We start from the raw sequence: 55,917 nt of genomic DNA, 5'->3' as shown, positions 1-55,917 counted from the left end.
CCTGCCCCGGGTGGGCCGCCGGCCAGGAGGCCTCGGTCTGGTTGCCCGCCTCGTCGTACGCGTACCGCTCGCTCCACTGGGCGGCGTCGACGGCCGTGACCCGGCCCGCCGGGTCGAGTGCGAACGTCTGGAGGCCGGCCAGCCGGTCATGGATGCCGCTGAGGTGGCCGTCGGCGCGGTAGCTGTAGTCGCGCCGTTGGATGCTTCGGCCGCCGGAGGTGACCTCCTGGCCGCTGAGCCGGCCGACGCTGTCGAACTCCGAGACGAGGAGGGTGGTGCCGCCGATGCGGCGTGCGATCTCGCGGCCTGCCGCGTCGTGTTCGAAGGCGAGGGCGCGGCCGGAGGTGGTGAGCGAGGTCCGGCGGCCCGCCGCGTCGTAGGTCCGTGTGCTGACCGCACCGGTCGGAGTGGTGCGGCTGACGCGCCGGCCGAGCTCGTCGTACGCGTACGACACGGTGCGCCGTCGACGGTCTCGGACAGCAGCCGGCCGTGCCGGTCCCGTACGAACGTGATCGTGGCGTCGCCGTTCACGGCCTCGGCGAGTTGGTCGGAGAAGTCGTACGCGAACGTGGTGAGGGCCCCGTCGGCGTCCTTGGACACCAGGCGGTCGAGATCGTCCCACTCGTAGCGCAGGGTCCGGCCCGAGGCGTCGGTCCGGGAGGTGATGCGGCCGACGGCATCGCGTTCATAGCTGAGCGACCGGTCGTCGAAGTCGGTCTCGGAGACGAGGCGGCCGGCGCCGTCGTACACGTAGTCCCAGGTCGCCCCCTGCGGACTGCGCACCCGGGTGAGCCGGAGGTCGTGGTCGTAGGTGAACTCGTGGCGCACGCCGTCATACCCGGTGCGGGCAGCCATGAGGTCGAAATGGGTGTACTCGAAGCGGGAGACGGCGCCCATCGCGTTCGTGTGGGTGAGGCAGTTGCCCTCGCCGTCGTACGTCCACGACTCCTCGCTGCCGTCCGCCAGGACGCGGCGGGCGGGCCGGCCCTCCGGCGTCCATCGAACCCGGGTCGTATGGCCGAGGGCGTCGGTCAGCGCGGTCGGGCGGCCGAACGCGTCCCGGGTCGTCCGTGTCGTCGCCCCGAGCGGGTCGGTGACCGAGATGGGGAGTCCGGCCGCGTCGGTGGTGACGAGCCTGCTCCGGCTCTGCCGTCGCCACCCACGCCACCATCCGCGCCTGCTTCGCCCGTGCCGGTCCCCCCCGACGCCTGCACTGCCACCCGCACCTGTCGTGCCGCCGCGGCCCACAGCTCCGCCGCAACCCACAAGTCCGCCCACCCGCCCGCGCCGCAGCTGGTGGCCATTCGGACGACGACACTGAATGTCTTCACGGGTGCTGGTGGCCCAGGCCCTCCGCTCAGGCCGGGCGGAGGGCCAGCGACAGCCGTTCCTCGATCAGAGACGGTGCCGGTGTGCGGCCCTCGGCCGCCTTGGTGGTCTCCTTCGCGGTCTTCTGTTCGGCCACTGGGTGATCCCCTGGCAGCACAATGATCAAGGCTGTGATGCCGCACGGCCGCCGGACTGATCGTCCTGCTACGGCCCCGCCACGATTTCTGCGGACCTGCGGGAGCTCTCGGGAGCCTCAGCAATCGTGAACACGAGGAGACCACCATGTCCGCACGTGAACTGCAGGAGAGGGTCAACGCCCTGCGAGAGCGACTCGATCGCAATGAGCCGCTGTCCGAGGAGGAGGTTACGACCTCCACGAAGAGGCTCGGCAGATCGAGGCCCAGCTGAAGCTGGAGAAGGTCACCGCTGACGACGGCCTGGTCGACGCCATCAGCCTCGCCATCGAGCGGTTCGACGAACGACGCACAGATCTCCACCAGGGCCTGCTCGAACTGGCCGGCTGCCTGATATGCCTGCGCCGGCTCCAGAGGACGGTCAATCGCTGTGCCAGTAGCGGAGACGGGCCTCAGGCCCGTTGATACGCACCATGCAGTCTTTGAAGAGCTGCAACGGAGGCTGCTGGCTGTCAACCGGAGCCAGTGTGAGCCTCAAATCCTGCAACGGCTTGGCCAGGGCGATGAATCTGAGCCCATCCGGGTCAGGGCCCCTGTAGGCCGCCCATGCCTCGAACAACGGCCTCACGTTTTCCCAGCCAGGTCCCGGGGTGAAGCACGCCAGGAAGAACGGCTGATCACAGCCGTACTCACTGAGCTCACCGACCAGGACGTCTCCCTGCAAGAGCTGCCACCGCATCATCTCGTGTTCCGTCCCCCACCGCCCAGTCGAGTTCGCATCATCGCAGCGCGTACCTCTCTGACCGCGCTTCATTCTGAAATGATCAGTAAGTGGCTGATCATCAGCGGCACCTACCGCGGCACTGGTTTCACTGCCGGGCAAACGACGCCGACCTCGTCCCGCTCCCGACCAGGCTGGTAAGCCGGTCACCTTCACTCACTGGTACATCGACTGGCTACAGAAGGCGGAGCGCACTGCACACCAACCATCTACGAACGCCTGACCGCTGGGCACTGGTGTGCTCGGCGTTGAGCCGTCGACACGATGAGCGTTTTGGTTGGCCCGGGTGAGCGCGCTGGACCAGTTTGATCTGATCACACCATCTTCTTGAGTTGGGTGCCGTGCAAGGTAATGTCCGCGTGTTCGAACAAGCCCAGGTCAGGGGCCGAATAGGGGAGGGCGTAATGAGCGGTGCGGGATCGGTCGACAGCGGGTGGAAGCTGAGCGACACAGAAGGCGGAACACTCTCGGGGCGGTGGTGGAGATGGGCCATGTCCGCGCCAGGCGACCGCAGCCCGGTCAGCGACAGGACCGGCGAAAACGCTGGCTGGAACCAACCGGACGACCTCTGGTTCCTTGCCGGCACTTACGGTGGACGCGTCGTGCGGCGCTCCACGATTCCGTCGGACCGCCCCCTCTTCTTCCCCGTACTCAACATGGAGCACAACCGGTTCTACTCGAAGACTCCGCTGACCATGGGCGTGGTGGAGGCGACGGCCGCCCTCAACGGCGTTCCGCTCCCGCTGCAGGAGTTCTCGGCACAGTTCCGCACCAGATGGTTGACCCGCCGGTTCACCTGGGGAGTCTGGGCTGGCGTCGCGCCGCTGAGGCCCGGCCAGTACGTGCTGGAGATCAAGGCGGCGGCTGACAACGGCTTCTGGATCGACACGACGTACCACCTTGAGGTAACCGCCAACTGAGCCACGGAACCAGGCACAGGTTTCCACTTTTCGCTACATGGCGGTCTGCACCCGACCCCGGGCCTCCGCCCCGGCCAACTCCCCGGTGAACTGACGGGATGAAGCCTGCCGTTGGCAATGGGGGCCGGTAGAACCGCCGGGTGATGATCAAAATGAGGGCGCGCAGCGGCCGAAGCTGGCGGCCTGTCCCTGTCGGCCACCGTACGGCGTCTCAGGAGTGCTCCGCATCACCGTTTTTATGTGCCTGTTGCAGTTTTTCCGCCGTTGCGCGCCGGGCGGTGTAGGCGGCGTATCCGCAGATGCGCTGTGACGTGGATCACGAGGAATCATAAAATCCGCTGGTCAGAGTACTAAATGTGATGATCCGATAACTGTGTGTGCGAGAACCTTCGGGTCTGACGTCACTTCACCAGGGGGCGGTGGAGCCGGGGCGATCCTCCCGCTCTTCGGCCAGCACCTGACCCGGATCGCGGCTCTGACCACGCGCTCAGTGACCACCCTCGGCGAGGACACCCTACTGACCCTTGACCGCACCCCAATCCCGCTGCGCTCGTCGCTGGCCCGCCTGCTGACCGACCTCGCAAACATGCCGCCGCCCACCAACTGGGCGGCGAACTTTTCCCAGGGCTGGCTGTTCCCCGGAGGCCGCCCCGGGCGGCACCTCTCAGCGACCGTGCTCGGCCGCGCCTTGCCAGCCACCACATCCCTAACCGGCCCGCTCGCAACGCCGCCCTCGTCGCCTTGGCCCAAGACCTGCCTCCGGCAGTGCTCGGACCGATGCTCGGCCCTCATCCCGTCACCGCCGCACACTGGCGACGGCGCGCCGCAACCGACTGGACCGCGTACCTAGAAGCCCGCACATCTCAAGCCCAAAGCTGACACTCGGCTGTCCGATCCCGCAGGCAGCCCGTCATCGCGGATCTGGAGGGTTGGTCACGCCGGCCAGGTCGAGCAGCTGGTGCATCTCTGCGGGCGCCAGGGCGGGGTTTGCCGCAGCATGCCGTGCGGAGCCGGGAAGGGCGAGCCTTCGAAGGAGTTCTCCGGACGGCAGTCTCGGGTCTCGCAACGCCCAGTGGCCGACGTCCGGGTCGTCGATTAGTTGCATGACGAGGTCCTGGCCCCCGTCCGGATCGTCGAGGGCAGCGTGGCGCAGCCGTGGACTGGGGTGGTCGGCGTATCGGGCGAGGCCAGGTTTGGCGAAGTTCGGATGGGACCGCAGACTGCTCCACATCAAGCCGTGCCAGTGGGCGTACATCTCCACCACGAGTTCGTGCGGTGCCTTGTCCCCGTGCTGGCACAGGGTGAGTTTGACGAAGAAGTCCTCGTCGCTGGCGAGACGCTTCACTACGTCGTCGGGCAGGTGTTGCTGCATCGCGATGCTCCGCCGCAGCAGGACATGCTCGGAAGTGGCGGCCCTACGGGCTACCTCCGGTTCATGGCCGCGTTCCACGATCCAGCGCGGCGGTGTGTGGTAGCCGTGCGGTACTACGTAAGTGATGGCGGAGCGCTGGGCCTCGGTGAGGTCCTCGCGCATGGATAGGGCGAGCCGGACCGCGTCATCGGGGTCCTGGGACAGTTGCAGCGCCAGCTCGGTCGGCACCCGCGGGTCCTGGGCTGCGGCGCGACGTACGGCCGGGTCACGGTCGTGTATTCGTGTCTCCGTAGGCGGCGATTCGAGCTGGCCTTTGGGCTCATCGGGAAACATTTTGGCGAGGGCTGCTCGGACTTCGGGCTCCGGGTCGTCCAGCAGCCTCTCCTGAATGGACGCCGGAAGGCAGGGCCACAGCTCTGGTGTGAGGGCCGCGGCCCTCACACCGGCGTCTCGGTCCTCGGCGAGGCGCGCTCGTACGGCTGTGGGCATTTCCCACTGTGTCGCCCTTCGCCGGACCCGTGCCTCGCTGTCTTCGGCCAGTGCTTCGACTACCCCGGCGGGGATGCGGCGGCCGAAGTCCCCGGCGAGGGTCGCGTAAAAGGTCCGGACCCGAGGGTCCGGATCCCGGGCGAACGCCGCCAGAACGTCCACGTCCGCGTTCCCGTTCTCGATCAGCCAGAGCCGGTGCTCAACCTGCGGGGAGGCAGCCAAGACGGCCGTCTTCTCCTTGTCGAGGGAGCAAATCGTGATCCAGGAGGCAGGCCGAGGCAGGCCCTCCACAGTTAGTAGCCGCGCCAAGACTGAACCCGTCAGTCCTGGATTCCACATCAGCCCCTCGAACCACTCCTGCACCAATCCGTCGTCCACGTCACCCGCCCGAAGGAAGTCCCCACCCACGTCACTCATGGCCTCATTCTCCCTGGCCTTCGGCCCGGTACCGGCGAGCCAGCCGGTGGCGAGCGGAGCCCCAAGTACGCAACGCTGCGATGGGAAGTACAGGCGCCAGCGGCGCACGCGCAGGTCGATCCGCGAGACCCTCAAACGGAATACAGCACGGTATGAATGACGCTCCCCACCAGCAGGCGCCAGTTCGTGCAGTGCACAGCGGCGCGAGGCGTACGCGAACGACCAGGGCCAGATGGCCTTCCTGGTCGCAGTGACGGCCCGCTCGAACCGGAGCAAGGCCGACCAGGACCCGGCGGAGTGGCTGCCGCCAGCCCCGGACGCGGTGTGCCGGTACGGCGCCGAATGGACCGCGACCACCCGCCGTCCGTCCCAGTCCTTCCTGCGGTGGTGCATAAAGACCGGCTGTGTCGCCGACGGCGGCCAAGGAGTAGCTGACGGGGGAGCGGGTCGCGCGTGCCGGCAGGCGCAGGCAGGCGACACCAGCCGGGAGTTCGGCGCGCACCGCTCCGTGCCAGCGGATCCACAGGGCGGGGCGCCCGCGCAGCGCCTCGTCGCGGATCTTGTCCACGCCCGGTGCCGGTGTCCGCACGGTCGATCTCCACCGCGATCGGGGGACCGTCCTCGCGCAGCAGCCACAGGTCGAGGTAGGCGGACCGCGGACGGTGACCAGTAGGCCCGGCATCCCCCGTTCAGCATGCGCGGCAGGTCGATGTACCGCATGGACGCCTCCTCGCGGACGCTTCAGCGTAAAGGGTGTTGCAGAAGGTCTGGTTTCGGCAGGCCGAAGTGGCGCCTGACCTGCTGTTTCACCGTGTCGCGGCGAGGTTGTGCATGGTGGCGACAGTCTGGACCGCGTGGTGGAGACCGTCTCCTTTCTGGCGGCAGTCGCGGAGGATCTTCCAGTTCTTCATCCGGGCGAAGGTGTGCTCGACGCGGGCACGGACACGTCGGTGTTCGGCGTTGTCTTCCTCCTGGCCGCGCAGGAGGGGGCGACCGGCTCTCTTCCGGTGCGGGACGATCAGGCCGGTGCCGAGGTAGGCGCCGTCTGCGATCACCGTCGTCCCGGCCGCCGTGGCCGGCAGGCCCGACTCCCGCCACACGTGGGCGTCGTCCTTGTTTCCCGGAGCGGGCCGGGCCGAGGCGATGACCAGGCGGCTGTCTGCGTCGATGATGACCTGCACGTTCGCCGAGAACCGGTAGTTGCGGGAAGACGCCGCGACGGTGCGGTCGCGGACCGGGATCAAGGTTCCGTCCACGATCCACAGCCGGTCCACGTCGGCGATCGGCCGCGGGGCGGGCTCCAGCGCCAGCAACGGACGCAGGCGTTGGATGACCCGGCAGACGGTGGCCGAGGAGATCCCGAAGAGCGGGGCGAGCTGCCGCATCGTGAGGTTGGTGCGGTAGTAGACGGCCACCAGCAGGACCCGGTCGGCCAGCGGCAGACACCACGGCCTGCCACCACCGGGACCGTTCCCGCCCCGCTCCTTAACGTGTTCTGCGGGATCGACTGGGCGGAGGGCCACCACGACGTCGCGCTCGTCGACGACACCGGCAAGCTGCTGGCCAAGTGCCGGATCAACGACGACCTGGACGGCTACCGGCTGCTGCTGGACCTTCTGGCGGAACACGGCGACATTGCGGAGACGCCGATCCCGGTGGCCATCGAGACCAGCCGCGGTCTGCTGGTCGCCACGCTGCGGCAGGGCTCGCGGAAGATCTACGCGGTCAACCCGATGGCTGCCTCCCGCTACCGAGACCGGCACGGAGTCAGCCGCAAGAAGTCGGACCCGGGCGACGCCTTGGTCCTCGCCAACATCATCCGCACCGATGCGCCGGTGCACCGCCCGCTGCCCGCCGACGCCGACCTGGCCCAGGCCGTCGCAGTCCTGGCCCGCGCGCAGCAGGACGCGGTCTGGAACCGGCAGCAGGTCGCCAATCAGCTGCGGTCCCTGCTGAGGGAGTACTTCCCGGCGATGATCGAGGCGTTTCGGGACAAGCCGGGAACCCTGACCCGGCCCGATGCCTGCCGCATCCTGGCCGTTGCGCCGACACCTGCCCTGGCCGCCAAGCTGCAGATGTGGAAGCTGACCGCCATGCTCCGGCGCGCCGGCCGCCGCCGGGGCATTGAAACCGATGCTGAACGAATCCAGCAGCTCTTCCGCGAGGAAGCCCCGCGACAGCTGCCTCTGGTCGAGGACGCCATGGGCAAGCAGGCACGGGCCCTGCTGCTGCAGCTGGACGCGGCCTGCGAGGCGGTCGATGACCTGGCCCGGGCCACCGAGGAGGCCTTTCGAGCGCACCCCGAAGCGGCGATCATGCTGAGTTTCCCCGGCATCGGTCCGCAGGTCGGTGCCCGTATTCTGGGCGAGATCGGCACGACCGGAGCCGGTTCGCGTCGGCTGGAGGGCTAAAGGCGTACGCCGGCTCGGCCCCGATCACGCGGGCTTCCGGCAAACGACGCTACGTCGGACGCCGGTTCGTCAAGAACAACCGGCTCAACCACGTCGGCCACCTGTGGGCCTTCGCATCCCTCAGCGGTTCATCCGGCGCAGACGCCCACTGCCGGCGCCGCCGGGCAGGAGGGGACTGGCACATGCAGGCCCTGCGACACCTGTTCAACCGGATGCTCGGCCAGCTCCACCACTGCCTGCAGACCCGCACTCCCTTCGACGAGGTGGTGGCCTTTCCTCTCGGGGCAGTGCCGCCGCCCAACCAGGCCGTGTCGGACATCTGATCGACTACGCTCCTGGCGGTGACCAGTGAGCCCCCGCACGCAGACCGCTTCCTCGGTGGGTTCAGGGAACTGAGGCATGGGAATCCAAATGGCCCCTCCCTGATCGCTGCCGTGCGCAGTGAAGGTGACCCGCACGAAGAGGACCTCGCGCGATACCTGCGTGCTGGCAGCGTGGTCGCCGCGACTGGATCAGCCGTTTACGACTTCCTCAGCCCGACCAAGCAGTTCATCGATGGGCCTCACCTCCTCACCGACGGTGAGTGGTTCTGGCCCACCGACCTTGCCTACTACGTTGAGCGCTACCACGTTCCCGTCGATGACCGATTCGTCGATCACGCACGCCACCGTGGGTGGGTGCCTCCGCAGCTGAATGACGACCAACTCGTGCAGATCGCGGATACCTTCTTCCCTGAAGACGAAGGATGAGGTGCTATCCGCCACCTCCGCAGAGCCCAACTTGACGGCTTAACTGCATGAGGTGTCTTTCCACGCGATAGCCGAGGGAAAGAGGGTTGGTCTGCGTCCGGGGGCCGGCGGCGCCGCAGGGGTACTTCCTGCCGCGGAAGTTGAACGGGCAGGGTGGAATGGCATCCAGGCGTTGCCCATCATCAGAGGATGGGGGAACGGATGGACGTGGCGCTGTTGCGGAGGCTGATCGACGGCGTGCTTGCCACGCTGTACACGCGCTACGGGCACAAGGAGCTGCCAGCCTTGTGTCAGCGCCTCGGTCTTCCCCCACCCGATGCGGGAAACACCAAGCACGAGCGCCTGGTCGCCAGCTTGAGCGCCTGCCCCGACGATCGCCTGCCGGAAGTCGCCGACGCCGTTCTTGAGCAGGAGGAGCTGGGGCAGGCGGAACGGATGGCGCTGCAGGACGTTCTGTGGCTCGGCCGCCACCACGTGGAGATCCCGAGCCGGACGCGGCGCGAGCTCGCCAGGGACTTCGATCTCTGCGATCACCTCGGCTACCCGGACCGCTTCATGGCGCTGCTGGGCCGCCTGTGGCACCTGGACAACGACCCGATGAGCGGGTGGGTCACCTCGACCAACAGCCTCCGCGACCAGATCAACCGCCACGTCTTCAGATTCCCAGGCGACTGGTCAACCGAGGAGTTCTTCGAGCAGCTTGGCGCCTTCGAAGCCCCCCATCCACGCTTCGGTGTCTTCCTCGAGGGGCTGGCCTCCGCAGCCGTCCTTCCCGACGAGCAGGCACAGCGCCGCTTCGTCGAGCTCGCGAACCGGCATCTGCAACCCGCTGGCGCCATCCTGAGCCAGGACGGAAAAGCCGACGGCTACCCCCAGTTCCACCTGGTCCAGCCCGGCCGCGGCACCGCGCGCCGGCCGCGCAACCTCATCTTCGCCACCCTGGGCAAGCCCGACATCCGCTTCACCAGCGCCCTCGACAACGACATCGAGGTCGCCGAACGCGACGACAAGGTCCTGGTCTACGACCACCCCGTCGGCAAAGAGGGACTGCTCTGGCGCCAGCTCCTGTCCTGGTGGCAGGAGACTCGGAACACCACCGACCACGAGCATGCGGCCCGGTCCCTCTACAGCCGCATGGAGGCTTGCCTGCCCCCAAACTCCCCAGGGCAGAAGAACCTGTTCTGGCACTACCACCACGCCTACCGGAACCACCTGAATGACGTCCCCGCCCTCCTGCCGGAGATCTGGCTCCACTGGGACCCCAAGACCCGACCCGAACGCGGCATCCACGCCATGCAGAACCTGCGCATGGACTTCCTCATGCTGCTCCCGGGAAACCGGCGCGTGGTCCTGGAGGTCGACGGCATGCAGCACTACACCCGCAACGGCGGAACCGAACCCGACAGCACGAAGTACGCCGCGACCTTGGCCGGCGACCGCGCCCTGAAGTTCCGCGGCTACGAGGTCTTCCGGTTCGGCCACGACGAACTCCGCGACCGCGACCGCGCCCAGCCCCTGCTCACCGACTTCTTCGCCACGCTCCTCGACCGCTCACCCGCCGGTCCCTCCCAAGTGCCGCTGTCAGTCCAAGGCTGACAGCGGGGCGCCGTGCACCGTTCACCGCAGCGGCCCTCGTCATCTCACCAGCGGGGGGCGTCGGCGGGGGCGACGGTCGGGGCGCGCCCGGTGCCAGCGCGCAGCGTGGCGCCAGCGACCGGAGGCATCGCGGGCATCGTCGATACCGACCTCCACCACCAGCTCGGGCTCCACCAGCGTGACGGACAGCTTCTCGCTGCTTCCCCACCCGGCGGAGAAGGACCACCCCGTCCACGGGTGGCCGCGCCGGGACCGGTGCAAATTCCCCGCGAGAGCCGTACCAGTTGCCCCAGCGAGGTGGTGGTGCGGCCCCTCATCGTCGTACCTGCCCAGCAGCAGCGACCGAGGAGCGGCCGCAGGGCCGCTGAATGCGCCGACGACCGCCACCGTCGTCTCGCGCGTCTGGTACTTCTGCCAGCCCCGCACCGCAGGACGATAGGGCTCGTCCAGCCGTTTGAAGACCACGCCTTCCATCCCGACCGACGCCCACGTCAGCCACTCGCGCACCGTCTCCGCCTCGGTGGTCGACGGACACAGCACCCACGGCGCCGTCAACCGCCGTTTGGCGAACACGGACTCCAGCCCTGCCCTGCGCTGCTGGTACGGCCACACTCGTATCCGTTCCGGACAGCCGCAATACATCGAACGCGACGAAGTACGCCGGCCACTCGCCTGCGGCCCGAGCCGCACCAGCGCCACGCCGGACCAGCCGGTCCTGCAGCCGCTCGAACGCCAGGCGCCCCGCAGCGTCCCAGACGATCAGCTTGCCATCCAGCGCGGTCGCGTCCGGCAGCTGTGCGGCTCCGGCCGCGATCTCCGGAAACGCCGGCGCCATCTCGGAGCCGCGCCTCGAACGCAGCACAACCCGGCCCGCGTCGACTGAGATCAGAGCCCGGAACCCGTCCCCCTTCGGCTCCCCGGCCCAGCCCGGCCGCAGATCACAGGCCGGGACGGCAACGGTCAGCATCGGTTCCGGCAGCGTCCACATCACAAGGGATCCATTTCCCCCGAGCGCTCCAGTGCTGTCGTTCTGCCGCCGAGTCCAGCTAAGGAGTGGTTTTGTTCACGAGAACGGGTTCTGGCTCAAGTTCCGTGGCCGTCCGGCAGACAGGCTCGCCCGCATCGGACACTCGGCAGGTCAGCCGCCTGCTCCCAGCCTGCCACTCTGCCGGGTCACGCACACCAAACACCTGCGGATGGCGCACGGCACGCCACAGCGGATGTCATCCGATCGTGCTGCAGACACCCTCAGTTCAGCCTCAGCTTCCCGGCCGGCGCCCGGAGGTGGCGATGACGGCGATCGGGAACGAGAGGTGCTCGGGGTCGTCGATCTCCTCCAGGCCTGCGCGCACATCGGCCTCGCTCAGCATTCCGGCGGCGATGAGGCGGGGTGCGACCGACAGAACGGTCAGTCGGGAGAACTCGGCGATCGGCGATCCCGCATGGAAGGCCGGCAGGTCCGCTGCGACCTGTACGTCTTTGTAGCCGGCGTCGCGCAGGACCTGCGGTGCGCGACCGCCCCAGGCGTCGTCCATGCCGAACGAGGCGCTGAGCAAGTCCCACCAGGCGTCGATGACCCGCCGGAGTGGGGAGGCGGCGGGCAGTCCGTGACGGGGGAAGTGGACCAGTTCCTCCAGCACGAGCACGCCACCGGGGACCAGCCATTCCAGCATCCGCGCGACGATCTGTTCACGCTGGGGCAGGTGCATCAGAACGGCGCGTGCGTGGATCAGGTCGAAGGCCCCCTCGGAGAAGGCGTCCTTCGCAATGTCGTGCACCAGCACCGTCAGATTGCCCGGAACCGGCTCCCGGATGAGCGTCACGTCCAGGTCGGTCGCGGTGACCCGTCCGCGGGGACACTGTCCGGCCAGCCAGTGGGCGATGGTGCCGGTGCCCGCGCCGACCTCCAGGCAGGACCAGTCGGCCGCGACTCCGACGGCCTCCAACCGCTGTCGGGTCTGCGCGTCGAACGTGCGGGCAATCGCGTCGAGCCGGACCTGCTCGCCGGGACGCTGGTGTCCCAGCACATCCCCGTACTGTTCACCGACCTCCCGATCACGTCCGGCCGCCCCGAATTCGGGTGCGGATGCAGGTGCGGATTCGGGTGCGCCGCGATGTGTCATTGCTGTTCCGTTTCGTTGCTCTTCGCCGCCAGCGGGTGCTGCTTCGCCGTCCGGCCGGTGCCTGGAGCAGTGCTGCGCGGCGACCGGGGCCTGCGGCAGCGGCACTTGTCACTCGCTGCGTTGTGGCGAGGATGTTCGGTGGCTACTCGGGCATCGTAGGAACGGCGGCTCGCGCCACACTGCCCAAGCTGCTGGAATCCGCTGAACGCGGGGTGGAGCATCGCGCGTTGACGCACGTCAGTGCACCCTCGGCTCCGTCGGAGCGACGCTTTCCCGGCCACGGCATCTCATCCGATCAATTCGCACTACCGGGTGATCGATCCCGGCTTTGGGAGAGTTGCCGGCGGACTGCGCCCAAGGGTGGGAGACCCTGGCCAAGGGCGTGCAGGACGCCCAGGTTCGGGGCCGGACCAGAACCCTGGCCCAGGTCGACCGTCAAGAGAGAGCCATCCATGCAAAACGAAGCCGTTCAGCGTGCCGCTCTGATTTTCAAGCTGCTCGACACCAATAAGAACGGGGTGCTCGACAGGCAGGACTTCGAGCTGAACGCCGAAAGGGTGCTGGCCGCCGCCACGGACTCGGCCCCGGAGGCCAGGCAGGCGCTGGCCGACAGCATGCGCCGCTGGTGGGACGTACTGGTGGGCGCGCTGGACACCGACAAAGACGGCGTGATCAGCCCCAGGGAGTTCGAAGCCTCCGTACTTAACCCGGAGCGGTTCGGTCCGACCATTCACGCGTTCGCCGAGGCACTTGCCACGCTCGGCGACCCGGACGGCGACGGCCTGATCGAACGGCCCCGCTTCCTCGCCCTGATGACCGCGTGGGGCTTCGACGTGCCGAACATCAACGCGCTGTTCGACGCGTTCGGTCCGGACGCCGGCGACCGGATCACGGTGACCTCGTGGGCCGACGGCATCCGCGATTACTACACGCCTGGCCTGGCCGGAATCCCCGGCGACCACCTGGTCTCGCTGCCAGCCTGAGCCTTCGCCGGTTCACTGGCGAGCGGGCGTTGAGCAGCCCGAATGCTGGCACCGAAGAGCCGGAACCAGTCTCGCTGGGTCCGGCTCTTTCGCATTGAGCCCCTTTCATTCTGCGTCTTCCTCGCCGACTGACCCAGCCGGCACACGGCCCGTAGAGCTGCGAACAGGGCGGCCACGGCGACGGTCGGCGTCGGTGCTTCCCGGTCGGGCCACGGCCTCCTCTGACCCTGATGCGCCCCTGATGGGCCTTGACGCGGGGACCAGGGTGACATGTGCCGCGCGGGGAGCCGTGATCGGCATCAAGACGCGGTGAAGGACTGCCGGTCACCGGCAATGCGCCGCGGTGTCCCGGCCGGGCAGGATCAGCGCACGGGGAAAGCCGAAACCGGCCGGGATGCCGCACCGCGCGAACGGGGGAGCGGGGCGGCATCCGGGCCGGTGACGGGCAGGCGGACTCGACGCAGTCGACGCCAGCCAACTACCCGGCCTCACCAACTTCGCACTCCACAGTCTCCGAGACCTCGACGCCGTGACCGCCAGGCTCACCCTCCACTGGAGCTCCGGCAGCATCGAAGGCGCCGTCAACCGCATCAAAAGGATCAAGAGGCAGCTCTACGGACGAGCCGGCTTCCACCTGCTCCGGAAGATGATCCTGTTCCAGTAGCAGCTTGTAGTGTGGGGAGACTGTCATGAGGGGTGATCGATATAAGCAGGCGACGGTACGTAGCCAGGGGGGTACCCGGCGGGTATCGCATTTGGGACAACAAGGGGCAGCGGTGGTGGGGTGACCACTACGAGGTCTGCCCTGACGCTCTCCTGACGGAGTTGAACGGCGCTGCCGAACCCGCGAAGCTCACCGCTCTCCTCAAGCAGTACCGAGCACAGAAACGCTGACGGAGCGAGCGACCGGTTTGGAGCATGGTCGGGTGGGCGTGGCCGAACTGGCCTCGGCCGACTTGTTTGACTGCTCGATGAGTGGTGGCAGCGTCCAGCTCAGCACTTCGCCCCTTGGGCGACCGACCCGCTTACTTGATGTCCAGGAAGCACCTCCTCGAACATCGAGGTGACGCTCCGCGGCGGCTTCCCAAGATCTGTGCCAAAACCCGGAACTCGTGGACGAAGCCACCCGGACTTGTGCGAGACGTTGTCGTAGGGGAGATCTCATCCTGGGTAGCCAGCCGCCATGTGCTGTACGTATCGGGTCGCGGCGGGTGCGGGTCGTGCCGTGCAGGTTCAGTAGGGAGGAGGGACTCCGTGGGCCGTCCGACGTCATCGCCCGGTCGTGTGCGTGGGCACGGGTCAGGCTGGCGCTGGTGTCGAGGATGAGGGAGGCCTGGGGGATGGTGTTGCGTCCGCCGGTGGAGCCGATGTTGGCGCAGGCCGCCGAGGTGATCCCGCCCGCGCGTCCGCTGGCTTCGGGGGTGGGTCCAGGGCGCGTTCCCCGATCTCGTCGCCGCTGGCGAGGCGCAGTTGCCGCCTGGCCTGGTCCTCGATGGTGAACTGCTCGCGTGGGACAGCGAGGCTGACACCCTGTCGTTCGAGGGGCTGCAGCGTCGGGCCGCTGCCCGTGCCCGCAGCGCTCCCGCGCTGGCCGCGAAGCAGCCGGCCTTTTACGTGGTGTTCGACGTCTTGCAGATCGACGGCCAAGAGCTGCTGCACCTGCCCCACGCCGAGCGCCGCGCCCGCCTGGAGACCCTGTTCACCGACCACGCCCTGACGGCCCCCTGGACCCTGTGTCCGATGACCACGGACCCGGCCAAGGCCCGGGAGTGGCTGGAGTCATGGACGGACGTGTCCGGCGTAGAGGGCATCCTCTGCAAGCCCCAGACCAGCCACTACATGCCGGGGTATGTGGCGGTTGGACCAAGGTCCGGCGCCGGGACACCACCTAGGCGATCATCGGCGCCACGACTGGCACCCTCACCCGCCCACAGCTCCTTATCCTCGGCCGCCACGACTAGGACAGCCGGCTGCGCGCGCTCGGTCGCACCGTCCCGCTGCGCCCGGAGGCGGCCCGCCGTGGCGGATCACCTCACACCAGACCGCTGCGACGGCATGGCCTGGTACCCGCTCGACGCCCTCCCCGCGCCGATGGTGGCGTACTGCCGGGCCGGGCTGGACGCCTACCGCGCTCTTCTTCCCGCCGCCGTGCACTTCCAGCAGCAGGGCGACACCGTTCGAACACGCCCCGCATGGCACTGACCGCACCCAACTCCTGCCTGGCCCCGACCGATGCAGTCGAGCTTCCCCAGCAGCTTGGCGTGTTCGCCGAGAAGGCCGTGGGCCGGGTCGCGGATGCGACGGAGGTGTCTTGGGTGCGCACCGGCAGCCGGGTGTGGCGGCTCACTGGGGCGGGTGGCGGCACCTGGTACCTCAAGCGGCTTTGCGGGCGGAAGTTCCACGAGAGGGAAGTCACCGCTTGTGTACGGCTGGTCATTGACCGCATCCGAACAACGCGTCGGAGGCGGGCTCGCCTCCGCTCGTCGAACGATCCGCTCATATGCAATGGCGCCCCAGGCCGTGCGCACGACGCAGATGTCCGCCATCTCGACCAGGGGCTCCAGGTTCGGCCGCCACAGCCTGTTCTGGAAGGCCGCTTCCGCGACCACGGTCACCCCGGCCTCCAGCATCATCCGCAAGACGCAGAAGAATACCGACAGGGGGCTGCTTTGTCAGAGGATCACCTCTCCGACGCGACCGAGCCCATCCAGGATGTCGGCTTTCACGGCACGAGCGGTGCGCAGGAGATGGGCGTATTCACGGGACTGGGCCGGGGGCAGCCGTCCATAGATGTCCAGGGACTCCGTCACTGCGGCCAGCGCAGATGTCAACTCTCCGTTGCCACCACTCTTTTGGCCTAGTGCATACGTCAGCAGCGCCGTGGCGAGGTCGGCTTCGTAGGTGGCTGGGTTGGTTCGCGCCATGCGCCGGTAGACCTCCACGGCCTCTTGGGCCGGGGCTGCGGCCTCCTCGGGTCGCCCAGCGCCTAACAAGTAGGTACCGAGGCTCGTCAAGGCCGCTGCGTACCCGGGTTCGTAGGCGTCTGGGTTCGCCTTAGCCAGTGGTCGACGGATGGAGACGGTCAACTGGGCTGGGGCCAAGGCCTCCTCCATCTGCCCGATCTGCGACAGAAGGGCGGCGAGACTGGTCAGCGCCATCGCGAGCCCAGGTTCGTACGCGGCGGGGTTGGCCGCGGCCAGCCGTCGGCGCAGGGCAACAGATTCCTCGGCCGGGGCCAGGGCCTCCTCCATCCGCCCCACTTCCGACAGTTGCTTACCAAGGTTGTTCAGCGCCATCGCAAGGTTGGGCTCATGGGCCGCGGGGTTGACCTTGGCCAGCCGCCGGTAAACCTCCGCGGCCTCTTGGGCCACCGCCAAGGCCGCCTCCTTCTGTCTCACCGTGGAGAGAGATATGCCGTGATCGTTCAGCGCCATGGCGAGCTCGGGTTCGTAGGCGGCGGGGTTTCCCTCGGCCAGCCAACGGAAGACCTCCACCGCTCCTTGGGTCGAGGCAGCTGCCTCCTCCAACCGCCCCAACCGCGACAGCAGTTTGCCGCGGTTGCCCAGCGCCCTCGCCAGGTTGGGTGCGTTGGCGGCGGGGTTGGCCTCGGCCAGCCGTCGGTGAATGGCGATGGCCTCCTGGAGTGGGGCCAGTGCCTTGTCTCGCCGTCCCGCTTCCGCCAAGACTGCGCCGAGATTGCCCAACGCCGCGGCGAGATCGGGATCGTAGGCCGCAGGGTTGACCTCGGCCAACCGACGGAAGACCTCTACAGCTTCCTCGACCGGAGCGAGCGCCTCCCCCCGCCGTCCCGCCTCCAACAAGCGAGTGCAAAGGTCGACCAGCGCGCTGGCGAGGTCGGGATCGTAGGCCGCAGGGTTGACCTCGGCCAACCGACGGAAGACCTCTACAGCTTCCTCGACCGAAGCGAGCGCCTCCCCCCGCCGTCCCACCTTCGACAGGTGGCGGCCGAGGTTGACCAGCACCCTGGCGAGGTCCGGTTCGTAGGCGGCGGGGTTGGCCGTAGCCAGCCGACGGAAGACCTCCGCCGCCTCCTGCGCCGGGGCCACGGCCTCCTCCCGCCGTCCCACTCCTGCGAGCGCTCCGCCAAGATTTCCGAGCGCCCCGGCGAGGTCGGTTTCGTAGGTGGCGGGTTCGGCCTCGGCCAACCGACGGAAGAGGTCCGTGGCTTGTCCGGCCGGGGGAAGGGCCTCCTCCCGCCGTCCCACCTCGGACAGGCGGAGGCTGAGGTTGTTCAGCGCCCTGGCGAGGTTGGTGGTGTGGGCGGCGGGGTCCGCCTCGGCCAGACGCTGTTGGAGGGCGACGGCTTCTCGTGACGGGGCCAGAGCCTCTTCCCACCGTCCGACGTTCGACAGGAAGACGCTGAGGCTTATCAGCGCGTCGGCGAGGCTCGACTCATAGGCTGCGGGGTTCTCCTGCACGAGTTGCCGCCAGGCGGGCAGGGCGTGCTGGGCTGCGGTGAGCGCTTCTGCGTCGAGTCCCGCGTAGGACAGACGCAGGGCGAGATGGGCGCGGACCATTGCGTGCTGGAGGGGGTCTTGGGTGTGGGCGAGGCGGTGGTGGGCCAGGCGATATGCGACGACCGCAGAGCCAGCGTCCAAGTCCGTGTGGCGTCCCTCGGGTAGGTGGGCTTCGATGCCTTCCAGGACCGCGGGGGGTAGGCCTGGAAGGTTGGCCAGCGAGGCCAGGGCAGCCCCTCCGGCGTGCAACGCCAGTGTGGGATGTGCAGTAAACAGGGGGGCGAGCTGGCAGGTGATCAGGTGCGGCCAGCGGGCTGCCGCCGCCGTCAGCATGGTCAGGGCGGACCGGGTCCAAACCGGCGGCGGCGCTGCCGCGCTGGCGTCGATGCCTGTCAAAAGGAGCGTCGGGACGTCGATGGACCACGAGTCGGGAGTGTAGGAGGGTATCGGGTGCCCAGGGAGGGTGAGAGCGAGGAAGTCTTCGGCGAGGCGGTCGGGGTACAGCGGTTCCAAGAAGGTGATCTCGTTGTCGCTGTAGCCCCGGGCGGCCCCGGTGGTCGGCGCAGGGTACGCGATGGCATGGTCTCGAAGAATCCGATCCGACGGTTCACTCGTTGTTCCGACGACGGCACGTGTGACGGCATCCAGGGCGTGGGAGTGGGTCTGGGCTCCGGTCAGGGCCGCGATGTAGACGGCCCGGCCGAGGGAGTCGGCGTCGGTGCGGCTTTGACCGTGTGCGTGGAGATCACGCCAGTAGGCGCGTTCACGGGTAAGCAGGTAGGCGGATACCTCCGCGGGACTCCCCAGGGCCGGCATCGGTTGTCGTTCCCGCCTGCTCCGGTGGTCGGCGTCGACGGCGGCCAGGGCCGCCATGTGCAGGGCCAGCGCCTCACGGAACCCCTCGTTCTCTCCCAGGGCTTGGGGCGGCGGCACGGTGTCCGCCCCAGTGATGTCCAGGGCGGCTGCGAAACGATCGCGCGCGACCGTGAAGAGCGCCTGGGGGCTCGAATCCTCGTCGGCCAGGCTACCGAGCTCCAACTGGCCGGTGTCGATCTCCAGGCGGTCGAGGTCGTTGCCGGCCAGGGTCTGCCACCACACCCCAGCAGAACGGGCGATGAGGAGCACCCGCGCGCGGTGCGGCTGCCGGGTCGCATCGGCGCACAGTCCCAGCAGGTCGGCGGCAGGCCAGCGCTCGGCATAGTCGACGATCAGTAGCGTTCCCGTGCTGTCCGCCGACGGCTCGGTGCCCAGCTGTCCGCCCCCACGACCGGGCCCGGGGGCCGGATCGCTCGCATGTCGGGCCTGAAGTACCCGCCAGCCCAGATCTCGACTCACGCGGGCGAACTCGGCTGCCAGCCGCGACTTGCCCTGACCGCCGACCCCGTGCAGCAGGAGAGCCGACACCGCCTCGTCACTGTCCCGCCACGCACTCAGGTGGGCCAACTCGAAGCACCGGCCCGTGAAGTCGACGATCGCGTAACGCGTTTGCAGGAGCCTCGCGGGCTGGCTCCGTGCCCGCTTCACCGACAGCGTCGGCCGCTCGAACGGAAAGGCATCCACCCGATACAGCGGACGCTCGTTGTGGATGTTCACGTAGACGTTGCCGGTGACATCGCGGATCTGGACAACCGAGCCGTAGACCACGGAGTGGGCAACCCATTGACCACGCCGAAACAGATTCGGCCCGCTCACTGCTCGATCTCCACGTCACCGGTCACACCGCGGACCTGGTCGACCGGACCGGCCGCATCGGACCGCACCATGTACTGTCCGTCGGCGGGCGGTTCGGCTGCCGACGGCGCCTCGCGCGGCTCCGACCGCGGCGGCAGGGGCGCGGGTGAGCCGCCACGGCGGGTGATCTTGACGCTGCCCGCACCGGAGACCTGCGTGATCCCTTCGCCGGCCGCGCTCCCTTCCACGACCTGTGGGCCGCCGGGAGCGCGCCCCGGATCGTCCGTCCCCGAGGCTCCGGTCGGCTCGGGCCCATGCGGCTGCGCCGGGGCGCTGGCGTAGGACTTGCCCCAAACCGCCGCCAGCCCGGACGCCGCGGTTCCCGCCCCCAGACCCACGGCCCACCTCACACCGTCGTCCTGCTTCACCCACAGCGGGGCAACGAAGTCCGCGAAGATCCAAGTGACCACAGCGAACACCAGAACCGTCACCAGCCCTGCCACCCACCACTTCCACCCCTGCCGCATCCGGCCCTCCCCTACTCACGCAGACTCCACGCAACGCCCCCTCGCGAGCGTGACAGCCCATCATTTGCCCAACATCTCACCGAGCGCAGCCGATTGGCCCACACTGACTCTCACCGGTTCATCAGCGGAACCAGCGAGCATCCCCCGACCGCTGGTCGTCCTGGTCTGCCTACACCCCAGGACGACCAAAGCTGGCTCCGTGTCGCGGGTGCCGCGAAGGGCATGGACGGTGGCCTCCGCGCCGGCCGCGCCACGTCCTGGCTGGCGGGCCGCATGTGGGTGGGCCGGGGCTCCAGCCGGTTCGGCGGCAACCTCGGCCGGATCTCCCGCGACAAGCTCCGCCAGTTGCGTCGTCCGACGCACAAGTCGGACGGACACTGCAAGTCCAACTTCCAGTGGCGCAACAAGTCGTCGCAGAAGTGGAAGAACAACTACCGTGCCTACCACGGCCGCCCGTGGTGGCGCCGGTGGCGGTAAGGGAGGCACGAGGATGAGCCAGGACTACTCCACCCTGGACGGACTCCTCGGCATCGGCGCCGATGCCGAGGGCCGCGCCTTCTACCTGCGCGTGTCCGCAGGCAAGATGGCGTACGACCGCAGCGGCGAGACCTTCGACTACATCCAGGTCATCCGCCACGACACCGAGGCCCCCGGCAGGCCGGCGGACGCGAACGACATGTTCGAGACCGACTGCCTGGAGGAGATCGCCGACGAGCTGCGCCGCGGCGTGCTCGACTGGTACGACGAGCTGCTCGAGTTCCGTACGCCCACCGACGAGGAGCTTGAGACGATCCGCTCCGCGACCGGCTGGACGCAGTAACCCGGTGGCCCAGCTGCTCTGAAAGACGACGGCCCTGGCATGCACCACGTGGTGCATGCTTCCGTCTGCGGGACGGGCGTGGATACGTGGTCCCGCCTCACCGATGCGAGTATCCATGCGAGCACCGGCGACCCGGATTGCGACTCGGCACGGTCGGTGCTGGCCCGGGCCCGTCGGCACCGGGCTTCGCGCCCCGATCCGCTGGAAGGCGAGGGGTTGCCGTCCTTGAGAAGCCGTATCTCAACCGAACGTGATCGTTTAATTCTTGCTGGTCAGGCATGGTTTCGCTCGAGGTGAGGGAGGCATGCGGCGTCATGTTTCCGTCTCGTGGTCGAGGGGTGCGCGGTGGCGTCGGTGCTGGGAATGCTGGAGGAGCGAGAGGCTGCTGCCCGGGTGCGGGTCGAGGGTCTGCGGGAGGAAGCAGCGCGGGTTGCCGCGACGTTGGAGGCAGCCGAGATCGAGCTGGACCGGCGGGTGATCGCACGGGAGGAACTGGTCGAGGCCCTGGCCGTCCATGCGGCCGAGACCACGGCCGCCGTGACCCCGGTGGAGGAGGAATCGGCGCCTTCGCTCGCACCGGTGCCGGGCTCGCCGGTGCCGCCCTGGCGGGAGGGGTTGCCGGTGACGGTACTGGCGCCGGACTATCAGCGGATCCTTGGTGTGCTGGAAGAGCGGCGGGAAACGGGGCTGGGGCCGCTGCGTGCCAAGGAGATCACGGCAAAGCTGGGCCTTGAGGCGACGCCGGCGAAGGTCGAGGGCGTGCGGTCGAAGGCCAGGCGCCTGGCAGAGCGCGGGTGGCTGCTCCTCGAGGTGTCGGGGGCATTCAGTGCCGGTCGGCGGCCCGTGGACGTGCCAGGCGCCGACTCATCCGAGTGACCATCGACCACTGGATCATTGCCTCGCCGTTCTCCGGCAGCGTCTCGTAGTCGCGGGCCAGGCGGCGGGGGTTCATGAGCCATGCGAACGTGCGCTCTACCACCCACCTCCTGGGAAGCACCACGAATCCCTCCATATCGTCGGTGCGTTTGACGACCTCCAGGGTCAGAGCGAGCTTCTGACGGCACCAGTCGACGATGCCGCCGGTGTAGCCGCCGTCGGCCCAGACGAGGGTGCTGTCGCGGTGCAGGCGGCGCAGTCTGGTTAGCAGGCCCACGGCGGCGTCCCGGTCGCCGACGTTCGCGGCCGTGACTGCGACGACCAGGAGCAGGCCGAGCGTGTCGGTCACGAGGTGCTGCTTGCGGCCCGGCACCTTCTTTCCGCCGTCATAGCCGCGTGAGGCGGCAGGCACCGTCGCGGCAGCCCGCACCGACTGCGCGTCGATGATCCCTGCCGTGGCTCGGCCTCCCGGCCTTCGCGCCCCCTCACTCTGCCTCGCAGCCGGTCATGGAACTCGGTGATCAGTCCGTGCTCGCGCCAGCGGCGGAAAAAGGCGTAGACCCGGCCCCAGACGGGGAAGTCCGCAGGCATCGCCCGCCAAGAGATCCCGCCCGCGACCAGGTAGCGGATCGCGTCCAGCATTTGGCGGTGGCAGTAGCCCTCGGGCTGCCCGCCCCGGCCCCGAAGCCAGGCCGGCACCGGCAGCAACGGCCGCACGGCTACCCACTCCGCGTCCGTCATGTCCGATGGATACCGGCGCACCCGGTCCGGGTGATCGGCCGCATTCCCGTACACGTGCGCGAGACAATCGCACGACACGACGGCCGAGTTGAAGTCAACGGGCGCGGGCGCATACAACAACGACAACAGTGCCTCCCGGCATCGCTCGGTTCGATTCGCATCCCCGAGCTACCGAGAGGCCCTGCCCTCATGCGCGTACAACCGGAAGATCACCCCACCAGGAACCCTGTTCGACCCGCACGTTCCAAGATCGGTTGAGATGCGGCTTCTCAGGCCCGGGGCCCGTCCGTGCGGGTGAGCACGCCACTGAGGCTGGCCGAGAAGGGCTCCCGACGGGTCCGGGGCAGCGGCACCTCGACCAGCTTGCCGTCGTAGAGCATCCACAGCCCGAAGCAGTCGTCCTCCTCGTCGCGAATCATGACCTGTACCGACCACGGGTCGGGCCAGGGCAGTGATTCCAGGTGGCCCAGCAGCCCGGTCCAGTTGTGGCGGATGAACTGGTTGACCCAGGTGTAGCACTCGTCGGACGGCCCGGACTCTCCGGCGAACTTGGAATCGTCGACCCGGGTGAAGCACTGGTGCCACTCCCGATCCTCGTCGGGACGGGTCAGCGGCTCCATCACCTCCTCCGCCCTCCGTGCCAACACGATGACCTCGGCGTATCTACTCATGCCCAGAGTATGAAGGTCAGGCCTGCTCCTTCAGCAGCCGTATCTCAACCGAACGTGATTGCTTGATTCTCGCTGGTCAGGCATGGTCTCGGTCCGGGCGAGGGAGACATTCAGCGTTCTGCTTCCGCTTGTTCGTGAGGGGCCCCGAGCTACCAAGAGGCCCTGCCCTGATGCACGTACAGCCGGAAGACCACCCCATCAGGAAGCCTGTTCGACTTCCACGTTCCATGATCGGTTGAGATACAGCCACTGAGAACGGGGTGCGCGGGGTGGGAGCGGTTTGACCTGGGGTTCTTTCAGGTTAGTTGAGAGTCTTGTTGGTGTTGCAGATGGTGCCTGGGTCTCAAGGTCCGAGGTGCCATTTCGTGTTTCTTGGTGTTTTTGCAGGTCGGCGCGGTGTTCGGTGGGTGGGGGTGCGGGTTTTGGGCTGGTGTGTGGTTTCGGCGTGGTGGTCGAGGTGGATCGCGTCGAGTGTGGTCTTGGTGATGCGTCGTTGCCGTCATGGATGGCGGTGATGGCGGCTTGTCGGATGAGTCGGGTGAGGCTGCCGATGCGGCCGGCGGTGCGTTGGTGGAGGTGGGTGGCGTGGCGGGTGAGGGTAGCGGGCCGGTGGTGGTGGAGGGCGAGGGCGTTTTCGAGGTCGGTGACGGTGTCGGTGAAGGGGTGCCGGTTGCCGAGGCGTGCGGGGAGGGGTCCGCGCTCGATGAGTGACGCTCTGCCGGCTAGCTGGGCACCGCGGACACCGGTGAGCAGGGGCGTCTGTGTGACGTCGACCCGGCGTACACGAATGTCGCCGCGATGCGTTCGGTGAGGTCTTTGATGAGGTCGGCGGTTTCGGCGCCGGTGGTGCGGGGGTTGACGCGGTGGATCTCGTCGATGAGGACGAGGCGGACTCCGGCCTGGTTGTAGGTGTGGCAGACGCTTTCGGTGATCTGGGTCTGGGTCATCCGGGGGGTGACGGGGATGCCGAGGTAACGGGCGAATTCCGCCGCCAGCGTCTTGGCGGTCGCGCCGGGCGGGACGAGGACGTACGCGACGGGCAGTGGACGTCCGACGGTTTGCCCGTGGGGGTGGGGGGCGAGGTGGCAGGTACGCACTACGTGGAGGAGGGTCGTGGTCTTCCCGGCGGCTGCGGGTCCGGTGACGATCAGGGACGGCCGGGCGGTCTGCTGGTGGCGACCGAGGACCATCAGGATAGGACGCTGGTGGCGAGGGTGTCGATGGCTGGGGTGCGGACGGTGACGAACGCGGAGCGGTAGGCCAGACGTTCCTCAACGCTGCGGGGAGGGGTACCAGGTGTGGGCGGTACTGGGGGCGGGGTGTTGGCGAACTCCTGCCAGCCCTGCCAGATCGTCATGGGCCAGCTCTGCCGTACCGGTTCCTCGTTGCTGTGCGGCTGGTCCCAGGGCTTGGGGGACCTGCTGGCCGGGGTGCCGGCTGTGGGGGTGTTGTTCACCATGTGAGTGCTTCCGCGCGGGCGTCGTAGATCCCGAGCCCGGTGTAGGGGCGGGTGGGGGAGTCGGCGTTGCCTGCAAGGCCGTCCTCGTCCTTGTCCTCGTGCGGCACATCGGGGGTGTTGTCGAGGTCGTCGAGGCCACGCCAGCTCCGCGGCACGGGTATCGTTCAGCGCATGGATCGGGCGGAGCAGCATGAGTTCGCGGAGGAGGAAGTCCTCGCCGCGTTCCAAGCTGCCGTTGACGACCCAAAAGTTCGCCTAGCGGCGTTGGTGAACTCGGAGCCGCAGCAGTTCGCTGAGCTCTTCGACAGCCTGTTCGCCGAGCGACTCGCGGTCGATGCGCCCAAGACACGGGCGGGAGGCCAGTGGAACTCCTTCCACCACCTGAGTCTCCTTGAGTACGCTGCGCGTAGGGCCAAAGAGGGGCTGTCCCCTGCCGCCTCACCTCTCGCGGTACTCCTGGGCCAGGCACTCGGCGAGGTGCCCCGCGTACATACGGTTCGAGAACTCCATCGCCGCTACGGAAACCCTCGGCTGACGAAGGATCACAACGGTTCGGAGATCTTGGGCGCCTACGTGCTCTCAGCGGGGATGCGTCGCCCGACCGGGGGCTCTCTGGCGGAAATCTGCCTACTGCTCGGGATGAGGGAGGTACTCGCCCGTTCCTTCGCTGACCAGCTCACCTCCCTTGCGGGTCTGCTGTCAGTGCTCCGGGCGGACCTCCTGCTCGCCATCCAGCGCCTGCTTGCGCCGTCGGCGTACGAGTACGACCACAACGTCCCGCCCGTCGCCTGCTCACCTTGCGGGGTGATCCGCATGGCGTCACCGCAGGTCCCACGAGGGCCCGACCTTGCTCTGAACCTCGATACCCCCAGTCCTTCCTGGGCATTGGCGGCCTGATCCCACAGACCAGGCGCGCCCCGCCCGGTCACCGATGTGGAGATCAAGATGAAGAGCAACACCGAGGCGGCCATGTCCCTCGCCGCTGAGAACCCGAGCCTGGCGGCTCTGCTTGGCGCCGTCGTTCTGGCGGTCGGCCTGCCGTTCACTTTGTGGCAGGCCGGCCTCGTCAGGGGCTTCTGGTCCCCGAAGATCAAGGTTGCGCGCCGTAAGGTCGGCAGGGTGTGCCAACGGGTGGGCGACCGCCTGTCCGGTACGAATTAGTTCGGGCCCGACTGCGGTAGTGGCACTACCGCGTCGTTGGAAGCCGACGTGCCTGCCCAGGAGCTTCGGGCAGGCACGCGCTACTGGGGCTGCTCCTCTTGTCTTAGGTGTAGGCCCAGCTACGCCAGGCCGCCCCGTGAGCCGCCAGCGCTGCCTGATCTGCACTAGCGTGCGGGGCTCGGTCTGGTACGCCGCAGGTTCGACCTCTTCTTCATGGGGCTACAGGCTGGGCTGGTACCCAGTGCGGTGCAGGAACTGCCGGGCCCCGCGAAGTGTGGTGCGCTGGGTCGCTCGGCTGTCGAGGCGCACGTCGAGCGCGCCGGGAAGGGGGCTGTCGGCTCGCAGGCCTGTGGGCAGTCGGGCGGCATCAAGACCGTCCCGCTCGGCGATGAGCAGGCCAAGCTCGTGACGACTCACGGCGTCGGGGCCTGCGAGGTGGTGTACGCCGCCTGTGTCGGCGGCGGCCAGCTCTAGGAGGGCGGCGGCCAGGTCGGTGACGTGCACGGGGCAGCGGATGTCGTCGGTGAACAGGACGCCGTCGCGCGTGCCGTCGGCGAGTTCGTGCACCACCTGTTCGTGGGCGGACTGCCCGTGGCCGATGATCAGTGATGTCCGGGCGACAGCGGCCTTCGGGTGCACGGCGAGGACGCCGGTCTCTGCCGCGGCTTTGGCCGCGCCGTAGGGGTGACGGGGTCGGGGAGTCTGGACTCGTCGTAGTGGACTCGCGCACCGCAGAACACTGCGTCGCTGGACACGTGTACCATGCAGGTTCCGTATGTCGCCGCGGCCATCGCGAGCCGGATGGGGCCCTCTGCCGTGGTCGCCCAGTCGGCCAGGCCGCTCGACGCGTTGAGGATGAGCTGCGGGCGCACCTCGGCCATGGTGGCGTCCAGGCTGCCCGCGTCCCGCAGGTCAAGGTGGCGCCACGCGGTCGGGGAGGCGGGACCGGGCTTGGTTGCGTATGTCGCGACGGTCGTGTGCCCCGCTGTTCTCGCCTGCAGGACCAGCTCGGTCCCGAGGAAGCCGCTGCCGCCGACGATCAGAACGCTCATTGCGACCCCCTAGACCGGCTCCGCGATGATGAGGGCCGGTCACCCTGGAGTTTGGATGACCGCCTTCATCGTCAGCGTGCTGGTGGGGGAGGCCAGACGTAACGGACGTCCGGCTCGCGCTCGTTGTTGCGCAGACCATCCGTTCGCTCGACCGCGATGAAACCGTGGCGCTCGTAGAACCGGTGGGCCGATTCGTTGACCTGGAACGTCCACAACGCCAGCCCGTCGGGCTGCCGCTTCTTGGCCAGGGACATGAAACGGTCACCCAGGCCCCGCCCGCCCCACGCGGGGTCAACGGGTCGCACTGTCTCCGCCCGTAGCCGATGTGAGGCAATACGTGGACGGCAGGGCTGGCGGAGGCGTAACCCGCTGCGGCTTGCGCCCAGACCGTCTCGCCCGGCACCCCCGGGACCACGACCCAGCCGCGCGCCGGCGCCGGTACGACCGTGAGCCCGCGCCTGGCCTCCGCGAGCCGTTCGATGGGCATCTCCACTCTCAGCGGCTTCTGCTGGGGTGATGGGTGGTCTTTTATCCAGCATCGAAGACAGGTTCAAGTCGCCGGGCCGCCGCGGACAAGGTCTTCGACGACGCGGCGGGCCTGGGTGGCCGATACCTCGGCGACGTCATCGTCGGGGCCCAGGTGGACGGCGTCAGCAGCTGGCACCACGAGCGTCCGCCCGGATTCGAGGGCGGCGACGAACGAGTACGGCCACCCAGGAAACATCAGGTGCTGGTCCTGGCCACGGCCGACGGTAGGGCAGAACAACCGCTCCGGACTGCAATCGGCGTCCGGCCGCAACCAATTGCTTACTTACACGGCCAGGACCAGCCGGCTGTCAGCCGCCCCGGGCGCGGCGAGGACCCGCCGCAGCCGGGCGACGTCGATGCGGCCGTTGGTCAGCGCTGTGTATAGGGCGCCGTGCCCACGCCGGTGCTCGGTCAGCAGCGTCAGGCCCACTGTGACCTCACCGGCCCGTCAGCGCACAGCAAGGCATCCGTCAGCTTGAACAGCTCGTCCCGGTGCCCGTGTAAGCACCCGTAGAAGGCGTCCCGGAAATGTGACGTTCACAGCCAACGCCTCCCGCTGGCCATCGTGATGCAGCAGGGAGCACAGAATCAGGTGAAGGCCGGGGTGTACGTCCCCCGGAAACCCCATATGGGTGATCACGTTCGGGGGTGCCGTTCGAGGCCAGACTCCTTGCGACGGACCCCAACTGAGATGATCAGACGATGGACACGGTGGATCAATTCGTGCAGGCGGCGGGTAACGGCGACGCCGTCCTGGTGGAACGAATGCTCGGGGAGGGCGTCGCCGCTGCGGATGCGCTGGACAGTGATCGGTCTACAGCGCTGGAGAAGGCGGTGCGTGGGGGCCATGCCCATGTGGTGAGCCTCCTCGCCAAGGCCGGCTCGGATCTGGAACAGGAGGTGGGGACGTACCAGGAGACCACACCACTGTGTCTGGCGGCGGCCTTGGGGCAAACCGCAGTCGTCAGCGCTCTCCTTGATGCCGGCATCCACCCCGACGCCCGGAACGGGATGGGGTACCTGGCCTTGGTCATGGCAGCCACGGCCAGCCGCTTGGGGCACCCGCCGACCGTGGACCTGTTGCTGGACCGCGGCGCCAACATCGACGCGAAAATGAAGGACCGGACCGCCCTTGACTGGGCAGCCGCCTTTGGCCAGGTGGACATGTTGCGGCACCTGCTTGAGCGCGGTGCCGAACCTCGGCCCGCAGCGTTGGCCATCGCACGCAGCCGGGCTGCGCGGTTCCCCGACGACCAGCGGTACGAGGGCGTCATCGGTGTACTCACCGCAGTAGGAATCAGGGATGGCTCAGCATCCGAGCAGGAGGCGTAGCGGTCACCTCCGTCCCTCCCACGCCCGCTGGCTGTGCTCCGCACCACAGACCGTAAAGAGCAAGCTGGGGGAGGGGGTGGCTCCGCGGCTGCCGCCCACGCCCGAACGGTGTCGTCGCCGGATGGTCGGCAGCGTCCCGGGCGGGCGGCGTACGAGCGGTTCGGTCGCTGAGTGCGCAACCTTCGCCCTGTCTGGCGCGTGGTCCTAGCCGATTTTGCCGATGTTGCCGATCTTGCTGAGTGCGTCGATGAGGGGGTTGTGGTCGGTGATGATGGGGCCGGGGTGTGCGTCGTCGGTTCGGCTTTCGCTGCCGATGTATTCGTCGCCGTTGCTGATCTCCAGGGCGTCGGTGTTGGGGTCTCCGTCGTCGCCAAGTCCGCCGGCGCTGCCGCCTGCACCGCCGGTGGGGGGCTGGGTGTCGCCGCCGTTGGGGGTGTTGTCGGTGCCGCCTGCACCGCCGGTGGGGGGCTGGGTGTCGCCGCCGTTGGGGGTGTTGTCGGTGCCGCCTGCACCGTCGGTGGGGGGCTGGGTGTCGCCGCCGTTGGGGGTGTTGTCGGTGCCGCCCGCACCGCCGGTGGGGGGTTCGGTGTCGCCGCCGTTGGCGTCGTTGTTGCCGATCTTGCTATAGGCGTGGACGAGGGGGTTGTCGCTGTCGACGGGGAGGCTGGCGGCGGTGGAGGCCGGGGCGGCGTGGGCGGCGGCGGTGGTGAGGCCGATACCGCCGGTGGCGAGGGTGGTGGCAATCAGGAGCGGGGCGAGGCGGCGGGCCTTGATCGACATGACAGTGGGGTCCTTACTGGGCTAGAGGGGGGTGTGGTCGGCGGTTGGTTTCACGCCGTGCCGTTGCTTGTCTCTATTGGGCCTCAGGGCGGGCGCGGGGTCACGGCCCGGAAAGTTGGGACTTGACGGCCCCAGTGCCGCCCTTCTCACGGGACTACCCGCCCCTCCCCGGGCTCGGGGCGTCCCTATCTGTCCGCGGTAGCGGATGCCGTCCGCGCCAGCCGGAGCGGCCGGCCCCTGCCGCGCGCCCGGGCGTCGGCCTGCTTCGGCGGGTCCGTGTGCTTTGGGGGCGCGTCATACGGCGCGGGTCAGCATGCGTGTGCGGGAGGGCCGGGCGACATGCACGCGACGACTGTCCACCCCCGGCCCCTGGGGCTCTTCCGCCAGCTCCGCCCCCCACCCCACCACACGATGCCGTCAGTACGACGGCGCCCAGGCTGGGTGAGGACGGTACGGCCGTCGGCGAGGCGGACGGGTCCCTACTGGGGCCGGGAGTGGAGCATGGCCCCGCGGTCGGCGCTCCAGCAGGTGGCGAGTGCCGCTCCCGGCGGCGAGGAGCAGCTGGTGACCCGGTACATCGACGGGCGGTTCGTCGTTCAGGGCCCGGACGGAACCCCTGCCCGGGGGTGAGCGGTGAACGTGGCGGCGCCGGAGCCGTCGTCCGGGTACTGGCCGATCATCATGGTCTTGCCGGACGGGCAGCGGCTCCAGGTCCGTCTTCTGGTGCGGCAGGAGGTGGAGCGCGAGGACGGCAGCCGGGTGTGGACGCACCGGCTCGCGGCCCCGATGTTGCAGACGGCTCCCGGGCCGGCCGACGAGGCCATGGCGTTTCATCGGCCACGGCCGCATTTTCCACTGGGTGTCGCCCGGCCGGTTCGGCGGATCGGGTTCGGCCCGGAACGTCGTGCACGCCGGTCCGACCGGGTTCCGGCTGCGGGTTCGGGGGCGGGTGCCTATGGTGGGTATGGGACGGCCTGGGGGGCACCCGAGGAGGGTGTCGTGTGCCACCTCATCCAAAGCCCCGGCTCGCGGACGCGTGCCCGTACGGTCGCCCGTGACTGCGAGCGGCGCATGCCGGCCGTGGCGCCGACTGCCGGCCAGCGCTTGCCGGGTCTCTGCCCGCGCGTGACGATGATGAAGGCGACCTTTGATCTCACCGAGGAGATCGTTGTGACCACAGGTACGCGCAAGAGTGGGGTGGTGCTCTCCCTTTCCGTGGTGCTGGCAGGCGGGCTCGTGACGGCAGGCGGCTCCGCGAGCGCCGCGCGTGTGCTCGAAGCTCCGGCCGGTGTGGTGGCCGCTGAACCGTCACCGCAACCCACCTCGAACATGTCGGCAGCTGCGGAGCGGTACCTCACCCACGTGCTGGACCTGCTCCAGAAGAACTCGCTCGACCGGAACAAGGTCGACTGGCCAGAGGTACGGCGTCAGGCGTTCACCGAAGCCGCCGGGGCCAAGACCAGCGCCGACACCTACGACGCGATCGACATCGCCGTCAAGTCCCTCCACAATCCCCACACCTTCTTCCTGAGGCCGGAGCAGGCCGCCGAGATGAACCCGTCCGCCGAGGCACCCGGTACCGAGGGACCGCCGCCGGTACCCCAGGGCCGCCTCCTCGCACAGAAGATCGGCTACGTGTCACTCCCGACCACGGAGAAGATCCCGGGCTACGCCCGGGCAGGCGCACAGGTGATCCGCTCACTCGACGCATCCAAGCCCTGCGGGTGGATCGTCGACCTGCGCCAGGACAACGGAGGGGCGATCTGGCCCAAGCTCGATGTCCTGGCACCGTTGCTGGGTGACGGCCGCCTCGGCGCCTTCGTGGGCGCCGACGGCAAGCAGAGCGCATGGGAGCTGAACAAAGGAAAGCTGTCCGTCGGCGGTGAAGTCATCCCCAAGTACCACCCTCCGGACACCGAAACAGGCGAGTCGGAGATCGAGGACTACGTGACCCACAACGCGTACGTATTGCATCGGCCCCGGCCACCGGTGGCGGTCCTCACGGGACCCGAGACGGCGAGTGCCGGCGAGGCCACCCTGATCGCTTTCCGCGGCCGGCCGGAGAGCCGAAGCTTCGGACTGCCCACGGCCGGGTTTGCAACAGGCAACAAGCCCTACACGCTCAGCGACGGTGCGCTCCTCATCCTCACTGAAGCAGCCGATATGGACCGCACCGGGCGCCGCTACACCAATACCCCCATCGCCCCCGACGACCGCGTGGACTTCACCGGGCAGGACACGGTCCGCGGCACCGATGATCCTGTGGTCGACGCCGCCAGGAAGTGGCTGGAGTCACGGCCCGCCTGTCGCGCCTGATCGGCAGAACCGGTCAGCGCAGATGCGGTGGTCGAAGTCGGGCCGTGGGAGGAGGCGGTATCGGTGGCGGGCCCGCGGAGCCCGTGCCGGTTACCCCACGTGAGCGAGGAGCACGGCTGTGGCCATGATCGGACTGTTCTGGAACTGGATCGGACGGTCACACGATGATATCGCGCAGGCCCGCGAAGACTGGATGAACGGGTCCCGATTCGGCGAGGTGAAGGGCTACGACGGCCCTCCGCTTCCCGCCCCGGAACTGCCCCCCACGCACCTGAAGCCCAGAGGAAGAGTTCGCTGACCTGCTGCTTTGCGCCGACCCGGGTTGGGCGCGGTGCGCGTGCCCAACCCTCCGTTTCCGGCTCCTCGCGTGAGGCTGCCGGCGGTGCCGCGACGGCCTCCGGTGATGGAGGTCGGGTCTCACGTGTTGCAGGCTGTAATCAACTTTGGTCGGACGGATGCTGACCTTTTGCTGACTTTACTGACGAGTAGTTAGATTTGGTTTCGGACTGCGTCCTATCGACTTGCCGGCGGAGGCAGCTCTCTCGCCCCGGGCTGCTACAGCGCCGATACGGGATCCGACCGGGGTGTGCGATCCGTCGCCGCATTGTGCGAGTGGCGCCTGTCGGATCTTGTACACGGGTGACAAAGGGCGCTGCGCGGTTGGGAGGCGGAGGTGGCTGAAGGTGGTCGTCGGGTGAGTGGGGCCCCGGGCGCCCTCCGAGCACTTCGCCAGGCTGCTGTCGAGGTCCCGCTGCTGCGGGTGGCGCTGTGCCTGGCATTGGCGTGGCAGGCCGCGGACGGCGGACAGGGCAGCCGCACCTTCCGCAGTGTGCCGGTGTGGCACTGTGCCGGGGCGGCTGCGGCGGATCGCCTGCGCGAGGTATACGCCGTGTTCGGCGCAGGGACCCCGGCCGTTACCGTCACGGGCCTCACGGTGCGGGGCAACGGCGGGCGCCGCGCTTGCCGACGTCGAGCGTCACTCGGAGGACTTGCTCGTGGTGGGCTCGGGCCCCCCCGCGACCTGCTTCGCCCCTCGGTGGCCCGCTACGTCCTCGCGCACTCGGCCTGCCCCGTCCTGACCGTACCCCGGTCCTCCCTCCAGGCCGAGTGCGAAGCGGCTCACCGCCGCGACTCCTGGGGGCTGCTACTCGACGTCCGGGAACTCGCCTGACGCTGTTGCCCCTTCTCGGCCCGCCATGCCAGCGCCGGCGCCCCGCCAGGGAACAGGGTGGTGTAACCCGGTTCCGGGAGGAGGGAAGGGCCACCGCATCGCGCCTGCAGCGGAACCTGCCTCACTGAACCCGTGCCGGTCTGGTCGGGAGCCGAACCGAGTCCTGCGGATTGGATGGGACGCGGTAGCGCGGCGATTTTCGTCCGAGCCGCCATTCCATGAGAGTCCTGTCACCCTTTGCGAGATTGCAGTCGGGGCAAGCCGGTACCAGGTTGCCGATTCCGTCGACTCCTCCTCGGGAGATGGGCACCACGTGCTCCTGGTGCAGGGCTCGTGAACGATCCCCGCAATACGCGCACCGGGCCTCGTACCGAGCCCACAGACGCAGGAGGTCGCGGTCGGTGACCCTGTACCGTTTCGCCTGGGCAAGCATCGCCCTGCGCTGATGGTTTCCGCGACGCTTTGCAGCCCGTACCTTCTCCGTGTTCGCCTCGAAGTAGGCGCGGCGGGAGCAGCGGCCCGAACAGTACATGCGGTGCGCCGTACTGAGAGGCATCCGCTGTCCGCAATGGCTGCAAGGGCGCGAACGAAGAGCGGAACCTACAGTGCGCTTGTACTGAGCCTTCAAGCGGCAGGTCTGGCCACAGAATCGGGCGCCGGCCCGACGCTGAGACATCGGGCCACCACACCAGGCACATGCGCCGGCCTTCGGCCGGGGGTGTAGTTGGCCCTGTACCAGCAGCCCTGGCCGCAGTATTTTCGGAGACCGTGTTCGCGCACCTCGATCGACAGACCGCAGACCGCGCACTCCCGGTCCAGCTTCCCTTGCAGCCGCTCCACCTTGCGCCGCCTGGCCTGAGCCACATTGTTCGCGCTGGCCTGGCAATCTGCGGAGCAGTAGAGGGCGAGAGAGCGGCGTCCGATCGGAGTCGTCAGACCGCAGCCCTTACAGGACCGAGGCCCCGTGCGCTCCTGTCGCCTGTCGAGATCCCGGCACGGCTGGCAGCGCTGCGGTTTGCGTCCAGGCAGGTCGCCGGGCACTACGAAGGAGTTGCCGCAACGCCTGCACAGGAGAGATACCCAAGCGGGTCGTGCGGCGGCACGTCTTACGCGTCGACGGAGTAGGCGCTCCTCGTGAGATAGAGCAGGTTCACGGGGGACATGCCCTTGGGCGTCATAGCGGCACCGGCCACTGCAGAACCTTGCTTTCGGGTGGCGATGAGTGATGTCGGCCCCGCAGACCTCGCATGCTCTTTCACCGCGCAGCAGGCGCGCTTCGTCTACGCGGGCGGTGTGGTAGTCGCTGCGCTTGCGGACGGTTGCTGCCACTCTGTGTGCCTCGGTGCAGTAGCGCGGCGGAGCCCCCGCGCGGTTGGGGCGTTCGAACGGCGCGTTGCACTCCTCGCAGATGAGCACGGACGGGCGACGTGCTTCCAAGGCGCAGGTGTCAGAGCAGTACTTCGCCAGCCCATGTCGATGACTGATGTCCTTTGTGCATACGGCACATCTCCTCACGGGGGCGTACCTCCGTCTGCTTCGGGGCCCGCTGGGCATCGACTGCGGCTTCCAGCGGCAAGGTAAGCCACGGCACTGACAGCGGCCTGAGCGAGCGCCTGCTGACGCTCTGGTGGCTGGCCCGAACCGGGTGTGCGCTGAGTCGTTGGTGCGGCCCCTGACGGAGGCTGGTCCGGAAATGGTCCGGTCTTGGTGCGCGGTGGGCTGGGGCGGCAGAGACTGGCGGGAGCGGGATGCCCTGGGAGTAATCGGGAGCGGGGAGAGTGCTTCCCGTGGGTGAGGCCTGCGCCATCGGCTACGCCTGGTGGTCGTCGTAGAGCCATCCGGCGGGATGGAAGCGCGCGTGGCCCTGCTTGGTTGTACCCGCCCCGCACTTGCTCCGGTGGTGATTGCCACCCTGGGCTGACTACGGGAGGTCATGCACCGCAAGCATTTTAATGCTCTATGCTCCGGCTTCAATCAGCTTCTTCTTGCGGTCGCGGGCAAACCGAACAAAGCTGATGAAGAGGAATTTCACCCCGATCGAGGGAACGATGATTCCGGCGATGATCCACGTCGTTCCCCACCAGCCGCGATCACCGTCGGGATCCATGATGGGGATCCATAGGAAGTTGCTCACGATTAGCGTGAGCCACTGGCCGGTCTCTCGTGGAAACCGGCCGGCCCTAAACTCAAAGAAGATGGTCAAGGCCATGAGGGCGATGAAGGAATAGAGGCTGACCACCCATGGGATTGGGTATACATCGGAGGACCCCTCGACGAAGCGGATTTGCCGGGGCCACTCCCAAATCATGATCAGGGCCAGGATTTGCAGGGGGATGGAACGCAGGTAGTCTTTCGCGATGACGCGAATTCGATCCTCGTAACGGAGGGCGAAGTCGGCAAGGCCTTCGTATAGCGGGTTCGGTGCCGTTTCAGGGTCGAGTCCTTGCCTAGCCCGTACGGCTTCAGCGAATGCTTCCTCCTCACTCGCGGACCGAATGCGCATCCGTGCGTCGCCGGCATACGTTGATATTTGCAGGCAAAAATCGTGGATGGATTCAGCATCCAGTCGTGCGGCATTGGGCACCTGCACCCAGCCGGGACTCTCCTCGGTAAGCCGTAACTGCTCGGTGAGATTGACCCAGAACAACTCCTTCTTCTTCGTGTCGTATACAACACCCACGATGGGAATTCGGCTCTGCCGCCAATCATCGAAATGATCTTCGACTGGGATCGCGTACCCGTTGGCCCGCTTATACTTCTTTCCGCTCTTGACCTGGATGGCGATCCAGTAGCCTGTCCGTTTCCCGCCGCGCGTGAAGTTGATGATCATGTCCTCGCCGTGATCATTACCCCCGTCGATCTCCTGAACGATGTGATCGTGGTCCTCAAGGAGTGTGCGCAGGGCGTTAACGCCAGCCCTTTCAATCCTGCGGCTCGAACGAACAGTTGACACCGTCCCCCCTCGAAAATAGGCAACCGTCAGGATACGGGCAGACGCTGACAACGGGAGCTGGATCGGGGAGACAACCCTGAGCGGCACGCCGGTCGTGATGGTGATCGCGGCCGCCAGATGCCGCAGGTCGTACACGGTGATCCGCGGGATGCCGGTTTCCCCGGACAGATGGTGCGGCCGGTCCAGGACCGGGGCCGAGCGCGCCGGAGCGAGTCGGTGGACACGGGCCGCTGGGCGGGGACCCCACTAATGATCGATGTCGTCGAAAAGGCTGCGGTTGGAGTCGGTGGGGGTGGCTCCTGTCTGTCGATCACTTGGCTGACTACCGTCGCCGGGCGTCCAACTGCTGCTCGGGGGACGCGATCGCCGCTCGTCGTTGTACATGTCGCGTGCCGCGTCGAACTCTGCTGCAGTGTCGAAATCCCCTTCACGTTCGAAAGCCATGCTGTACCAGAACAATGCGGTGTCCACCGGATCGTCGTCATCGCTGGTGGCGTCCCTGAGCCAGTCGTCGACCAGGCTCCAGAGACGCGGTAGGAGTTCTTGGCGGACGTGCGTGAACAGCTCTTCGCGGTCCGTGTCCGTGAGGAGTAAGTGCCAGACTTTCTTCTGCCAGTCCTTGTCTTCGACCCAGGCGGCATCGGGGCTGGACACGGCAAGCTCTCTCATGCGCGCCACGGCACGCTGACGAATCTCCTCAGGTAGGCAACCGGCCTGGTGAAGCTTGCCGAGCAAGGTCGTCCGGGCGTCGTACTCCGCGGGCGAGCCGAACGCCAGGAGTTCGTCGTAGACCTGTGGATCTTCCTGTGTGTAAGCGCGAAGGAAGGCATCACAGCTGTTGTGTACCAGGTACGCCTGTACGGCCTGCTGTCGGTCGTAGTGCCGTTGCCAGGGCTCGAGGCGACCGCGTGGTTGCTGGCGGAGCACAGCTATTCGGCCCGCTACCTCCCGGTAGAGCGACGGCGGAACTCGAAGCAGGGTGCCCTGGCGTTGTTCGCCGCCCGGGTCGAGGGAGTCGGTTCGTGCCAGAAGGGCCTGGTCGTCCATTCCCATGAGGACCAAGGGAAGAAGGTGCGGTTGGGTGGTCAACCAGGCCGCGAATCCTTCGCGGAGGGTGGGGTGATGAAACGTCCAGTAGGACTCGCCTTCGGAGGAGATGCCGAGGCGGAGAAACGTGCCGGTGACCGCGGCGAGGGCCTTGCTGACACCGGCCGGTGTCGAGCCGGCCCGTTCGATGATGTCCCGGTCGGCGGTATCGAGGTCGATGGGGTTCGGCAGGCCGGGCACTGTCCTGCCCCTGGCCGTTGCATAGGTGAGTGCGAGTGCTGCTTGGGCGTGGGGGTCGAGCTGGTCGTAGACGTCGCTGAGAAGTTGCTGGGACTCGGCCATGAACGTCGTAATTCCCTGCCGGGTCAGCGAGAGCCCGCCTGTGAACGCCTCGAGCCCCAGTCGGCGGGCGGCCTCAGGGCGGAATGGGACGGCGTCAGCGGCAGCTTCCAGATGCGGCTTCATCTGTGTGCGTACGTCGTTGGGCTGGTCGCCGGCGGCTATGTGGTTGTAGAGGATCTGTTGCCGCTCCGTGCGGGTGAGGTCTGCGACGTCAACGGTGACCTGCTGCTCGTGCAGGAGGGGGTAAGCGTACGTCTTCAGCAGGGGCCGGGCTTCGTTGTAGATGTAGCTTCGCGAGGTCAGCACTACCCGGGCGCCGTTCTTGATCGCGCTCATCACGTGGGGCAGATCGCGCGCCCAGGCATGGGTGAGGTGTTCTTCGTGGCGGACCGCGCCGAATGCGTCGTCGAGCCAGAAGAACTGTTCCCTATCATGCGGGTTCCACCGCTGGACGAGGTCCTCCGAGGTACGGGCCTTGACGGCCGGGCAGCCCCAGTTGTCGGCGGCGCTGATGGCCAGCATCAGCGCGATGACGGATTTGCCGACGGCGGGGTCACCGAGGAGCAGGACGAAGCCGTGGTCGCGCAGGGCGCGGGCAGCTTTCCGGTAGGCGCTGGTGACGACGAACGTGGCCACCTGCTCGGGCGCGGATGCCATGAGGAGGGTGGCTTGGGCGTAGGCGCGCTCATCGAGGATCTGTGAAAGATCGCCGAGTCCGTAGACGCGGGGGACGAACATCCGAAGACCGCGGTGCGAGGCGATCATGTCGCTGAGCCACTGTCCATCGAGAACCAGTGGATGCGCCACCCCGGACGCGCGCAGTCGTCGGCGAATCTCTTCCTCGGAGGTACCGGTAACCCGTGCATTGGTCAGCAGCACATACGTTCCGCACACACCCCGCTCGACCAGCGCGGCGGCCTTGGTGAACTCGTCGTCCAGCTCCGACGGAGACAGCGTGGCATCGGCCTTCTTGGAGTGCTTGCACTGGAGAACGAACGGCCCCGTCGGGACATCGCCGAGGGGCTCAGGTCCATCCGGTGATCTCCAGGTGCCGTAGAAGGCACCGTCCCGACCTCCGTCATTGGAGTCGGCGAATGCCTGCACCGACTGCCCCCACACCTCGCGCAGCACGGCCGCGCACAGGTCCTGAAAGGCCCGCCATCCCAGCGTGTGCAGGGTGAAGCGCGGCGAGCCAACGGCAACGACTTCGCCTGTGCTGCTCACGCGCCGGGCTCGGAGTCGGCGCTCTCATCTTCATCGCCGGCGAACGAAGCCATTGCTTCCCACATGGCCTCGTCGTCGTAGTCCGGCACCATGAGGTCGGGCGTCAGGTCGTCACTGTCCGGATCCAACTCCTCGGACTGTGCCAGCACCTCGACCAGGAACGTCTGCGCCGCCTTCATCAAGGCTGGATCGTCCATCCAGAGCCCGAACTCCAGGCTACGGCGAGAGCTTTCCGTGCCGTTCGCACTTCCCAGCCAGAGCCGTTGAGGCGTGAAGCCGACGACATCGGCCACACCTCCCAGAGGATCCTCGTCGTGCCACCACAACTCACCCAGGAGAAGCATTTTGGTGTGGAGGATCGGGACCAGGTGCTTGCCGGCCTTGCGGTAGCCCAGCGTGCGCACAGCGGAGAGCCGGATCTGCTCCGGCAACGACCACGGCCCAACGACTGGCGCTGCGCCGTCCTCCTGGGGGCGCAGTTCCTCCAGCTCCGGCAGGGCACGAGCAGGAAAGCCGGCAGCGTCGCGCACGGCCTCTGCCACCTTGCGCAGCCGCTCCTGCTGGTGCTTGCCGCGCTGCTGCTTGCTGACGACCACACACGCCGAGGGAAACTCGGCGACACGCTGAAGCAGCTCGGCGTCGTCTACCCACATGAAGGCTCCGAGCATGGCCGGCCCCAAACTGCGAGACCGCGGCCGCTGCTCAAGATCCTTCCGAAAGCTGTCTATCCCCTCAACGAGACCCGCCAGTACGTTCGTTCCGAACTGGACGGGACGGTTTCCGTCCAGCATCGCTTTGACGTTGAACTGGTTAGAAAACGACGGATTCATGCGCCCCCCTGCCTCGCCCCAATTATGACCTGTCGCGATGGACTGCTGAGGTGGATTGATCGGCGTCGGGGACCCCGCGCAGTGAGCGGCGTGAAAGACCGCCGAGACGGGGCAGGGTCGGGGGCGAGCAGTCAGGTGCTGCCAGCTGTGACCGGCCCGCGGACGCCGCCGGGACACTGCACCCAGAGGGGCGCGTGGCGAATCCACGGCGGCGGACCGTGGGTGCGGCGGCGGTCGGCAGTGGGGACGTCGACGGCGAAGCTCCAGGCGCCGTGCTGGCTGTCGGTGGCCAGGTGGGGGCAGTGTGCGCCGAAGGTGGTGCTGGGTATCTCTGCAGCCGCGCGGCGGTAGATCCGGCTACGGCCGACGCTGGTGCGCATAGTGATCGCCTGCGGGAGGCGGAAAGAGGGGGAGGCCTCCAGCCTGCGACCACGGGCGACGACGATGCCTGTCAGGGCAGTGCGACCAGCGAGTTTCCCTTGTCGCGACAGGCAGGCGCAATGGCCACGCGCTGGTCCAGGAACGGAATGGTCCAGATCTTGGCCATGTCGGAGGGTCGGTCGCCCTTGCCGAGTTGGTGGCGCAGCTGGGCATGGGGGCGGCGCCTGGCCAACCAGGGCCGCCCCGTTGCGCAGGTGCCGTCATCGCTGCGGTGAGTGGGGTGACCGCAGGGACGGGAGCATCACACCCGTGATGCCGCGAGGACGCGTTCCTGGGATGCGTAGGTGCTGCGACCGGTCGGTGTCGGGAGCTGTCGTTCCGGCGTGGTGGTCGTCGGGTCTGTATCCGTCAGGAGTGCGATGAGATTGAGTCGGGCTCGGGCCACGCGGGAGCGGACGGTGCCGACGGGGCAGCCGATGGCGGTCGCGGCCTCCGCGTAGCCCAGGCCGAGGAGCTGGGTGAGGACGAAGGCCTCGCGGCGCTCGGTGGGTATGGCTGCCATGAGTTCGGCGAGGGCGATCCCGTCCTCGAAGCCGGGGAGGCCGTAGGGCTGGGCCTGCTCGGCGGCGGTTTGCCAGTCCTGCTGGTCCGACAGGCGGGGGCGGGCGGAGGCGCGGCGGATGCTGTCGACGACCGTGCGGCGTGCGATGGACAGCAGCCAGGTCCTGGCTGAGGAGCGGCCCTCGAAGCGGGGGAGGGCGGCCAGCGCGCGCAGGAAGACGTCCTGGGTGAGGTCGTCGGCGGCCTGGGTGTCGGCGCTGAGGTAGGCCACGTACCGCCAGACGTCGCGGTGGAGCGCGCGGACGAAGCGGTCGGCCTTGACGGGGTCGCCGTCGCGGGCCTCGAGGGCCAGTTGCGTCACCTCCGCCTCGGAGGCGGTGGGCCGGGAGGTCTTCCGGTCAGCCGTACGGGCAGGGGTGGGCAGGGCAGGAGTCATCGCCACAAGGTCCTCATGGGTGAAGGGAGTCCGGCGCCGCGCACGGCGGGGCCGGTGAAGGGGGTACGGCCAGCGGGAGGGCATGGCCGATGCCCGAGGCGCGACGGCGCGGTGCCGTCAGCGTTCGCTCGGGGAGCCGGCTGTCACAGGACAGCGGTTCCCGTCGGCGGACCCCGTGAGGTGATGGCGTGAGCGAGGAGGAGTTGCGGCAGTGCCTGGCGGTGACGAGACCGGCGGACGTGGACGCGGGGAAGGTGCGGCGTCGTCGGCACGAGGAGGCGGAAGAGGACCCGCAGAGGGGTCCAGAACCAACCCGCGACGGCACGCAGGAAGCGGAACGCCGCCTGTTCCGCGTAGGCCAGCCAGAGGCCGCACAGGACGGCGGCCAGCAGGTGTGCGGCCAGCATGCCCGTCGAGGACATGCCGGTCATGTCGTGGCCGGTGGCGGGCATGCCGATGCCGGCCGCCGAGGACGCCATGTCGTGCATGCTGTGCAGGGCGTGGGCGTCCGTCATCGCGGTAACGGGGGGTGGCTGGGACACGAGCGTGCCGAGTCCCGTGTCATGGACGACCTTGAGGGCTTCGCGGGTCGACAGGTCCCCCGCCCCCTCGCCGCACATCGGGTACGCCGCCCATTGCCGGCTGAAGGAGTTGCCGGCCGGCAGGGACGGGTGGATCAGCGACTGGGTCAGGGTGAAACCGGCGTGAAGCAACGCCTGGACGGCCACCGTCGCGCTGGTGACGGTGAACAGTCCCCGTTCGCGGTCCGCCAGGGTCCAGGCCGCTGCGATCGTCCCGGCGAAGGCGGGCGGCAACGCCCACCAGGGGACGGCCATGCCCGACATGAGGATGTGGCCGGTGGCCGCGAGCAGCACGCAGACGGCTGCGAACATCGCAGCCCGTGCGGCTCTGGAACAGTGGCCCGGCTTCATGGCGCGTTCATCTTCGCACCGGGTTTCCGGGCAGGGCAGGGGGGTGCGCACTTCATGACAAGTCCTCGTCCTCGCCCTTGGTACGACTGGCTCCGGTCGGTTGTGGCGCACGGCACAGGAAGGAACGGGAACCGGAAGGCCGTGCCGCCCGACTGCCTTCCCAGTCGGGCCGCTTGTGCAACATCCGGAGAATGGGGGCTTCTGTGGGGGCAGCGCAAGTCACGTCGGCGTCAACGGAGTTGGGTGGTTGGGCAAGGCGACGGCTGACCGCGCTCCTCACGTGCGCCATGGCGTTCTCGATGCTGCAGCTGTTCCTGATGGGGGCGCTTGGCCCGCGTCTCGTGGCGGACATGGGGATATCGCCCGCCGTTCTGGGGCTGACGACGTCGATCGGATTCGGGACGGCTGCCGTTCTGTCACCAGTGGGGGGCCGGATCGTGGACCGTATCGGCTCAAGGCGCTCACTGGTTCTCCTCCTGTTGGTCTCGACCGCCGCCCTGGCCCTCGTCGCAGCTGCTCCCGGCATCGCCGTCCTGCTGGGGGCGGTCGCGCTGGGCGGAGTGCCGCAGGCGTTGGCGAACCCCGCGACCAACAAGGCGGTCCTGGCCGCGGTTCCTGCCGCCCGTCGGGGCGCCGTGACGGGGCTGAAGCAGTCGGGGGTGCAGCTGGGCGCGTTCGTGGCCGGTCTGCCGCTCGCGGCGCTCGCCGCGGGGTCGGGCTGGCGGGTCGCGGTCTGGACGGCATCGGGAGCCGCGCTGCTGGCGGCCCTGTGGGCGCTGCGTTCGCTGCCGGCCGATGCTCCGTCGTCCGCGTCGCCGCCCCGGGCATCGTGGGTTCCGCGGGGGATGGTGGCCTGGCTGGCCGTCTTCTCGCTCTTCCTCGGTGCCGGAATCGCCTCGGTGAACACCTATCTGTCGCTGTACGGCGTGCAGCGGCTGGGGATGGACCCGACCGTGGCCGGTGCCCTGGTGGCGGTCCTCGGCGTGACCGGGATCGCCGGCCGGGTGGGGTGGTCCAAGGCGGCCGTTCCGGGACGGGCCGAATGGTTGCCGGGGTGGCTGGCGTGGGGCGCGCTGGGAGCTGCGGTCCTGCTGGCCGCCGCCCAATCGGCGGGTCCGCTGGTGTGGCTCGGAGCCGTGGCGGTCGGCGTGTTCGCCGTCTCCGGCAACGCCGTGTCCATGGTGCTGGTCATGCAGCGCGCGAAGCCAGGGCGGGCCGGGCAGGATTCTGCGCTCGTAGCGGCCGGGTTCTTCGCCGGGTTCGCGATCGGTCCACCGCTCTTCGGTCTCTTCGCGGAGCACGACCGGTACGGGGCGGGCTGGCTCCTGGTGGCAGCGGAATTCGCCGTGGCCGGTGCCGTCGCGTTCTTCTGGGCACGTCAGGACCGCCGGGACCGCAAGGGGCACAGTGCGTGAGCTTTACGGACTGGGCCGACCGGGCGCTGGCGGCCGTGATGGCCCGGGTCACAGTGACAGAGACGGAGGTCGGTGCCCGCTTTCCGCTGTACGCCGATCCCCGGGACGGTTCGTGGACGACCACCGGGCGCGGTTCGTGGGCTGGAGGCTTCTGGGCCGGCCTCCTGTGGCTGCGGGCGCGCTACACGGGGCACGATGCCGACCGCCGTGCCGCCGCCGAGTGCACTGCCCGACTGGAGGACTGGGCAGGTGCCGACACCGCCACTCGTGGCTTGATCCTCTGGTACGGGACCGCTCTCGCCGAAGGCGACGAAGAAGCGACCGCACTGGCAGAACGGGCGGCGCGCGCCTGCCTCGATGACTTCGACCCCGTGGCAGGGATCGTCCCCTGGGGCGGCGCATTCGGCGGCCCCCGCATGCTGGCCCGTGTGGATGGCGTGCCCGGACTGGTGGCCCTCCTGGGCGGCGGTGGGGGTCCTTCCGGGGCTGCCGCCGCAGCCGCACACCTGGACCGGCACCTCGGCCTCCTCCTCGGCCGCACCGGGGAGCAGCGCCCGCCCGCCTGGCGGTTCGACGAAGGGGACGGGACGTGGAGTCCGCTCGAGGACCCGAAGCCCGGATGGAGCCGTGGTCGGGCGTGGCTGCTCCTCGCGATCGCCGACGCCCTCCTGCGGCCGGACGTCACCGCACACAGCTCGGCCAACCTCGTGGAGGCGGCCGAACGGCTCATGGCGCAGGACGGCGTGGTGACCGGGCGGCTGATCCCGCCGGCCGAGGGCACCGACCCGGACGGGCCCGTGGACACCTCGGCCGCGGCGATCACCGCGGTCGCCCTGCTGAAGCTCGCCAGGGTCCCCGGTGCCTGGATGGACACGTGCTCGTACCGGGGCGTCGCGACCCTGAGCCGGCTCGCGGAAGCCCACCTCTCCCGCGAGGGGGACGGGTTTCCACCCGGGATGCTGCTGGACGGCTGCTACGACGCGGGCAAGGGCCTGGCCGTACGCCATGAGCTGGTCTGGGGTGACTTCTTCCTGGCCCTGGGGCTCGCCTCGCTGGACGGGCTCGTCGACATCACTCGGGTGTGACCGCCTTCGGGCCGTAGCCGCGCAGGATCCGGCGGGCGACGGACGTGATGTGGAGTTCGTCCGGGCCGTCGAGGATGCGGGCGGCCCGTCCGCCGCGGAACAGTGCGGGCAGGGCGGTGTCCGGGCCGAGTCCGGCGGCTCCGTGGACCTGGATGGCGGAGTCGGTGACCTGCTGGAGCATCCGGGCGGCGGCCACCTTGGCGAGCCCGACCTCGGTACGGGCGTCCTGTCCGGCGGCGATGAGCGCCACTGCCTCGTGGACCAGGGGGCGGGTGGTGCGCAGGGCGAGCAGGGCGTCGAAGACGTGCTGCTGCACGAGTTGGTGGTCGGCCAGCGGCCCGCGGGAGCCGTTGCGGGTGGCGGCCCGTTCGCACATGAGGTCGAAGGCGCGTTGGGCTTGGCCGAGCCAGCGCAGGCAGCGCAGGGTGCGGCCGAGCGCGAGCCGTTCTCCGGCGATGGCGAGCGCCCCTCCCTCGGAGCCAATCAGGTAGTCGCCGGACACGTGGACGTTGTCGAGCCCGATCTCGTACTGGCCCGCCGCCCCGAGGACGGGGAGCTCGCGGACGATCCGGAAGCCTGGGGAGTCGGTGGGGAGGAGGAGCAGCGAGAGCCCTTCGCGGTCGCCCGGCGCACCGCTGGTGCGGGCCAGTACGGTCACCAGGTCCGCGGTCGCGGCTCCGGAGGTGAACCATTTGCGGCCGGTGATCCGCCAGGTGCCGTCCGCCTCGCGCTCGGCGCGGGTGCCGGTGAGGAAGGGGTCGGTGCCGGGTACGTCGGGTTCGGTCATCGCGTAGCAGGCGCGGATCTCGCCGGCGACCAAGGGCTCCAGGTACGTCTCGCGGACCCGGCCTCCGGCATGCCGCGCGAGCATGGTGACGTCGAGCAGCGGAGCGGAGCCCAGGGCGGCTGGACCATGGTCGCTGGCACCTTCGGCCTCAGCGAGCTGCGCGTACGCGGAGAACGGCAGTCCGCCGCCACCCAGTTCGGCAGGCAGAGGCAGCGCCCACAGCCCCTCCGCGCGGGCAAGGGCTTGTAGTTCCTGCAGAGCGGCTACGGCCGCCGGTCCGCCGGCGTCGAGGAGCGGCTCCTGCGGGATCACCCGGGTACGGATGAAACGCTCGACCCGCCTCCTCAACTCCGCGAGCTCGTCATCGGGTTGGGGAGCCGCGTCATTGATCGTGCTTGAATCCGGCACCGTGTTCCTCCCGGTTCCCGGGAACTCACGGGAACGTCTGTCCGACTGCCTGTCCGTGGAACTGGTCGGGCGCGGAGGCTCCCGAGTTCCCGCGTTCCGCGTTTTCCGCACGACCTGGGCGACGGCCACCGCCGCGCCGGGAGAGGAGAGGCATGGCGTCACCGGCAATCTCGCAGACGGTCCGGCCACTCGACACACTGCGCCTGGGCATCTCGGGCCCCCCGCAGATCACGAGCGTCGCCGCACAGCACCTTCGGCTGCTCGGCGCACAGGACGAAGCCACCGGGCAACAGGACGCGTCCGGTGCCATCACGCTCACCGGCGGCGGGTATGACCCCGCGCACGCGACCGTCGAGTGGGGCCGTCCCGGCAGCGGTCTCGTCGACGAGGCCACGGTCCAGGCCGCCACCGGCGTCATGGCCGTCCACGGCCGACGCGACGGCAGACCGCGCGGACTCGCCGCCGACTACGCGGCGACGGCCACCGGCGTCCTGGCCGTTCAGGGGCTGCTCGCCGGCCTGGTCGGCCAGGCCCGGGGCATGGCCGCCGCCCACGTCACCACCAGCGCGGACCGAGCCGGCCTGCTCGCGGTGTCGCAGTACCTGGCCGCTGCTGGAGCGGACGAGGGCGAAGTCGCGGAACTCGCCGCCGGCGGCCCGCCCTTCACCTCCGCCGAGGGAGTGCTCGTCGAGCTGGAGACGCTCGACCCGGGTGCCTGGGCCGCGTTCTGGCGGGCCCTGGACGCACCCGCCGAAGCGATGCGGGCCGGCTGGCGGCCCTTCCAGTTCCGGTACGCCACCGCCTGCGCCCCCTTCCCGCAAGCCCTCCACACCGTCACCCGGACGCACCCCCTGGCCCGGATCCGGCAGGCCGCAGCCCTTTCGGGAGCCGAGGTGTGCGTCCTGCACACCCTCGCCGACCGGCTCGCCGAAGCCGACGGCGCGCCGCCCTGGTCCCTCCGGCCGTTCGGCGCCGACCGCCCCCACCCGTCGTCCCGGGCAGCCTCGGGCAGCCCGGCGCTCCCCGCCGCGGCACTGCCGCTCGCCGGTTTGACGGTGCTGGAGGCGGGCCGCCGTATCCAGGCTCCGCTCGCCGCGAACCTGCTGGGCCTGCTGGGTGCCGAGGTCATCAGGATCGAGCCGCCGGGCGGGGACCCGCTGCGCGGCATGCCCCCGGCGTGTTCCGGGATCTCGGCGCGCTGGCTCGCCCTCAACCGGGGCAAGAAGGCCGTGGAGATCGACATCAAGTCCGAGGCCGACCGCCGCGCCCTGCGGGAGATGGCCGGGGAAGCGGACGTCTTCCTCCACAACTGGGCGCCGGGCAAGGCCGCCGAGCTCGGCCTCGACTCCGACGACCTGGTACGGGTCAATCCCGCGCTGGTGTACGCGTACACCGGCGGCTGGGCTGACCGGATCGCCGACGCACCGATGGGCACCGACTTCATGGTCCAGGCCAGGACCGGGGTCGGCGAGGCCGTTCGCCCGGAGGGCGAGATCCCGGCCCCTTCGCTGATGACCCTGCTCGACGTGCTCGGGGGCCTGCACGGGGCCGAAGCGGTACTCGCCGGGCTGCTGCTGAGGGAGCGCTCGGGCCGGGGTGTCCGGGTGGACTCCTCACTTCTCGGTGCGGCCGACACCCTTACCGCTCCCGCCCTGGCGCGTGTGGCCTGCGGCGAGAACCCGCGCCTCCCGGCCGGGTTCCGACATCCGCTGCCGACGGCGGACGGATGGATCGCCCCCTCCGACGACAGTGCCCCGGCCGCGGCTGCCCACGACCTGCGCGAACTGACCACCCCTGACGCCCTGGCCCGTCTGGGCTCGCTCGGTTTGACCGCCACCGCGGTCACCACCGACCTGTCCGACCTGCACCACGACCCGCGCTTCGCCGGCTCGATCAGCCGTGACGCGCATGGTGCTCCAGCCGTTTCCGACCCTTGGAGCTTCGCGTGACCGTCGCACTGCACGACCTGCTGCCCGCCGACCTCCGCCGCTCCTGGGTGGTCGACGGGACCTGCCCCGACCTCGACCTCTACAGCCTCTTCCGGGCCCGCCAGATCGCGAACCTGCACCAGACGGCCGTCCTCGACGCCAAGGGCAAGCTCTGCTACACCGCCCTGGACCGCAAGGTCCGATGTCTGGCCGCCGGCCTCAGAGGCCTGGGCATACGCCCGGGCGACGTGGTCGGCGTCCAACTGCCCAACAACCGGGGCGCCGTCATCGCCGACCTGGCCCTGGCCGCGCTCGGCGCCGTCGCCCTCCCCTTCCCCGTCGGCCGCGGCGTCCTGGAGGCCGAATGCCTGCTGCGCCGGGCCGAGGCCGTCGCCGTCATCGCCTCCGTCGAGCACCGGGACTTCCACCACGCTGCTGACCTGCAAGCGTTGTCGCGGTCCATGCCAGCCCTGCGCCATGTCGTCGCCGTAGGCCCCGGGACCGCACCGGAGGGGACCGTGGCCTGGTCCGAGCTCATGCGCTCCGACCCGCAGGCGTTCGTACCGGCCCGCCCCGACCCGGACAGCGCGGCCCGCATCTTGGTGTCCTCCGGCTCCGAGGCCGAGCCGAAAATGATCGCCTACTCGCACAACGCGCTCGCGGGCGGCCGCGGCAACTTCCTCGCCTCCCTCATCCCCGACGGCACCCCGCCCCGCTGCCTGTTCCTGGTCCCCCTGGCTTCCGCGTTCGGCTCGAACGGCACCGCGGTCACCCTCGCCCGGCACGGCGGCACCCTGGTCCTGCTCGACCACTTCACCCCCGACGCGGCCCTGGCGGCCGTGCGCGAGCACGAGCCCACCCACGTCCTGGGCGTGCCGACCATGATCCGCATGATGCTCGAACGCCTCGACGCCACGGGCGAACGGCTGCCGGCGCCCACCGCCCTGGTTCTGGGCGGCGCGCCCCTGGACGAGACCACGGCGGAGGCCGCGGCCAAGGCGTTCGGCTGCCCGGTCGTCAACCTCTACGGCTCCGCCGACGGCGTCAACTGCCACACCGGGCTCGCCCACACCGTCCCGCCCACGGACGGCACGGGGGTCGTCGCCGGCCACCCCGACCCGCGGGTCGCGGAGATCCGCATCGCCGACCCCGACACCCACGCGGCGCTGCCGGACGGGGCCGTGGGGGAGATCATCTCGCGCGGTCCGATGACCCCGCTGTGCTACGTGGCCGCCCCCGAGCTGGATGCCCGCTACCGCACGCCGGACGGCTGGGTCCGCACCGGTGACCTCGGCTACCTGGACCCCGATGGCGTCCTGCACGTCGTCGGCCGCCTCAAGGACATCGTCATCCGCGGCGGCGCCAACATCAGCCCCGCCGAGGTCGAGCGCGAGCTCAGCTCCCATCCCCAGGTCCGCGACGTCGTCTGCGTGGGCGTGCCCGACCCGCTGATGGGCGAACGCCTGGCGGCCTGCGTGGTCCCGCGCACCGGGCAGTCCCCGACCCTCGAAGAGCTCTGTGCCCACCTGGCCGGTCGTGGCCTTGAGCGGCAGAAGCACCCCGAGCGTCTCCTCGTCGTCGACGCCCTGCCCCTGACCCCGGCTGGCAAGCCCGACCGCGGCGCACTCCGTGAGCGGCTGACCGGAGGCCTGCCGACCACACCGGTGACCGACCCCGGACTGCCGCTCGTGCAGGCCGGCTGACCGGTCACGCCTCGACCTGACTACCCGCCCACCCTGAGCAGGAGCACGCGATGAACCGAAGGGACTTACTCCCCGCCTCGACCGTGATCGGCGCCACCGGCGCGGTCGCGGGCCTCGCCGGAGCCGGAGCCGCACCGGCCGCAGCGGCGACCACCGCCACCGCGGCCGGGCGGCCCTCCGCCCCCGCCGGCAGCCCCCTGCGCGTCCACATCGTCATGTTCGATGGAGTCGAGGAACTCGACTTCGCCGCCCCGTACGAGGTGTTCTCCGCCGCCCGGTTCTTCAGCGGGCGGCCGGTGGACGTCCGCTACGTGACCACGTCGCGCCCCGGCTTCGTCCGTGCCTCGTACGGCTCGCGGGTCGAGGTCGCGCACCCTTGGGCCCCGAACGAGGCCGATGTGATCGTCGTACCGGGCGGCGGATACGCGCGCCGTGAGGACCCGGGCGTATGGGCCGAGATCCGGCGCGGCACCCTGCCACGGGCTCTGGCCGCGGCGCCCCGCACCGGGCTCACCATCAGCGCCCTGTGCACGGGCGTGATGCTGCTGTCCGCCGCCGGGCTGACCCGGGGACGGCCCTGCACCACGCACCACAAGGCCCGCCCCGACCTCGAACAGCAGGGCGGGGTACTGAAGAACGCGCGCGTCGTGGACGACGGCGACCTCGTCACCGCCGGAGGCGTCACCTCCGGCCTGGAGCTCGCCCTCTGGCTCGTACGCCGAGAACTCGGTCCGGACACGGCGACGAGCGTGGAAGCCATGCTGGAGTACGAGGCCCGGGGCACGGTCTGGTCGCGGTAGGGACCCGAAGCGAAAACAGGCGACCATCGGGGCGGGAGGCCATCCACGATGCCCTCCCGCCCCTCCTCGTCAGGCGGTCCGGGACCGCTTGACCAGGCCGACGACCACGTCGACGACGACGAAGCCGAGCAGCGTCACCCCGAGCACGGGCAGCGCCCAGCCCAGGGCGACGACCGCCGGAACACCCACGACGAGCACCACCGGCGGCAGCTGCCGCCAGGTGCCGCGGGCGGGCGCCTTGCCGAAGGCGGCCTTGCGGTCCTCACGCGTGGGACGCCGCTGCCACCACATCCGGTAGCCCCAGACGGTCACCAGGGTCAGGCCGATGGCGACCACGGCGAGCACGATCTGGTTGACGATCCCGAAGAGCACGCCCATGTGGCCCTGGACGCCGAGCTTGCTCAGCTTGGCCAGCATCGGATAGTCCGCCCACCGGGTGTGGGAGGTCACCTCGCCCTTCGCGGTGTCCACGGCGACCTTGTCGTAGTGGACCGGCCAGGTGTTGTCGTTCTGGGCCACGACCCACGCGCTGGACGCGTTCTCCGGCGGCGTCACCGACACGGTGCCGCCCAGCCCGGCCTTGCGCGCCACCGCGAGGGCGGCCTCGAAGCCGGCCGGGTCCACCTGTGCGCTCTCCTCTGCCTCGCCGTGCCCGGCGTGCCCGGCGTGCCCGGCGTGCTCCCCGCCTTCGTTCTCGGCCGGCGGCTGCGCGCCGGGAAGCAGCGGGTCGAGTTCCGGAGCGTGCCCCTTCACCGCGTTCAGCAGCTGACCGAACCGCTCACCCGCGTAGTGGGACCAGGTCAGGCCCGTCGCGCTGAGGAAGAACAGGCCCAGCGCGAGCCACACGCCGGTCGCGGCGTGCCAGCTGCGCGTACGCCGTACCCCGCGGGCTCCGCGGTCGGGAAGCAGCACGCCGCGCGCGGACTTCGCCCGCTGGCCCCGGCTGCGGCCGATCCACAGAACGAGACCACCGGCGACGAGCACCCAGAGCCAGCTCGCGGCGACCTCCGAGTAGAGACGGCCGAACTCGCCCAGGTGCAGGTTGCGGTGCAGGTCGTCGAGCCAGGTGGTGAGGGGCGTCGACCCCCACCAAGTGGTCAGCTCGCCCTGGACCTTCGCCGTGTAGGGGTCGACGAAGACCGTGCGCTGCTTCTCCCCGAGCTCAGGCACGGACAGCACGACCCGCGTGGTGTCCTCCGGCCCGGCCGGGGTGACGACGGAGGCGAGGGTGCCCTCCGGGTGGGCGCTGCGCGCGGCGGCGATCTGCTGCGCCAGCGGGAGCGGCGCCTCGCCGACCTTCTCGACCCGCAGCTGGTCGCCGTAGACGGCCTGGTCGAGCTGCGGGGTGAACGTGTACGCGAGCCCGGTCAGGGCGGCGATGAGCAGGAACGGGGCGACGAACACCCCGGCGTAGAAGTGCAGCCGGACGAGGAGGGCCCGTACGCCCTGCCAGGAGCGCCCGGCCGGAGCAGGGTCGGGGGTGGCCGCGGCCGGCGGTCTGCCCGGTGCCTGTTCAGTGGTTGAAGACATGCCTGTTTCTCCGATCGATGTACGCGTGTCCGCACCGGGGCGGTCGTCGCCGGGCCGGTGCGGGGAAGCCGCCCACAGAAGGGGCGGGTGTCGTGATCACGTGCGAGTGATCAGGCGGACACCGCCGGAGGAGGACCGCGCCTGGGGCACATCCGGGCGAGCAGGACACCGAACCGAGGAGCTGCGGGCGCGGCGGGCGCGAGCCGCAGCCGCTCCGGTACGGCAGGCAGGGCAGGGAGCGCACCGGGGGACAGGGAGGGGAGCAGCAGGGCGGCGAGACGCCGCAGGATCCGCTCCCCGTAGACCACGCACAGCGCGGTGCCGACCGTCGCCAGTCCATGCGCCAGCGTCATGGCCGGGGTCATGGCGTGGCCGGCATGGACCATGCCGGCCATGTCCGTCCCCGCGTGCATGGGCGAGACGTGGCCCATGCCGGTCATGGAGTGGTGGGCTTGCTGTCCGGAAGCCATGCCCGGTCCGCCGTCGTGGCCGGCGGACAGCGAGTGGAAGGCGAAGTGGAGGGAGAACTGGACGACGCCCAGGGCGATCGTCGTCGCCTCGAAACGCCGTGGGCGCCCGCCCAGGAGCAGAGCGCACACGATGCTCAGGGCTGCGAAGAGCCCGACCGTACTCGCCACGCCGGGCAGCTGCCCGCCGGCCAGGACATGGCTCGCGGCGCCCAGAGACAGGCAAGCGGAAGCGCAGAGCAGACCCGTCCGGGTCCGCCTCAGCCAGGTTCCCGGTCCGCGCACGGGCACAACTTATCCGCGCCCTACCTGGCGGTCAGCGACGCGTGATGGGCTACTCGAAGGCCCCGGCGCGCGTCCAATCCGCTCATGAACCGTCAGCTGTACCCCCACCGAAGGACGTTGGGCTGGGGAAGGCCGTTGGCGGGGCGTACCCGGCAGCGAGCGGAGCGACCTCCGGTGAGCCGAATCACAGGGAAGAAAAAAGGCTCAAACAGGTGCATCCCGGGGCGGTACGTGCAGTCCGTCCCGGGATGCGGTCAGCCGATAGGCATCGGCGTAAAGGGTTCAGGAGGTGCTCATGGCCTTCTTCAGCTCGGCGGCCGCGTTGCGGTAGACCGGCAGTAGGTCGAGGTCCTCGCCGGGGTAGTTGACGATCTTGACCTGCTTGGCGCCGGAGTCGGGGAGCACCGTCCCGGTCGACATGTGGGCGTTGTCGAGGACCAGGGCCGGCTTCTTCGCGGAGAGTTCGGCGAGCTGCGCCGGGGTGACGGCCTCGGGGCCGTACGTGCCCACGGTGGTGGCGCCGGCGAGCTTGGCCGCCCAGGCGGTGAAGACCTGGGTGACGACGTTGGGGCTCTTTCCGGCGGGCCAGGCGGTCTGGAGGTCCTTGTTCAGCTTGCCGTACTCGGCGTCGAAGCCGGTCTTCCACGTGGTCGCGGTGTCGGCCGTGCCGAAGAGTCCGCCGAGCTTGTCGACCTCGGCCTTGACCTTGTCGGGGTCGTTGTCGAGGTTGACCTCGACCAGCTTCGCCTTGGAGCCGGCGGCCTCCTTGATCTTGGCGGCGTACGGCTCGAAGGGCGCGTACAGCACGAAGTCGGCCTTGGCCACGGCGGCGAGGTCCGAGGGCTTGGGGTCGTAGTCGGGGGCGTGGTGGACGGACTGCGGGACGATGACCTTGACGTCCTCGGCGCCCGCGGCCTTGGCGAAGGCACCTTCCCAGGTGGTGGTGACGACCACCACGGGCTTCTTCCCGGCCTTGGGCGCACCGGACGCGGCGGGGGACGAGGTTCCGTCGTTCTTGCCGTCGCCGGTGCTCTCGCTGTTGTTGCCGCAGCCGGTGACGAGGGCCAGCGTGACCGCGGTCAGTGCGAGGAGGGAAGGGATGCGGACGCGGGTGCGCGCCATGGGCTGGTTCTCCGTTCGGAAATGAGATGGACGGCGAGGACGAGTGCTCCCGCCGTCAGGACGAGGACCGGGCCCGGTGGCCAGTCGAGCCACAGGGCCAGGAGGAATCCCATCAGGTTCACGGTCACGCCGATGCCGATCGCCCACAGGGTGATCGACCTCAGCGAGCTGCCCAGCCGTCGGGCGGCGAGAGCGGGCAGCAGGGTCAGGGCGTCGACGAGCAGCGCCCCGGTGAGCTTGATGGCCCCGGCGACCGCGACCGCGACCAGCACCAGCAGCGCTGCGGTCAGGGCTCGTACGGCGACGCCGGAGCACTGGGCGAGTTCACGGTCGTACAGGAGCAGGCCGATGTCGCGGCGCTTCCACCAGAACAGGCCGGGCACGAGCACGGCGAGCAGGCCCAGGACGACGAGGTCGGGGGTACCGACGGACAGGATCGATCCCCACAGGAGGGCGAACGCCCCCGACGCGTTGACCCCCGACACGGCGAGCAGCAGCAGTGCGCCCGCGATGGCCAGGCTCATGAGCAGCCCCATCGCCCCCGAGAGGCCGTCCGGGGTGCGGGCGAGGGGTGCCACGCCCGCGCCGGCCAGGGCGCAGGCGACGAGCGCGCACAGCATCGGGTCGAGCCCGGTGAGGAGGCCGACGGCGATGCCCAGCAGGGCGACGTGCATCATCGCGAACCGCACCGGCATGATGTCGAGCCCGACGATGACGACCCCGATGACCGGCAGACCGATCGCGGCGAGCAACAGGGCCGCCCCGGCCCGCTGTACGGGTACCAGCTGGAGCAGGGCGCCGATATCGGCGGTGGCGAGGGTGGTCACCGGACCTCCCGCAGACGGCCCGCGGCCATCTCGAGCACCCGGTCGCACCGGTCCGCCAGGGCCCGGTCGTGGGTCACGACGACGAGCGTCACCGGCAGCGAGGTCAGGACATCGGCGGCCTCCGCCTGCCCGTCGAAATCGAGCGCGGCCGTCGGCTCGTCGGCCAGCAGCACCTCCGCGCCCGCGGCCACGCAGCCGATGGCCCGGGCCAGGTACATGCGCTGCAACTGGCCCCCGGACAGCGTGTGCAGCGGCCGCCCGGTCAGCCGGCCCACCCCGAGCCGGTCGGCTGCCTCGGAGGCGTCGTCCGGCGCGGCGCTGCTGGCCAGCAACTCCCCGCCGAGCAGCGGGAAACGGCCGGCGGCGGGCTTCTGGGGGATCCAGGCACAGGCCCGGCGCCGCCAGGCCCATTCCGCCGACGTGCGCGTGTCCCGGCCGCCGACCAGGATCGAGCCCGCCACCTGGCGGTGGAGGCCGAGAACCGCGCGCAGCAGGGTGGTCTTGCCCGAACCGTTGGTTCCGGTCAGCGCGACCCGCTCGCCCGCTGCGATCTCCAGATCCACGTCGGCGACGGCCTCCACCCGGCCGTGCCGGCAGGCGACTCCCCGCATCCGTACATCGAGCCCGCCCATCACACATCCTTCGATCGTTCGCTGCTGTGTGGAGGCAGGCTGTGCCGACCTCCACACAGCGGTAGTCGGACGGTGCATGCGAGGAGTTCCCGGGCTCCGGATCTTTTCGCACGGGCATTGAAGCGGCGCGGTATGCGCAGGCCGTACGGCCGGTCAGCGGTCCGCTGCGACGGTGTAGCCCGCCTCGGAAATGGCCTCGCGGATCAGGTGGTCGTCGAGGGAGACACCACTGACGGTGACGGCCTGCCCGGCGAGGTCGACGACGACGCCGTCGACCCCGGGCACCTGGGTGACCTCATCGGTGATGTGGTTGACGCAGTTGCCGCAGGTCATGCCGGTGACGTGGTAGCGCTGCTCATCCATGCTTCTCTCCTTCGTCGGGTTGTTGAGGGGCGGAGGCCGGGCGGGCCCTACCGGTGCAGGCTCCTGGACCACCGGCCTCTCTCAGGTAGTCGTAGCGATGTGCCATCTGGTTTCCGTCTTTTCCCGGCGGCTGGGCGCAGCGGGAGCACGGCGGTCGTCGGCCGTGCTCCGATCCGGTGCGAGGCTGGCGCTTGCCCGCCTCGTCGAACGGGAATTCCCCTCACGTCCGGGGTGCGGGTGGCGGGATGCCGTTGCGCGGTCGGACGCGACTACGGAAGGCACCTGAGATGACCGATACCAATTCCCTGGAACCGTGGCGACGTTCTGTGGCAAGTGTGACTGCGGTTGCCCGCAGTTGTTCGTCGACGAATCCGCCCCGGTGGAGCGCCGGGTCGTGATCACCGACGACTTCGGGCAGCGGGTGGAGATGAGCGCCGACCAGTTCGGCTCCCTCGTGGAGGACGCCAAGGCGGGCAAGCTCGACTCCGTCGCGGCGGCCTGACGCGCCGGAGGTCCGGCCCGGACCGTTCAGCTGCCGGGCCGGACCAACAGTGCCACCGCCTCGACGGGGCCGCTGTGCCGGAAGTGGAGCACGAACGGGACGGCGTCGCCCGGCTGCCAACCCGCACGTGCCCGCACCATCACGTCGAGATCGAAAGGAGACATGACGAGCGTGCCCCCGGCCGGCAGGCGGACCGGGCCGGTCATGCCCATCGAGTGGGCTCCTGGGGCGGCTGTGTTGTGCCTGCTCAGCATCGCCTGCTCCACGGCCGGCGAGGTCACGGAGAGGAGTTCGTCGTCCGCCCCGCCCGTGTTGGAGATCCCGAAGAACGCCGCAGTGTCCTTCCTGTCCGCGTAGGGAGCGAAGACCCGCGCGTCGGTCACCTCGATCCGCGGCGGGCTCCCGGCAGCCCCTGACGAAACCCAGGCGGTCAGTCCGCACAGGGCAGCCAGACAGGCGATCACCGGAAC

The 55,917-nt window shown here is 69.3% G+C and carries 49 protein-coding genes and 9 pseudogenes (2 of these 58 only partly in view); 25 read left to right on the top strand and 33 right to left on the bottom strand.

What is annotated here, in order from left to right; genetic code table 11:
- Window positions 1-1,122, bottom strand: a pseudogene (locus ACIP5M_RS16630) (RHS repeat-associated core domain-containing protein) (its annotated part extends 1,199 nt beyond the left edge of the window); the annotation flags it as partial.
- 1,613 nt (window positions 1,123-2,735) lie between these two features.
- Here ACIP5M_RS16630 and ACIP5M_RS16625 point away from each other — a divergent pair.
- On the top strand, window positions 2,736-3,164 hold the full coding sequence (locus ACIP5M_RS16625; protein WP_401197451.1) for a hypothetical protein: 429 nt from the start codon (window positions 2,736-2,738) through the stop codon (window positions 3,162-3,164).
- 910 nt (window positions 3,165-4,074) lie between these two features.
- Here ACIP5M_RS16625 and ACIP5M_RS16620 read toward each other — a convergent pair.
- Window positions 4,075-5,442, bottom strand: a complete 1,368-nt coding sequence (locus tag ACIP5M_RS16620) for a hypothetical protein (RefSeq protein ID WP_401197450.1) — start codon at window positions 5,440-5,442, stop codon at window positions 4,075-4,077.
- 172 nt (window positions 5,443-5,614) lie between these two features.
- Between ACIP5M_RS16620 and ACIP5M_RS16615 the strand changes: the two are divergent.
- Window positions 5,615-5,806, top strand: a pseudogene (locus ACIP5M_RS16615) (HNH endonuclease); the annotation flags it as partial.
- Window positions 5,807-6,248: 442 nt separating this feature from the next.
- On the opposite strand, the gene ACIP5M_RS16610 reads toward ACIP5M_RS16615, so the two are convergent.
- Entirely contained in the window at window positions 6,249-6,968 is a 720-nt protein-coding gene (locus tag ACIP5M_RS16610) for a transposase family protein (protein ID WP_401197447.1), read from the bottom strand.
- Between ACIP5M_RS16610 and ACIP5M_RS16605 the strand changes: the two are divergent.
- The 3 genes and pseudogenes from ACIP5M_RS16605 (at window position 6,933) to ACIP5M_RS16595 (ending at window position 10,198) form a co-directional block, all read left to right on the top strand.
- Window positions 6,933-8,176, top strand: a pseudogene (locus ACIP5M_RS16605) (IS110 family transposase). The gene ACIP5M_RS16610 and the pseudogene ACIP5M_RS16605 overlap by 36 nt on opposite strands.
- A gap of 18 nt (window positions 8,177-8,194) precedes the next feature.
- Window positions 8,195-8,602 carry a hypothetical protein gene (locus tag ACIP5M_RS16600; RefSeq protein ID WP_401197444.1) on the top strand — a complete coding sequence of 136 codons (408 nt, stop codon included), beginning with the start codon at window positions 8,195-8,197 and terminating at the stop codon, window positions 8,600-8,602.
- A 201-nt stretch (window positions 8,603-8,803) separates the two neighbouring features.
- Entirely contained in the window at window positions 8,804-10,198 is a 1,395-nt protein-coding gene (locus ACIP5M_RS16595) for a hypothetical protein (RefSeq protein ID WP_401197442.1), read from the top strand.
- A gap of 39 nt (window positions 10,199-10,237) precedes the next feature.
- On the opposite strand, the gene ACIP5M_RS16590 is transcribed toward ACIP5M_RS16595, so the two are convergent.
- From ACIP5M_RS16590 to ACIP5M_RS16580, 3 genes and pseudogenes are all read right to left on the bottom strand, one after another.
- Window positions 10,238-10,771, bottom strand: a complete 534-nt coding sequence (locus tag ACIP5M_RS16590; RefSeq protein WP_401198028.1) for a hypothetical protein — start codon at window positions 10,769-10,771, stop codon at window positions 10,238-10,240.
- Between the two features lie 103 nt (window positions 10,772-10,874).
- Window positions 10,875-11,165 (bottom strand): annotated as a pseudogene (locus ACIP5M_RS16585) (ATP-dependent DNA ligase); the annotation flags it as partial.
- 292 nt (window positions 11,166-11,457) lie between these two features.
- Window positions 11,458-12,225, bottom strand: coding sequence for a class I SAM-dependent methyltransferase (locus tag ACIP5M_RS16580; protein ID WP_401197440.1), 768 nt, complete (start codon window positions 12,223-12,225; stop codon window positions 11,458-11,460).
- Window positions 12,226-12,773: 548 nt separating this feature from the next.
- Between ACIP5M_RS16580 and ACIP5M_RS16575 the strand changes: the two genes are divergently transcribed.
- The 4 genes from ACIP5M_RS16575 (at window position 12,774) to ACIP5M_RS16560 (ending at window position 15,506) form a co-directional block, all read left to right on the top strand.
- On the top strand, window positions 12,774-13,304 hold the full coding sequence (locus tag ACIP5M_RS16575; protein ID WP_401197438.1) for an EF-hand domain-containing protein: 531 nt from the start codon (window positions 12,774-12,776) through the stop codon (window positions 13,302-13,304).
- Between the two features lie 529 nt (window positions 13,305-13,833).
- Complete coding sequence (locus ACIP5M_RS16570) at window positions 13,834-13,968, top strand: hypothetical protein (RefSeq protein ID WP_401197437.1); 135 nt, start codon at window positions 13,834-13,836, stop codon at window positions 13,966-13,968.
- Between the two features lie 41 nt (window positions 13,969-14,009).
- On the top strand, window positions 14,010-14,198 hold the full coding sequence (locus tag ACIP5M_RS16565; RefSeq protein WP_401198004.1) for a hypothetical protein: 189 nt from the start codon (window positions 14,010-14,012) through the stop codon (window positions 14,196-14,198).
- 576 nt (window positions 14,199-14,774) lie between these two features.
- Window positions 14,775-15,506, top strand: a complete 732-nt coding sequence (locus tag ACIP5M_RS16560; protein ID WP_401197435.1) for a hypothetical protein — start codon at window positions 14,775-14,777, stop codon at window positions 15,504-15,506.
- A gap of 470 nt (window positions 15,507-15,976) precedes the next feature.
- Here ACIP5M_RS16560 and ACIP5M_RS16555 read toward each other — a convergent pair whose 3' ends face one another.
- Both ACIP5M_RS16555 and ACIP5M_RS16550 read right to left on the bottom strand, forming a co-directional pair.
- Window positions 15,977-19,474 carry a tetratricopeptide repeat protein gene (locus ACIP5M_RS16555; protein ID WP_401197434.1) on the bottom strand — a complete coding sequence of 1,166 codons (3,498 nt, stop codon included), beginning with the start codon at window positions 19,472-19,474 and terminating at the stop codon, window positions 15,977-15,979.
- Window positions 19,471-19,980 (bottom strand): hypothetical protein, encoded by a 510-nt coding sequence (locus ACIP5M_RS16550; RefSeq protein WP_401197432.1) that lies wholly within the window; start codon window positions 19,978-19,980, stop codon window positions 19,471-19,473. Before ACIP5M_RS16550 ends, ACIP5M_RS16555 begins: the two co-directional genes overlap by 4 nt.
- Window positions 19,981-20,202: 222 nt before the next feature.
- Here ACIP5M_RS16550 and ACIP5M_RS16545 point away from each other — a divergent pair, with 222 nt between their 5' ends.
- The 3 genes from ACIP5M_RS16545 (at window position 20,203) to ACIP5M_RS16535 (ending at window position 21,676) form a co-directional block, all read left to right on the top strand.
- Entirely contained in the window at window positions 20,203-20,457 is a 255-nt protein-coding gene (locus tag ACIP5M_RS16545) for a hypothetical protein (protein WP_401197430.1), read from the top strand.
- Window positions 20,458-20,470: 13 nt separating this feature from the next.
- Window positions 20,471-20,800 (top strand): hypothetical protein, encoded by a 330-nt coding sequence (locus ACIP5M_RS16540; RefSeq protein WP_401197427.1) that lies wholly within the window; start codon window positions 20,471-20,473, stop codon window positions 20,798-20,800.
- Between the two features lie 345 nt (window positions 20,801-21,145).
- Window positions 21,146-21,676: a hypothetical protein gene (locus ACIP5M_RS16535; RefSeq protein ID WP_401197425.1), complete on the top strand. Its 531-nt coding sequence runs from the start codon at window positions 21,146-21,148 to the stop codon at window positions 21,674-21,676.
- On the opposite strand, the gene ACIP5M_RS16530 is transcribed toward ACIP5M_RS16535, so the two are convergent.
- The 3 genes from ACIP5M_RS16530 to ACIP5M_RS16520 all read right to left on the bottom strand — a co-directional run bounded on the left by ACIP5M_RS16530 (window position 21,624) and on the right by ACIP5M_RS16520 (window position 23,088).
- Window positions 21,624-22,088: a transposase gene (locus ACIP5M_RS16530; protein WP_401197422.1), complete on the bottom strand. Its 465-nt coding sequence runs from the start codon at window positions 22,086-22,088 to the stop codon at window positions 21,624-21,626. The genes ACIP5M_RS16535 and ACIP5M_RS16530 overlap by 53 nt on opposite strands.
- Window positions 22,022-22,417: a transposase gene (locus tag ACIP5M_RS16525; RefSeq protein ID WP_401198001.1), complete on the bottom strand. Its 396-nt coding sequence runs from the start codon at window positions 22,415-22,417 to the stop codon at window positions 22,022-22,024. Before ACIP5M_RS16525 ends, ACIP5M_RS16530 begins: the two co-directional genes overlap by 67 nt.
- Before the next feature lie 269 nt (window positions 22,418-22,686).
- Window positions 22,687-23,088 carry a hypothetical protein gene (locus tag ACIP5M_RS16520; protein ID WP_401197419.1) on the bottom strand — a complete coding sequence of 134 codons (402 nt, stop codon included), beginning with the start codon at window positions 23,086-23,088 and terminating at the stop codon, window positions 22,687-22,689.
- Between the two features lie 501 nt (window positions 23,089-23,589).
- Between ACIP5M_RS16520 and ACIP5M_RS16515 the strand changes: the two genes are divergently transcribed.
- Window positions 23,590-23,799 (top strand): hypothetical protein, encoded by a 210-nt coding sequence (locus ACIP5M_RS16515; RefSeq protein WP_401197416.1) that lies wholly within the window; start codon window positions 23,590-23,592, stop codon window positions 23,797-23,799.
- Between the two features lie 11 nt (window positions 23,800-23,810).
- On the opposite strand, the gene ACIP5M_RS16510 is transcribed toward ACIP5M_RS16515, so the two are convergent.
- From ACIP5M_RS16510 to ACIP5M_RS16500, 3 genes are read right to left on the bottom strand one after another with little or no spacing between them, the layout of a single operon-like run.
- Window positions 23,811-24,278, bottom strand: a complete 468-nt coding sequence (locus tag ACIP5M_RS16510; protein WP_401197414.1) for a TniB family NTP-binding protein — start codon at window positions 24,276-24,278, stop codon at window positions 23,811-23,813.
- Window positions 24,278-24,547 carry a hypothetical protein gene (locus tag ACIP5M_RS16505; protein ID WP_401197411.1) on the bottom strand — a complete coding sequence of 90 codons (270 nt, stop codon included), beginning with the start codon at window positions 24,545-24,547 and terminating at the stop codon, window positions 24,278-24,280. Before ACIP5M_RS16505 ends, ACIP5M_RS16510 begins: the two co-directional genes overlap by 1 nt.
- On the bottom strand, window positions 24,541-24,702 hold the full coding sequence (locus ACIP5M_RS16500) for a hypothetical protein (protein ID WP_401197408.1): 162 nt from the start codon (window positions 24,700-24,702) through the stop codon (window positions 24,541-24,543). The genes ACIP5M_RS16505 and ACIP5M_RS16500 overlap by 7 nt, the downstream gene beginning before the upstream one ends.
- A gap of 16 nt (window positions 24,703-24,718) precedes the next feature.
- On the opposite strand from ACIP5M_RS16500, the gene ACIP5M_RS16495 reads away from it, so the two are divergent.
- Both ACIP5M_RS16495 and ACIP5M_RS16490 read left to right on the top strand, forming a co-directional pair.
- Entirely contained in the window at window positions 24,719-25,444 is a 726-nt protein-coding gene (locus ACIP5M_RS16495) for a hypothetical protein (protein WP_401197406.1), read from the top strand.
- 48 nt (window positions 25,445-25,492) lie between these two features.
- Complete coding sequence (locus tag ACIP5M_RS16490) at window positions 25,493-25,708, top strand: hypothetical protein (protein ID WP_401197403.1); 216 nt, start codon at window positions 25,493-25,495, stop codon at window positions 25,706-25,708.
- 219 nt (window positions 25,709-25,927) lie between these two features.
- Here ACIP5M_RS16490 and ACIP5M_RS16485 read toward each other — a convergent pair.
- The 3 pseudogenes from ACIP5M_RS16485 to ACIP5M_RS16475 all read right to left on the bottom strand — a co-directional run.
- Window positions 25,928-26,760: pseudogene (locus tag ACIP5M_RS16485) on the bottom strand (SDR family oxidoreductase).
- A gap of 71 nt (window positions 26,761-26,831) precedes the next feature.
- Window positions 26,832-27,056 (bottom strand): annotated as a pseudogene (locus ACIP5M_RS16480) (GNAT family N-acetyltransferase); the annotation flags it as partial.
- A gap of 266 nt (window positions 27,057-27,322) precedes the next feature.
- A pseudogene (locus ACIP5M_RS16475) lies at window positions 27,323-27,916 on the bottom strand (transposase); the annotation flags it as partial.
- Window positions 27,917-27,990: 74 nt separating this feature from the next.
- Here ACIP5M_RS16475 and ACIP5M_RS16470 point away from each other — a divergent pair.
- Window positions 27,991-28,620, top strand: a complete 630-nt coding sequence (locus tag ACIP5M_RS16470) for an ankyrin repeat domain-containing protein (protein ID WP_401197400.1) — start codon at window positions 27,991-27,993, stop codon at window positions 28,618-28,620.
- A 204-nt stretch (window positions 28,621-28,824) separates the two neighbouring features.
- Here ACIP5M_RS16470 and ACIP5M_RS16465 read toward each other — a convergent pair whose 3' ends face one another.
- Entirely contained in the window at window positions 28,825-29,400 is a 576-nt protein-coding gene (locus ACIP5M_RS16465) for a hypothetical protein (protein WP_401197398.1), read from the bottom strand.
- A gap of 501 nt (window positions 29,401-29,901) precedes the next feature.
- On the opposite strand from ACIP5M_RS16465, the gene ACIP5M_RS16460 reads away from it, so the two are divergent.
- The 3 genes and pseudogenes from ACIP5M_RS16460 to ACIP5M_RS16450 form a co-directional block, all read left to right on the top strand.
- Window positions 29,902-30,030, top strand: coding sequence for a hypothetical protein (locus ACIP5M_RS16460; protein ID WP_401197395.1), 129 nt, complete (start codon window positions 29,902-29,904; stop codon window positions 30,028-30,030).
- A gap of 3 nt (window positions 30,031-30,033) precedes the next feature.
- The gene (locus ACIP5M_RS16455) at window positions 30,034-31,716 is read left to right on the top strand and encodes a S41 family peptidase (RefSeq protein WP_401197393.1); all 1,683 of its coding nucleotides are present in this window, start codon (window positions 30,034-30,036) and stop codon (window positions 31,714-31,716) included.
- Window positions 31,717-31,849: 133 nt separating this feature from the next.
- Window positions 31,850-32,014 (top strand): annotated as a pseudogene (locus ACIP5M_RS16450) (pirin family protein); the annotation flags it as partial.
- Between the two features lie 994 nt (window positions 32,015-33,008).
- On the opposite strand, the gene ACIP5M_RS16445 reads toward ACIP5M_RS16450, so the two are convergent.
- The 7 genes from ACIP5M_RS16445 to ACIP5M_RS16415 form a co-directional block, all read right to left on the bottom strand.
- Window positions 33,009-33,320 carry an HNH endonuclease gene (locus ACIP5M_RS16445; RefSeq protein ID WP_401197999.1) on the bottom strand — a complete coding sequence of 104 codons (312 nt, stop codon included), beginning with the start codon at window positions 33,318-33,320 and terminating at the stop codon, window positions 33,009-33,011.
- A 1,524-nt stretch (window positions 33,321-34,844) separates the two neighbouring features.
- Entirely contained in the window at window positions 34,845-35,975 is a 1,131-nt protein-coding gene (locus ACIP5M_RS16440) for a DUF4365 domain-containing protein (RefSeq protein ID WP_401197391.1), read from the bottom strand.
- 111 nt (window positions 35,976-36,086) lie between these two features.
- Window positions 36,087-38,453, bottom strand: coding sequence for a hypothetical protein (locus tag ACIP5M_RS16435; protein ID WP_401197389.1), 2,367 nt, complete (start codon window positions 38,451-38,453; stop codon window positions 36,087-36,089).
- Complete coding sequence (locus ACIP5M_RS16430) at window positions 38,450-39,283, bottom strand: hypothetical protein (protein ID WP_401197386.1); 834 nt, start codon at window positions 39,281-39,283, stop codon at window positions 38,450-38,452. The genes ACIP5M_RS16435 and ACIP5M_RS16430 overlap by 4 nt, the downstream gene beginning before the upstream one ends.
- Before the next feature lie 131 nt (window positions 39,284-39,414).
- The gene (locus ACIP5M_RS16425; RefSeq protein ID WP_401197384.1) at window positions 39,415-39,663 is read right to left on the bottom strand and encodes a hypothetical protein; all 249 of its coding nucleotides are present in this window, start codon (window positions 39,661-39,663) and stop codon (window positions 39,415-39,417) included.
- Window positions 39,664-39,965: 302 nt separating this feature from the next.
- Window positions 39,966-40,661 carry a sigma-70 family RNA polymerase sigma factor gene (locus ACIP5M_RS16420; RefSeq protein ID WP_401197382.1) on the bottom strand — a complete coding sequence of 232 codons (696 nt, stop codon included), beginning with the start codon at window positions 40,659-40,661 and terminating at the stop codon, window positions 39,966-39,968.
- Between the two features lie 143 nt (window positions 40,662-40,804).
- On the bottom strand, window positions 40,805-41,554 hold the full coding sequence (locus tag ACIP5M_RS16415; protein WP_401197379.1) for a hypothetical protein: 750 nt from the start codon (window positions 41,552-41,554) through the stop codon (window positions 40,805-40,807).
- Between the two features lie 326 nt (window positions 41,555-41,880).
- Between ACIP5M_RS16415 and ACIP5M_RS16410 the strand changes: the two genes are divergently transcribed.
- Together ACIP5M_RS16410 and ACIP5M_RS16405 are read left to right on the top strand one after the other, a co-directional pair.
- A complete protein-coding gene (locus tag ACIP5M_RS16410) occupies window positions 41,881-43,008 on the top strand; it encodes an MFS transporter (RefSeq protein ID WP_401197377.1) in 1,128 nt (375 codons plus the stop codon).
- A complete protein-coding gene (locus ACIP5M_RS16405) occupies window positions 43,005-44,093 on the top strand; it encodes a sugar ABC transporter permease (protein ID WP_401197374.1) in 1,089 nt (362 codons plus the stop codon). The genes ACIP5M_RS16410 and ACIP5M_RS16405 overlap by 4 nt, the downstream gene beginning before the upstream one ends.
- Here the strand turns inward: ACIP5M_RS16405 and ACIP5M_RS16400 are convergent.
- Complete coding sequence (locus tag ACIP5M_RS16400) at window positions 44,080-45,288, bottom strand: acyl-CoA dehydrogenase family protein (protein ID WP_401197371.1); 1,209 nt, start codon at window positions 45,286-45,288, stop codon at window positions 44,080-44,082. The two genes, ACIP5M_RS16405 and ACIP5M_RS16400, sit on opposite strands and share 14 nt — an antisense overlap.
- A gap of 152 nt (window positions 45,289-45,440) precedes the next feature.
- On the opposite strand from ACIP5M_RS16400, the gene ACIP5M_RS16395 reads away from it, so the two are divergent.
- The 3 genes from ACIP5M_RS16395 to ACIP5M_RS16385 are packed head-to-tail and all read left to right on the top strand — an operon-like array spanning window position 45,441 to window position 49,719.
- Window positions 45,441-47,237, top strand: coding sequence for a CoA transferase (locus tag ACIP5M_RS16395; protein ID WP_401197369.1), 1,797 nt, complete (start codon window positions 45,441-45,443; stop codon window positions 47,235-47,237).
- Window positions 47,234-48,919: a class I adenylate-forming enzyme family protein gene (locus tag ACIP5M_RS16390; protein ID WP_401197366.1), complete on the top strand. Its 1,686-nt coding sequence runs from the start codon at window positions 47,234-47,236 to the stop codon at window positions 48,917-48,919. The genes ACIP5M_RS16395 and ACIP5M_RS16390 overlap by 4 nt, the downstream gene beginning before the upstream one ends.
- A 50-nt stretch (window positions 48,920-48,969) precedes the next feature.
- On the top strand, window positions 48,970-49,719 hold the full coding sequence (locus ACIP5M_RS16385; protein ID WP_401197364.1) for a DJ-1/PfpI family protein: 750 nt from the start codon (window positions 48,970-48,972) through the stop codon (window positions 49,717-49,719).
- 69 nt (window positions 49,720-49,788) lie between these two features.
- Here ACIP5M_RS16385 and ACIP5M_RS16380 read toward each other — a convergent pair whose 3' ends face one another.
- The 6 genes from ACIP5M_RS16380 to ACIP5M_RS16355 form a co-directional block, all read right to left on the bottom strand.
- Window positions 49,789-51,249 (bottom strand): PepSY-associated TM helix domain-containing protein, encoded by a 1,461-nt coding sequence (locus ACIP5M_RS16380; RefSeq protein ID WP_401197361.1) that lies wholly within the window; start codon window positions 51,247-51,249, stop codon window positions 49,789-49,791.
- A 110-nt stretch (window positions 51,250-51,359) separates the two neighbouring features.
- Window positions 51,360-52,001: a hypothetical protein gene (locus tag ACIP5M_RS16375; protein ID WP_401197359.1), complete on the bottom strand. Its 642-nt coding sequence runs from the start codon at window positions 51,999-52,001 to the stop codon at window positions 51,360-51,362.
- Between the two features lie 282 nt (window positions 52,002-52,283).
- Entirely contained in the window at window positions 52,284-53,123 is an 840-nt protein-coding gene (locus ACIP5M_RS16370; RefSeq protein ID WP_401197357.1) for a metal ABC transporter solute-binding protein, Zn/Mn family, read from the bottom strand.
- Entirely contained in the window at window positions 53,081-53,950 is an 870-nt protein-coding gene (locus ACIP5M_RS16365) for a metal ABC transporter permease (protein ID WP_401197355.1), read from the bottom strand. Before ACIP5M_RS16365 ends, ACIP5M_RS16370 begins: the two co-directional genes overlap by 43 nt.
- The gene (locus ACIP5M_RS16360) at window positions 53,947-54,582 is read right to left on the bottom strand and encodes a metal ABC transporter ATP-binding protein (protein WP_401197353.1); all 636 of its coding nucleotides are present in this window, start codon (window positions 54,580-54,582) and stop codon (window positions 53,947-53,949) included. The genes ACIP5M_RS16365 and ACIP5M_RS16360 overlap by 4 nt, the downstream gene beginning before the upstream one ends.
- A 153-nt stretch (window positions 54,583-54,735) precedes the next feature.
- Window positions 54,736-54,945, bottom strand: coding sequence for a heavy-metal-associated domain-containing protein (locus ACIP5M_RS16355; RefSeq protein WP_401197350.1), 210 nt, complete (start codon window positions 54,943-54,945; stop codon window positions 54,736-54,738).
- A 287-nt stretch (window positions 54,946-55,232) separates the two neighbouring features.
- Here ACIP5M_RS16355 and ACIP5M_RS16350 point away from each other — a divergent pair.
- Window positions 55,233-55,447, top strand: a pseudogene (locus ACIP5M_RS16350) (hypothetical protein).
- 26 nt (window positions 55,448-55,473) lie between these two features.
- On the opposite strand, the gene ACIP5M_RS16345 reads toward ACIP5M_RS16350, so the two are convergent.
- Window positions 55,474-55,917, bottom strand: partial view of a copper chaperone PCu(A)C gene (locus tag ACIP5M_RS16345; RefSeq protein WP_401197347.1) — the 3' portion only. 84 nt of this gene lie beyond the right edge of the window; 444 of the gene's 528 nt are visible here — the last part of the coding sequence; its start codon lies off the right edge, out of view — the gene reads right to left on this strand; the stop codon is at window positions 55,474-55,476.

It is taken from the genome of Streptomyces sp. NPDC088762 (assembly GCF_044750905.1).
Lineage (GTDB): Bacteria > Actinomycetota > Actinomycetes > Streptomycetales > Streptomycetaceae > Streptomyces.
Note: the sequence above shows the minus strand (reverse complement) of the source record. Positions and strands in the feature narration are given on the sequence as shown.

Excerpts from the sequence above, each read along its gene's own strand:
- ACIP5M_RS16625 (WP_401197451.1), top strand. The coding sequence starts at position 2,736 with ATGTCCGCGCCAGGCGACCGCAGCCCGGTCAGCGACAGGACCGGCGAA.
- ACIP5M_RS16620 (WP_401197450.1), bottom strand. The coding sequence starts at position 5,442 with ATGAGTGACGTGGGTGGGGACTTCCTTCGGGCGGGTGACGTGGACGAC.
- ACIP5M_RS16595 (WP_401197442.1), top strand. The coding sequence starts at position 8,804 with ATGGACGTGGCGCTGTTGCGGAGGCTGATCGACGGCGTGCTTGCCACG.
- ACIP5M_RS16575 (WP_401197438.1), top strand. The coding sequence starts at position 12,774 with ATGCAAAACGAAGCCGTTCAGCGTGCCGCTCTGATTTTCAAGCTGCTC.
- ACIP5M_RS16550 (WP_401197432.1), bottom strand. The coding sequence starts at position 19,980 with ATGCGGCAGGGGTGGAAGTGGTGGGTGGCAGGGCTGGTGACGGTTCTG.
- ACIP5M_RS16545 (WP_401197430.1), top strand. The coding sequence starts at position 20,203 with ATGGACGGTGGCCTCCGCGCCGGCCGCGCCACGTCCTGGCTGGCGGGC.
- ACIP5M_RS16540 (WP_401197427.1), top strand. The coding sequence starts at position 20,471 with ATGAGCCAGGACTACTCCACCCTGGACGGACTCCTCGGCATCGGCGCC.
- ACIP5M_RS16525 (WP_401198001.1), bottom strand. The coding sequence starts at position 22,417 with ATGACGGACGCGGAGTGGGTAGCCGTGCGGCCGTTGCTGCCGGTGCCG.
- ACIP5M_RS16520 (WP_401197419.1), bottom strand. The coding sequence starts at position 23,088 with ATGAGTAGATACGCCGAGGTCATCGTGTTGGCACGGAGGGCGGAGGAG.
- ACIP5M_RS16515 (WP_401197416.1), top strand. The coding sequence starts at position 23,590 with ATGGATGGCGGTGATGGCGGCTTGTCGGATGAGTCGGGTGAGGCTGCC.
- ACIP5M_RS16510 (WP_401197414.1), bottom strand. The coding sequence starts at position 24,278 with ATGGTCCTCGGTCGCCACCAGCAGACCGCCCGGCCGTCCCTGATCGTC.
- ACIP5M_RS16505 (WP_401197411.1), bottom strand. The coding sequence starts at position 24,547 with ATGGTGAACAACACCCCCACAGCCGGCACCCCGGCCAGCAGGTCCCCC.
- ACIP5M_RS16495 (WP_401197406.1), top strand. The coding sequence starts at position 24,719 with ATGGATCGGGCGGAGCAGCATGAGTTCGCGGAGGAGGAAGTCCTCGCC.
- ACIP5M_RS16490 (WP_401197403.1), top strand. The coding sequence starts at position 25,493 with ATGAAGAGCAACACCGAGGCGGCCATGTCCCTCGCCGCTGAGAACCCG.
- ACIP5M_RS16470 (WP_401197400.1), top strand. The coding sequence starts at position 27,991 with ATGGACACGGTGGATCAATTCGTGCAGGCGGCGGGTAACGGCGACGCC.
- ACIP5M_RS16465 (WP_401197398.1), bottom strand. The coding sequence starts at position 29,400 with ATGTCGATCAAGGCCCGCCGCCTCGCCCCGCTCCTGATTGCCACCACC.
- ACIP5M_RS16460 (WP_401197395.1), top strand. The coding sequence starts at position 29,902 with ATGGCCCCGCGGTCGGCGCTCCAGCAGGTGGCGAGTGCCGCTCCCGGC.
- ACIP5M_RS16445 (WP_401197999.1), bottom strand. The coding sequence starts at position 33,320 with ATGCTTGCCCAGGCGAAACGGTACAGGGTCACCGACCGCGACCTCCTG.
- ACIP5M_RS16430 (WP_401197386.1), bottom strand. The coding sequence starts at position 39,283 with ATGAATCCGTCGTTTTCTAACCAGTTCAACGTCAAAGCGATGCTGGAC.
- ACIP5M_RS16425 (WP_401197384.1), bottom strand. The coding sequence starts at position 39,663 with ATGCGCACCAGCGTCGGCCGTAGCCGGATCTACCGCCGCGCGGCTGCA.
- ACIP5M_RS16420 (WP_401197382.1), bottom strand. The coding sequence starts at position 40,661 with ATGACTCCTGCCCTGCCCACCCCTGCCCGTACGGCTGACCGGAAGACC.
- ACIP5M_RS16415 (WP_401197379.1), bottom strand. The coding sequence starts at position 41,554 with ATGTTCGCAGCCGTCTGCGTGCTGCTCGCGGCCACCGGCCACATCCTC.
- ACIP5M_RS16410 (WP_401197377.1), top strand. The coding sequence starts at position 41,881 with ATGGCGTTCTCGATGCTGCAGCTGTTCCTGATGGGGGCGCTTGGCCCG.
- ACIP5M_RS16395 (WP_401197369.1), top strand. The coding sequence starts at position 45,441 with ATGGCGTCACCGGCAATCTCGCAGACGGTCCGGCCACTCGACACACTG.
- ACIP5M_RS16385 (WP_401197364.1), top strand. The coding sequence starts at position 48,970 with ATGAACCGAAGGGACTTACTCCCCGCCTCGACCGTGATCGGCGCCACC.
- ACIP5M_RS16380 (WP_401197361.1), bottom strand. The coding sequence starts at position 51,249 with ATGTCTTCAACCACTGAACAGGCACCGGGCAGACCGCCGGCCGCGGCC.
- ACIP5M_RS16370 (WP_401197357.1), bottom strand. The coding sequence starts at position 53,123 with ATGGCGCGCACCCGCGTCCGCATCCCTTCCCTCCTCGCACTGACCGCG.
- ACIP5M_RS16360 (WP_401197353.1), bottom strand. The coding sequence starts at position 54,582 with ATGGGCGGGCTCGATGTACGGATGCGGGGAGTCGCCTGCCGGCACGGC.
- ACIP5M_RS16355 (WP_401197350.1), bottom strand. The coding sequence starts at position 54,945 with ATGGATGAGCAGCGCTACCACGTCACCGGCATGACCTGCGGCAACTGC.